The sequence below is a fragment of the Pseudomonas sp. PB103 genome (genome assembly GCF_009764635.1).
Lineage (GTDB): Bacteria > Pseudomonadota > Gammaproteobacteria > Pseudomonadales > Pseudomonadaceae > Aquipseudomonas.
The window spans coordinates 1-57156 of the sequence record NZ_RWIL01000034.1; the positions used below are offsets into that span (position 1 = coordinate 1).

The 57156-nt window shown below is 59.9% G+C and carries 53 protein-coding genes and 1 pseudogene; 26 read left to right on the top strand and 28 right to left on the bottom strand.

Annotated elements, in window-relative coordinates; translation table 11 throughout:
* The first annotated feature begins 228 nt into the window (after nt 1-228).
* Nucleotides 229-3072, top strand: coding sequence for a class I adenylate cyclase (locus EJA70_RS05865; protein WP_158830117.1), 2844 nt, complete (start codon nt 229-231; stop codon nt 3070-3072).
* A gap of 7 nt (nt 3073-3079) precedes the next feature.
* On the opposite strand, the gene rnk is transcribed toward EJA70_RS05865, so the two are convergent.
* The 3 genes from rnk to cyaY form a co-directional block, all read right to left on the bottom strand.
* Nucleotides 3080-3499 carry a nucleoside diphosphate kinase regulator gene (rnk, locus tag EJA70_RS05870; RefSeq protein WP_008084569.1) on the bottom strand — a complete coding sequence of 140 codons (420 nt, stop codon included), beginning with the start codon at nt 3497-3499 and terminating at the stop codon, nt 3080-3082.
* Between the two features lie 219 nt (nt 3500-3718).
* A complete protein-coding gene (locus tag EJA70_RS05875) occupies nt 3719-3940 on the bottom strand; it encodes a DUF1289 domain-containing protein (RefSeq protein ID WP_158830118.1) in 222 nt (73 codons plus the stop codon).
* A 4-nt stretch (nt 3941-3944) separates the two neighbouring features.
* The gene (cyaY, locus tag EJA70_RS05880) at nt 3945-4277 is read right to left on the bottom strand and encodes an iron donor protein CyaY (protein ID WP_008084571.1); all 333 of its coding nucleotides are present in this window, start codon (nt 4275-4277) and stop codon (nt 3945-3947) included.
* Nucleotides 4278-4595: 318 nt separating this feature from the next.
* Between cyaY and EJA70_RS05885 the strand changes: the two genes are divergently transcribed.
* The 6 genes from EJA70_RS05885 to EJA70_RS05910 are packed head-to-tail and all read left to right on the top strand — an operon-like array spanning nt 4596 to nt 9205.
* Nucleotides 4596-4772, top strand: a complete 177-nt coding sequence (locus EJA70_RS05885; protein WP_003229400.1) for a lipoprotein — start codon at nt 4596-4598, stop codon at nt 4770-4772.
* Nucleotides 4773-4781: 9 nt separating this feature from the next.
* A complete protein-coding gene (lysA, locus tag EJA70_RS05890) occupies nt 4782-6029 on the top strand; it encodes a diaminopimelate decarboxylase (RefSeq protein WP_158830119.1) in 1248 nt (415 codons plus the stop codon).
* A gap of 3 nt (nt 6030-6032) precedes the next feature.
* Entirely contained in the window at nt 6033-6863 is an 831-nt protein-coding gene (dapF, locus tag EJA70_RS05895; RefSeq protein ID WP_008084573.1) for a diaminopimelate epimerase, read from the top strand.
* A gap of 13 nt (nt 6864-6876) precedes the next feature.
* Nucleotides 6877-7602 carry a DUF484 family protein gene (locus EJA70_RS05900; protein ID WP_158830120.1) on the top strand — a complete coding sequence of 242 codons (726 nt, stop codon included), beginning with the start codon at nt 6877-6879 and terminating at the stop codon, nt 7600-7602.
* A 2-nt stretch (nt 7603-7604) separates the two neighbouring features.
* Nucleotides 7605-8504: a tyrosine recombinase XerC gene (gene xerC, locus EJA70_RS05905; RefSeq protein ID WP_034152032.1), complete on the top strand. Its 900-nt coding sequence runs from the start codon at nt 7605-7607 to the stop codon at nt 8502-8504.
* Nucleotides 8501-9205: an HAD family hydrolase gene (locus EJA70_RS05910; protein ID WP_158830121.1), complete on the top strand. Its 705-nt coding sequence runs from the start codon at nt 8501-8503 to the stop codon at nt 9203-9205. Before xerC ends, EJA70_RS05910 begins: the two co-directional genes overlap by 4 nt.
* Nucleotides 9206-9402: 197 nt before the next feature.
* Here the strand turns inward: EJA70_RS05910 and sutA are convergent, their stop codons facing one another.
* The 4 genes from sutA to glnK all read right to left on the bottom strand — a co-directional run bounded on the left by sutA (nt 9403) and on the right by glnK (nt 12188).
* On the bottom strand, nt 9403-9729 hold the full coding sequence (sutA, locus tag EJA70_RS05915) for a transcriptional regulator SutA (RefSeq protein WP_158830122.1): 327 nt from the start codon (nt 9727-9729) through the stop codon (nt 9403-9405).
* A 102-nt stretch (nt 9730-9831) separates the two neighbouring features.
* Complete coding sequence (locus EJA70_RS05920; protein WP_102901435.1) at nt 9832-10257, bottom strand: secondary thiamine-phosphate synthase enzyme YjbQ; 426 nt, start codon at nt 10255-10257, stop codon at nt 9832-9834.
* A gap of 216 nt (nt 10258-10473) precedes the next feature.
* Nucleotides 10474-11811: an ammonium transporter gene (locus EJA70_RS05925; RefSeq protein WP_158830123.1), complete on the bottom strand. Its 1338-nt coding sequence runs from the start codon at nt 11809-11811 to the stop codon at nt 10474-10476.
* 38 nt (nt 11812-11849) lie between these two features.
* Nucleotides 11850-12188, bottom strand: coding sequence for a P-II family nitrogen regulator (glnK, locus tag EJA70_RS05930; RefSeq protein ID WP_002555808.1), 339 nt, complete (start codon nt 12186-12188; stop codon nt 11850-11852).
* 414 nt (nt 12189-12602) lie between these two features.
* Here glnK and EJA70_RS05935 point away from each other — a divergent pair, with 414 nt between their 5' ends.
* The 3 genes from EJA70_RS05935 to EJA70_RS05940 all read left to right on the top strand — a co-directional run bounded on the left by EJA70_RS05935 (nt 12603) and on the right by EJA70_RS05940 (nt 15644).
* Nucleotides 12603-12863, top strand: a complete 261-nt coding sequence (locus tag EJA70_RS05935) for an accessory factor UbiK family protein (RefSeq protein WP_007920416.1) — start codon at nt 12603-12605, stop codon at nt 12861-12863.
* Between the two features lie 945 nt (nt 12864-13808).
* Nucleotides 13809-13979 (top strand): hypothetical protein, encoded by a 171-nt coding sequence (locus tag EJA70_RS30805; RefSeq protein WP_178116835.1) that lies wholly within the window; start codon nt 13809-13811, stop codon nt 13977-13979.
* 171 nt (nt 13980-14150) lie between these two features.
* Nucleotides 14151-15644, top strand: a complete 1494-nt coding sequence (locus EJA70_RS05940; RefSeq protein WP_158830124.1) for a YifB family Mg chelatase-like AAA ATPase — start codon at nt 14151-14153, stop codon at nt 15642-15644.
* Here EJA70_RS05940 and EJA70_RS05945 read toward each other — a convergent pair.
* The 3 genes from EJA70_RS05945 to EJA70_RS05955 all read right to left on the bottom strand — a co-directional run bounded on the left by EJA70_RS05945 (nt 15641) and on the right by EJA70_RS05955 (nt 20159).
* Nucleotides 15641-16858 (bottom strand): aldose 1-epimerase family protein, encoded by a 1218-nt coding sequence (locus tag EJA70_RS05945; protein WP_158830125.1) that lies wholly within the window; start codon nt 16856-16858, stop codon nt 15641-15643. The two genes, EJA70_RS05940 and EJA70_RS05945, sit on opposite strands and share 4 nt — an antisense overlap.
* Before the next feature lie 219 nt (nt 16859-17077).
* Nucleotides 17078-19054 carry a methyl-accepting chemotaxis protein gene (locus EJA70_RS05950; RefSeq protein WP_064389541.1) on the bottom strand — a complete coding sequence of 659 codons (1977 nt, stop codon included), beginning with the start codon at nt 19052-19054 and terminating at the stop codon, nt 17078-17080.
* Between the two features lie 184 nt (nt 19055-19238).
* Complete coding sequence (locus EJA70_RS05955; protein ID WP_158830126.1) at nt 19239-20159, bottom strand: LysR substrate-binding domain-containing protein; 921 nt, start codon at nt 20157-20159, stop codon at nt 19239-19241.
* Nucleotides 20160-20317: 158 nt separating this feature from the next.
* Between EJA70_RS05955 and EJA70_RS05960 the strand changes: the two genes are divergently transcribed.
* Nucleotides 20318-21715 (top strand): NorM family multidrug efflux MATE transporter, encoded by a 1398-nt coding sequence (locus EJA70_RS05960; RefSeq protein ID WP_158830127.1) that lies wholly within the window; start codon nt 20318-20320, stop codon nt 21713-21715.
* Between the two features lie 196 nt (nt 21716-21911).
* On the opposite strand, the gene EJA70_RS05965 is transcribed toward EJA70_RS05960, so the two are convergent.
* Entirely contained in the window at nt 21912-23585 is a 1674-nt protein-coding gene (locus EJA70_RS05965; protein WP_158830128.1) for a bifunctional diguanylate cyclase/phosphodiesterase, read from the bottom strand.
* Nucleotides 23586-23847: 262 nt separating this feature from the next.
* Here EJA70_RS05965 and rep point away from each other — a divergent pair, with 262 nt between their 5' ends.
* Nucleotides 23848-25857: a DNA helicase Rep gene (gene rep, locus EJA70_RS05970; protein ID WP_008086063.1), complete on the top strand. Its 2010-nt coding sequence runs from the start codon at nt 23848-23850 to the stop codon at nt 25855-25857.
* Between the two features lie 59 nt (nt 25858-25916).
* A complete protein-coding gene (locus tag EJA70_RS05975) occupies nt 25917-26489 on the top strand; it encodes a xanthine phosphoribosyltransferase (protein WP_158830129.1) in 573 nt (190 codons plus the stop codon).
* A 123-nt stretch (nt 26490-26612) separates the two neighbouring features.
* On the opposite strand, the gene EJA70_RS05980 is transcribed toward EJA70_RS05975, so the two are convergent.
* From EJA70_RS05980 to dadA, 6 genes are all read right to left on the bottom strand, one after another.
* A complete protein-coding gene (locus EJA70_RS05980; RefSeq protein WP_158830130.1) occupies nt 26613-28535 on the bottom strand; it encodes an acetyl-CoA hydrolase/transferase C-terminal domain-containing protein in 1923 nt (640 codons plus the stop codon).
* Nucleotides 28536-29029: 494 nt separating this feature from the next.
* Complete coding sequence (locus tag EJA70_RS05985; RefSeq protein ID WP_045123295.1) at nt 29030-29446, bottom strand: cytochrome c5 family protein; 417 nt, start codon at nt 29444-29446, stop codon at nt 29030-29032.
* A gap of 182 nt (nt 29447-29628) precedes the next feature.
* A complete protein-coding gene (locus EJA70_RS05990; protein WP_008086779.1) occupies nt 29629-30177 on the bottom strand; it encodes a cupin domain-containing protein in 549 nt (182 codons plus the stop codon).
* Nucleotides 30178-30265: 88 nt separating this feature from the next.
* Nucleotides 30266-31339, bottom strand: a complete 1074-nt coding sequence (gene alr / locus EJA70_RS05995) for an alanine racemase (RefSeq protein WP_158830131.1) — start codon at nt 31337-31339, stop codon at nt 30266-30268.
* Between the two features lie 95 nt (nt 31340-31434).
* Nucleotides 31435-31788: a RidA family protein gene (locus tag EJA70_RS06000; protein ID WP_008086784.1), complete on the bottom strand. Its 354-nt coding sequence runs from the start codon at nt 31786-31788 to the stop codon at nt 31435-31437.
* On the bottom strand, nt 31760-33064 hold the full coding sequence (gene dadA, locus EJA70_RS06005; RefSeq protein WP_158830132.1) for a D-amino acid dehydrogenase: 1305 nt from the start codon (nt 33062-33064) through the stop codon (nt 31760-31762). Before dadA ends, EJA70_RS06000 begins: the two co-directional genes overlap by 29 nt.
* 156 nt (nt 33065-33220) lie before the next feature.
* On the opposite strand from dadA, the gene EJA70_RS06010 reads away from it, so the two are divergent.
* Entirely contained in the window at nt 33221-33709 is a 489-nt protein-coding gene (locus EJA70_RS06010; protein ID WP_003177284.1) for an Lrp/AsnC ligand binding domain-containing protein, read from the top strand.
* A 143-nt stretch (nt 33710-33852) separates the two neighbouring features.
* Here the strand turns inward: EJA70_RS06010 and EJA70_RS06015 are convergent, their stop codons facing one another.
* A complete protein-coding gene (locus EJA70_RS06015; protein ID WP_158830145.1) occupies nt 33853-34206 on the bottom strand; it encodes a YkgJ family cysteine cluster protein in 354 nt (117 codons plus the stop codon).
* Between the two features lie 148 nt (nt 34207-34354).
* Between EJA70_RS06015 and EJA70_RS06020 the strand changes: the two genes are divergently transcribed.
* The gene (locus EJA70_RS06020; protein ID WP_158830133.1) at nt 34355-35665 is read left to right on the top strand and encodes an FAD-binding oxidoreductase; all 1311 of its coding nucleotides are present in this window, start codon (nt 34355-34357) and stop codon (nt 35663-35665) included.
* A 142-nt stretch (nt 35666-35807) separates the two neighbouring features.
* On the opposite strand, the gene EJA70_RS06025 is transcribed toward EJA70_RS06020, so the two are convergent.
* A complete protein-coding gene (locus tag EJA70_RS06025) occupies nt 35808-36053 on the bottom strand; it encodes a DUF1127 domain-containing protein (protein WP_158830134.1) in 246 nt (81 codons plus the stop codon).
* Nucleotides 36054-36232: 179 nt separating this feature from the next.
* Here EJA70_RS06025 and EJA70_RS06030 point away from each other — a divergent pair, with 179 nt between their 5' ends.
* Nucleotides 36233-37666, top strand: a complete 1434-nt coding sequence (locus tag EJA70_RS06030) for a PLP-dependent aminotransferase family protein (protein WP_158830135.1) — start codon at nt 36233-36235, stop codon at nt 37664-37666.
* Here EJA70_RS06030 and EJA70_RS06035 read toward each other — a convergent pair.
* The 4 genes from EJA70_RS06035 to EJA70_RS06050 all read right to left on the bottom strand — a co-directional run bounded on the left by EJA70_RS06035 (nt 37653) and on the right by EJA70_RS06050 (nt 42111).
* Nucleotides 37653-38156, bottom strand: coding sequence for a hypothetical protein (locus EJA70_RS06035; RefSeq protein WP_158830136.1), 504 nt, complete (start codon nt 38154-38156; stop codon nt 37653-37655). The genes EJA70_RS06030 and EJA70_RS06035 overlap by 14 nt on opposite strands.
* A 15-nt stretch (nt 38157-38171) precedes the next feature.
* Nucleotides 38172-40565 (bottom strand): fimbria/pilus outer membrane usher protein, encoded by a 2394-nt coding sequence (locus tag EJA70_RS06040; RefSeq protein WP_158830137.1) that lies wholly within the window; start codon nt 40563-40565, stop codon nt 38172-38174.
* The gene (locus tag EJA70_RS06045; protein ID WP_158830138.1) at nt 40562-41278 is read right to left on the bottom strand and encodes a fimbria/pilus chaperone family protein; all 717 of its coding nucleotides are present in this window, start codon (nt 41276-41278) and stop codon (nt 40562-40564) included. Before EJA70_RS06045 ends, EJA70_RS06040 begins: the two co-directional genes overlap by 4 nt.
* A gap of 161 nt (nt 41279-41439) precedes the next feature.
* Nucleotides 41440-42111: a DUF1120 domain-containing protein gene (locus EJA70_RS06050; RefSeq protein ID WP_158830139.1), complete on the bottom strand. Its 672-nt coding sequence runs from the start codon at nt 42109-42111 to the stop codon at nt 41440-41442.
* 356 nt (nt 42112-42467) lie between these two features.
* Between EJA70_RS06050 and EJA70_RS06055 the strand changes: the two genes are divergently transcribed.
* Nucleotides 42468-44030 (top strand): phospholipase D family protein, encoded by a 1563-nt coding sequence (locus EJA70_RS06055; protein WP_158830140.1) that lies wholly within the window; start codon nt 42468-42470, stop codon nt 44028-44030.
* A 185-nt stretch (nt 44031-44215) separates the two neighbouring features.
* Here EJA70_RS06055 and EJA70_RS06060 read toward each other — a convergent pair whose 3' ends face one another.
* Nucleotides 44216-45361, bottom strand: a complete 1146-nt coding sequence (locus EJA70_RS06060; protein ID WP_158830141.1) for an MFS transporter — start codon at nt 45359-45361, stop codon at nt 44216-44218.
* Nucleotides 45362-45696: 335 nt separating this feature from the next.
* Nucleotides 45697-47190, bottom strand: coding sequence for an aldehyde dehydrogenase (locus EJA70_RS06065; RefSeq protein ID WP_047596781.1), 1494 nt, complete (start codon nt 47188-47190; stop codon nt 45697-45699).
* Between the two features lie 239 nt (nt 47191-47429).
* On the opposite strand from EJA70_RS06065, the gene EJA70_RS06070 reads away from it, so the two are divergent.
* Entirely contained in the window at nt 47430-47792 is a 363-nt protein-coding gene (locus EJA70_RS06070; protein ID WP_008086800.1) for a cupin domain-containing protein, read from the top strand.
* Between the two features lie 207 nt (nt 47793-47999).
* Here the strand turns inward: EJA70_RS06070 and rpmG are convergent, their stop codons facing one another.
* Both rpmG and rpmB read right to left on the bottom strand, forming a co-directional pair.
* Nucleotides 48000-48155, bottom strand: coding sequence for a 50S ribosomal protein L33 (rpmG, locus tag EJA70_RS06075; protein ID WP_003177274.1), 156 nt, complete (start codon nt 48153-48155; stop codon nt 48000-48002).
* Between the two features lie 11 nt (nt 48156-48166).
* A complete protein-coding gene (gene rpmB / locus EJA70_RS06080) occupies nt 48167-48400 on the bottom strand; it encodes a 50S ribosomal protein L28 (protein ID WP_007920377.1) in 234 nt (77 codons plus the stop codon).
* 448 nt (nt 48401-48848) lie between these two features.
* Here rpmB and EJA70_RS06085 point away from each other — a divergent pair, with 448 nt between their 5' ends.
* Nucleotides 48849-50435 (top strand): ABC transporter substrate-binding protein, encoded by a 1587-nt coding sequence (locus tag EJA70_RS06085; RefSeq protein WP_158830142.1) that lies wholly within the window; start codon nt 48849-48851, stop codon nt 50433-50435.
* Nucleotides 50436-50566: 131 nt separating this feature from the next.
* Here EJA70_RS06085 and radC read toward each other — a convergent pair whose 3' ends face one another.
* Entirely contained in the window at nt 50567-51241 is a 675-nt protein-coding gene (gene radC, locus EJA70_RS06090; RefSeq protein WP_158830143.1) for a DNA repair protein RadC, read from the bottom strand.
* 135 nt (nt 51242-51376) lie between these two features.
* Between radC and coaBC the strand changes: the two genes are divergently transcribed.
* The 7 genes and pseudogenes from coaBC (at nt 51377) to EJA70_RS06125 (ending at nt 57089) form a co-directional block, all read left to right on the top strand.
* Nucleotides 51377-52585 carry a bifunctional phosphopantothenoylcysteine decarboxylase/phosphopantothenate--cysteine ligase CoaBC gene (gene coaBC / locus EJA70_RS06095; RefSeq protein ID WP_158830144.1) on the top strand — a complete coding sequence of 403 codons (1209 nt, stop codon included), beginning with the start codon at nt 51377-51379 and terminating at the stop codon, nt 52583-52585.
* Between the two features lie 5 nt (nt 52586-52590).
* Nucleotides 52591-53046 (top strand): dUTP diphosphatase, encoded by a 456-nt coding sequence (gene dut / locus EJA70_RS06100; RefSeq protein ID WP_034152055.1) that lies wholly within the window; start codon nt 52591-52593, stop codon nt 53044-53046.
* A gap of 324 nt (nt 53047-53370) precedes the next feature.
* Nucleotides 53371-54747 (top strand): annotated as a pseudogene (locus EJA70_RS06105) (phosphomannomutase/phosphoglucomutase); the annotation flags it as partial.
* 17 nt (nt 54748-54764) lie between these two features.
* Nucleotides 54765-55670 carry an acetylglutamate kinase gene (gene argB, locus EJA70_RS06110; protein ID WP_003229488.1) on the top strand — a complete coding sequence of 302 codons (906 nt, stop codon included), beginning with the start codon at nt 54765-54767 and terminating at the stop codon, nt 55668-55670.
* Nucleotides 55671-55876: 206 nt separating this feature from the next.
* Nucleotides 55877-56128: a hypothetical protein gene (locus tag EJA70_RS06115; protein WP_008086460.1), complete on the top strand. Its 252-nt coding sequence runs from the start codon at nt 55877-55879 to the stop codon at nt 56126-56128.
* Between the two features lie 18 nt (nt 56129-56146).
* A complete protein-coding gene (locus EJA70_RS06120) occupies nt 56147-56719 on the top strand; it encodes a hypothetical protein (protein ID WP_008086459.1) in 573 nt (190 codons plus the stop codon).
* Nucleotides 56706-57089 carry a hypothetical protein gene (locus tag EJA70_RS06125; protein WP_008086457.1) on the top strand — a complete coding sequence of 128 codons (384 nt, stop codon included), beginning with the start codon at nt 56706-56708 and terminating at the stop codon, nt 57087-57089. The genes EJA70_RS06120 and EJA70_RS06125 overlap by 14 nt, the downstream gene beginning before the upstream one ends.
* The last annotated feature ends 67 nt before the right edge of the window (nt 57090-57156 follow it).

The window sequence follows — 57156 nt, forward strand, 5'->3', positions numbered from 1 at the left end:
CGATAAGACCACTTTGCGCATCAGCCCGACATCGGCCAACGCCCGATCAGTCACCCCGAAAAAGCCCCCGCCCTCACGCGACACCATCACATGCTCCAATGCGCAGAACTGTTGGCGGGTGGGTGCGTCAAAAAACAAAATCAGCTAAAAGTCCCGCCCCGCTAAGGCTAAACTGCCTGACATTCCGAGACCCTCTACGTCCGAGCCTGCGAGCCGGTTTGAGCTGACATGACGCGCACCCACGAAATCCGCCCCGACCTGGACGAAGGCATTGACCGCAAAGTCCTCAGCCAACTGCGCGCGCGGTTTCTCAAACTCAATGAAGGCCGCCTTGGGCGCGCCCTCGAAGGGTTGTCGACACGCCAGCAAAGCGTACTGACGCTGCTGCCGCTGTTCTTCCATGTCAACCATCCGCTGCTGCCGGGTTATGTCTCGGGCAGTACGCCGGCTGGTCTGTCTAATTACGAGCCCGACGCCAATGTGCTCGCCGAAGCCCAGCGCCTGACCCGATCGTTTTCTTACAAGCCGCGCCACGGCAGCAACCCGCCGCGACCTATTCAAGGTCTGTTTCTGATGGGCAGCCTCGGCACGCTGGCGCAGGCCGATCAGAGCGACATGGACGTTTGGGTCTGCCATGCGCCAGACCTCAACGAAAGCGAACTCACTGAGCTGAGCAAGAAATGCCAACTGCTGGAAGCCTGGGCCGCGAGCCAGGGCGCCGAGGCGCATTTCTTCCTGATCGACCCGGTGCGCTTCGTCAAAGGCGAGCGCGACACCCAACTCAGCTCGGAAAACTGCGGCAGCACCCAACACTATCTATTGCTGGACGAGTTCTACCGCACCGCGATCTGGCTGGCCGGGCGCACGCCGATCTGGTGGCTGGTGCCGGTTTACGAGGAAACCGCCTACGACCTGTACACCCACACCCTGCTGTCGAAGCGCTTCATTCGCGCCGACGAAACTCTGGATCTCGGCCATCTGGCGACGATTCCACCGGGAGAGTTCATCGGCGCGGGTTTGTGGCAGTTGTTCAAGGGCATCGAGTCACCGTACAAATCGGTGCTCAAACTGTTGCTGACCGAGGTTTACGCCAGCGAGCACCCACACGTGCAGTGCCTGAGCCTGCGCTTCAAAAAAGCCGTGTTCGCCAATCAGCTCGATCTTGATGAGCTGGATCCGTACATGGTCGTGTACCGGCGCATCGAGGAATACCTCATTGCGCGCAACGAGCCGGAACGCCTGGAACTGGTGCGCCGCGCGCTGTATCTGAAGGTCAACCGCAAGCTCACCGGCAACAGTCGCACCCAGAGCTGGCAACGTTCGTTGCTCGAACGGCTGGCCAGCGAATGGCATTGGGATCAGCGGCAACTGGCGCTACTCGACAGCCGCAGCCAGTGGAAAGTCCGTCAGGTCAGCGCCGAGCGCCGTGCGCTGGTCAACGAGCTGAATTACAGCTATCGCTTCCTGACCCAGTTCGCCCGCACCGAGCAAACTGTCAGCCTGATCAACAAGCGCGACCTCAACGTGCTCGGTCGCCGGCTCTATGCCGCCTTCGAACGCAAGGCCGACAAGGTCGAGTTCATCAACCCCGGCATCGCCCCGGACCTGGCCGAAGACACCCTGACGCTGGTGCAATCGCGCAACAAAAAGGAACCCGGGCAAACCCAGTGGGGCCTGTACAACGGCAGCCTCACCGCGCTGGAGTGGGAGCACTTTGCGCCGATCAAGCGCAGCCGCGAGTTGCTTGAATTGCTGACCTGGAGTCACCGCAACGGCGTGATCGACAGCAGCACCCGCCTGGCACTACACCCTGGCACCAGCGACCTGAGCGAGTTCGAACTGTTCAACCTGCTCGGCAGCCTGCAACAGTGCATCGCCCTGCCCTTGCCCACCGTGGCCGAAGAGCCATTGCTGCGCGCCGCCGTGCCGAGCGAAGTGCTGATGCTGGTCAACGTCGGCGTCGACCCGCTCAAGCATCACCGCGACCTCAACATCCTGATGACCACCGAGCGCACCGACTCGCTGAGCTACGCCGGTGTGCGCGAAAACCTCGTGTTGACCCTCGATCAAGTCACGCTCAACAGCTGGAACGAAGTGCTGGTCAACCGCTTCGACGGGCCGCACGCCCTGCTCGATTGCCTGCGCGATTACCTCAACAACCTGCCACGCGGGCCGTTGCAACCGTCGTTGAAGGTGCGCTGTTTTTGCCACAACCGCGCGCAGTTCATTGCCCGTCGTGTCGAGGAAATCGTCGACACCGCGCAAAACCTGCTGCTCAGTGATTTGAACCACCGCTACCTGATTCAAGTGCAGCAGCACTATCACGTGCTGGAGTTGGTGCCGGGCCAGGTCAACCACGTCGCTCTCGCGACCCTGCCGGCACTGCTCGATTACCTCGGCGAAGAACAGCCGCGCTACAGCCCGCTGCACCTTGACCCGATGGCGCTGGAGGAGCACGACCTCGCGCTGATCCTGCCAATGGGCCAGCCGGAATGCATTCAGGTGTTCTACCGCATCACCGAACAGCAAGCCGAGCTGTACGTATTGGATGAATTCAATGCGCTGTGGCAGCAGCATTTGCCGTACCACGACGAGCAGAGTCTGCTGGTGCCGCTGCAGCGCTTCCTGCAATCGATCCTGTTCCGTCGCGAAGCCGTGTTGCCGATGGACGCCGGCCCGGGTGCCCGTCTCGAAACGTTGTATTACCAGTTATTGCCTTCGGGTCCGGGGCGCGCGCGACGGGTCGAAGCGCGACCGGCACCGCAGACCCCGGTAAACAAGCCGTTCTACGACGTGCAGGCGATCGTCGGCAAAGCCGCACCGGGCGAAGTGCAGGTCACGCTGTATTGCAATCAACGGGAATTCAGTGAGCTGGAACATGGCGACCAGCTGTTCAGCGTGGTCGCCCAGGAGATCGTCGAGCAGCGCCGCGACAGCGAACGCTATCGCTGCTACATCACCGACCTCGACCTCTCGGGCCTGCTCGGTGACGGGCAGAGTTCAAGCAATCTGTATCTACGCTACAAGGCTGACCTGGAGCGCGCTCTGAACGAGGCACTCGAACAGGTCTGAAGGCGGGTTACTCGCGGAAATCACCGCCGTTGGCCGGCTGCGATTCGACTTCGAGCAAGGTCAGCTTGAGGGTCTTGCCACCCGGTGCCGGCCAGTCGATGTGTTGACCGACTTTCAGGCCCAGCAGTGCACTGCCGACCGGTGCCAGAATGGAAATCTTGCCTTCGTCAGCGTTGGCATCCTTGGGATAGACCAGCGTCAGGTGGTAGTCCTTGCCACTGCCTTCTTCACGGCAATGCACGCGCGAATTCATCGTCACGACATCGGCGGGCACTTCATCGTGGCCGACCACGTCGTCGGCACGGTCCAGTTCGGTTTGCAGCGCGATCACGCCCGGCGCAGCCTGGTCTTTGTCGTTCAGGCTGTCGATCAGGCGCTCCAGACGTTGCACGTCCAGACGGGTGAGGGTGATGGAAGGTGCGGTCATGATCCGGGCAGACTCCTTTCTTCTGCACAAAAAAAGCAAAACCCCGCCAAAAAAGACGGGGTTTTCACCGTGCCTCGGTGGTTTGAGGCGTCTGCGGACACTATCACAGCTCAAAAAATATACAAGCCACCCACCCGGCCACCCCTGTAGGAGCTGCCGCAGGCTGCGATCTTTGCTTTTAAAGATTCAAGATCAAAAGATCGCAGCCTTCGGCAGCTCCTACATTGAGGAGTTGCGGCGTTCGGCGGCCTGGGCGCAGATGACCCGGCGGCGCTGATCGTCTGCCGAACGCCATTCGCGAATGTCCTCGACATGGCGGAAGCAACCCAGGCAGACCTTCTGCTCATCCAGCCGGCAAACCCCGCTGCACGGCGAAGGCACGGCCGCGCTGACATTGCTGTAAAGCGGCTTCGGCGGACGAACGGGAGCAGTCTCAGTCACGAAATCACAGACCTTCGAAATCGAAGTCGGCGCCGGCCTGCTGCTTGACGATGCGCTCGAGCATTTCGCCCAATTGCTCTTCGCTCTTGTCGCACATCCAGCGCTCGCTTTCTTCGTCGTAATCAAAGTGGAAACCACCGGACACCGCCGCCAGCCACAACTGACGCAGCGGCTCCTGGCGGCTGAAGATCAGCTGCGAGCCGTTTTCGAACTTGACGGTGAGCACACCGGCCGAGTTCTCCATGTCGATATCCAGGTCGCTTTCATCAAAGATGTCTTCCAGTTTTTCCTGGGTTTCATCGACCAGATCGTGGAAACGGGCTTCGGACAAACTCATTGCGGCAACCTCAAAAAATGTTCTGATCAGGCTCAAGCGCCGAAAGATACGGACGCTGCCGGCCGATTGCAAAGATTAACGACCAAGCACCGATCGGCGTAACAAACCCGGTACCTGTGGGAGCGGGCTTGCCCGCGATGAGGCCGGCAAATTCAACATTGATGTCGATTGAACCACCGCAATCGCGGGCAAGCCCGCTCCCACAGGGTTCTATATGCTGGTGGGCAAGCCCCGCCGGACGGGAAGGCCATCACATAGGCAAGCTGCCGGGTGGCCGGTATACTCCGGCGCAATTAACGCATTTTCAAGGATTTCGCCATGAAGCGCCTGATCTCTTCCCTTGCTGCGCTCGTCGCGGTTGCCTGCCTCGTTTCGGCCTGCGGTCAAAAAGGCCCGCTGTACCTGCCCGATGACGATCAGGACCCGGCCGAGCAAGCCAAATCGTCGCAACAACAGCCTGCCTCCAAGGCGCACAAGCACGACGTTTACCAATAAGGGATCGCCATGGACGCTTTTAACTACCGTGGCGGGGAACTGTTTGCGGAAGGTGTGGCGCTGTCTGCCATCGCCGACCGCTTTGGCACGCCCACCTACGTTTACTCGCGCGCACACATCGAAGCCCAGTATCTGGCTTACGCCGATGCGCTGGCCGGCATGCCGCACCTGGTCTGCTTTGCGGTCAAAGCCAACTCCAACCTCGGCGTACTGAATGTCCTGGCGCGTCTGGGCGCCGGTTTCGACATCGTGTCCCGTGGCGAACTGGAACGCGTGCTCGCCGCTGGCGGCAGCCCTGAAAAAATCGTCTTCTCCGGTGTCGGCAAGACCCGCGACGACATGCGTCGTGCGCTGGAAGTCGGCGTGCACTGCTTCAACGTCGAATCCACTGACGAGCTCGAGCGCCTGCAAGTCGTGGCTGCCGAACTGGGCGTTCGCGCCCCGGTTTCCCTGCGCGTGAACCCGGACGTCGATGCCGGCACCCACCCGTACATTTCCACCGGTCTCAAAGAGAACAAGTTCGGCATCGCCATCGCCGACGCCGAAGACGTGTACGTGCGTGCCGCGCATCTGCCGAACCTGGAAGTGGTTGGCGTCGACTGCCACATCGGTTCGCAACTGACCACGCTGCCACCGTTCCTCGATGCGCTCGACCGTCTGCTGGATCTGGTCGATCGTCTCGGCGATTGCGGCATTCACCTGCGCCACATCGATCTCGGTGGCGGTCTGGGTGTGCGTTATCGCGATGAAGAGCCGCCATTGGCTGCCGACTACATCAAAGCCGTGCGCGAGCGCCTCAACGGTCGTGATCTGGCGCTGGTGTTCGAGCCGGGCCGTTTCATCGTTGCCAACGCCGGCGTGCTGCTGACTCAGGTCGAGTACCTCAAGCACACCGAACACAAGGATTTCGCCATCGTCGACGCGGCGATGAACGACCTGATCCGCCCGGCGCTGTATCAGGCGTGGATGGACGTTACCGCAGTCAAACCGCGTGACACCGCTGCGCGCAAATACGACATCGTTGGCCCGATCTGCGAAACCGGTGACTTCCTCGCCAAGGATCGCGAGTTGGCCCTGGCCGAAGGCGATTTGCTGGCGGTGCATTCGGCCGGCGCCTACGGTTTTGTGATGAGCTCCAACTACAACACCCGTGGCCGTGCCGCTGAAGTGTTGGTAGACGGTGATCAGGCTTTTGAAGTGCGTCGCCGCGAGACCGTGGCCGAGCTGTTTGCCGGCGAAAGCCTGCTGCCGGAGTAACCCATGCTGCTGCGTTTTACTAAAATGCACGGCTTGGGCAATGACTTCATGGTTCTCGACCTGGTCAGCCAGCACGCGCATATTCAGCCAAAGCACGCCAAGCAATGGGGCGACCGCCACACTGGCATTGGTTTCGACCAATTGCTGATCGTCGAGGCGCCGAGCAATCCGGACGTGGATTTCCGTTATCGGATCTTCAACTCCGACGGCTCGGAAGTTGAGCAGTGCGGCAACGGTGCGCGCTGCTTTGCGCGCTTCGTGCTCGACAAGCGTCTGACCGCCAAACGGCAGATCCGCGTCGAGACCAAGGGCGGCATTATCGAACTGGACGTACGTAACGACGGCCAGATCGGCGTGAACATGGGCGCTCCACGACTGGTGCCGGCGGACATTCCGTTCGAAGCGCCAGCGCAAGCCATCAGCTATCAGCTGGAAGTCGATGGCACCACGGTCGAACTGGCCGCGGTGTCGATGGGCAATCCGCACGCGGTATTGCGCGTGCAGGACATCAACAGTGCACCGGTGCATGAGCTGGGGCCGAAAATCGAACATCACCCGCGCTTCCCCGCGCGCGTGAACGTCGGTTTTCTCCAGGTCATCGACCGCAACCGTGCGCAGTTGCGCGTGTGGGAACGTGGTGCCGGGGAAACCCAGGCCTGCGGCACCGGCGCTTGTGCAGCGGCTGTCGCTGCGATCAGCCAGGGGTGGATGGATTCGCCGCTATTGATCGACCTGCCCGGCGGGCGTCTGTCCATTGAATGGGCAGGCCCTGGCCAACCGGTGCTGATGACCGGTCCGGCAGTGCGTGTATACGAAGGACAAGTACGTCTTTGAGTGAGCAGAAACCATGACCGATAAGCCTCAGGTACCCGCCCGACAGTCCGACGAATCAGCGTCCGAGAGCCTGGAGGCGGCAGCGGTTGCTGCGTACCTTGAGGCGCATCCGGACTTCTTCGTCGAGCACGAAGAACTGCTGCCCGCCCTGCGCATTCCGCACCAGCGCGGTGACACCATATCGCTGGTCGAGCGGCAGATGACTATCCTGCGCGACCGCAACATCGAGATGCGTCACCGCCTCTCGCATTTGATGGACGTCGCCCGCGACAACGATCGCCTGTTCGACAAGACTCGTCGCCTGATCCTCGCCCTGATGGACGCCTCCAGCCTGGAAGACGTGGTGATCAGCGTCGAAGACAGTCTGCGCCAGGATTTCCAGGTGCCTTTTGTCAGCCTGATCCTGCTCGGTGATAACCCGGCGCCGGTCGGTCGCTGGGTCACTCACGCCGACGCCCAGGTCGCCATCGGCGGTCTGCTCACCGAAGGCAAAAGTGTCAGCGGCAGCCTGCGTGAGCATGAGCTGGACTTCCTCTTTGGTGAAGAACAGCGCAAGCAGATCGGCTCAACTGCCGTGGTCGCCGTCAGCCATCAAGGCATCCACGGCATTCTGGCGATCGCCAGCCGTGATCCGCAGCACTACAAGAGTTCGGTCGGTACGCTGTTCCTCAGCTATATCGCCGAAGTCATGGGCCGCGTGCTGCCACGGGTCAACAGCTCCCTGCGCTCGGTACGCTGAGCATGGAACGACAACTGGACGCTTACTGCGAACACCTGCGCAGTGAGCGACAGGTGTCGCCGCACACGCTGTCGGCCTACCGCCGCGACCTCGATAAAGTCCTCGGCTGGTGCGTCAAACAGAACATCGGCAGTTGGGCGGCGCTGGATATTCAGCGTCTGCGCAGCCTGATCGCTCGTCTGCATGCGCAAGGGCAGTCCTCGCGCAGCCTCGCCCGATTGCTGTCGGCGGTGCGCGGGCTCTATCACTATCTGAATCGCGAAGGCCTTTGCGACCATGATCCGGCCACCGGTTTGGCACCGCCGAAAGGTGAACGCCGCCTGCCGAAGACCCTCGACACCGACCGTGCGCTGCAACTGCTTGAAGGTGCGGTCGAGGATGATTTTCTCGCACGGCGCGATCAGGCGATTCTGGAGTTGTTCTATTCCTCAGGCCTGCGTCTTTCCGAGCTGACCGGGCTCAATCTTGATCAACTTGATCTGGCCGATGGCATGGTGCAAGTGCTCGGCAAGGGCAGCAAGACCCGCCTGCTGCCGGTCGGCAAAAAGGCCCGCGAAGCCATCGAACAGTGGTTGCCGCTGCGCGCGATGACCAACCCGGCGGACGACGCTGTGTTCGTCAGCCAGCAAGGTCGACGCCTTGGCCCGCGAGCGATTCAGGTGCGGGTCAAATTGGCCGGCGAACGCGAGCTCGGGCAGAACTTGCACCCGCACATGCTGCGGCACTCCTTCGCCAGCCACTTGTTGGAATCCTCGCAGGATCTGCGCGCCGTGCAGGAATTGCTCGGCCACTCCGACATCAAGACCACGCAAATCTACACCCACCTGGACTTCCAGCACCTGGCGGCGGTCTACGACAGCGCCCACCCCCGGGCCAAACGCATGAAAGGCGATGATTCATGAGCATCCAGTTGATCACCTTCGACCTCGACGACACCCTGTGGGACACCGCGCCAGTGATCGTCAGCGCCGAAGCGGTATTGCGCGAATGGCTAAGCGAACATGCGCCGAACCTGGGCGCGGTGCCGGTCGAGCATTTGTGGGCGATTCGTGAGCGTGTGCTGGCCAATGAGCCGGGGCTGAAACATCGCATCAGCGCGCTACGTCGGCGCGTGTTGTTTCATGCGATGGAAGACGCCGGCTACGCCCATGGCGAAGCCACCGGCCTGGCAGACAAGGGTTTTGAAGTGTTTCTGCATGCGCGGCATCAGATCGAAGTGTTTCCTGAAGTCGAGCCAGTGCTGGAAATTCTCGCCAATCATTACGCCCTTGGCGTGGTCACCAACGGCAACGCCGATGTGCGTCGATTGGGTCTGGCGGATTACTTCAAGTTTGCGTTGTGCGCGGAAGATATCGGCATCGCCAAACCGGATGCGCGGCTTTTTCATGAGGCGTTGCAGCGCGGTGGCGCCACCGCCGAAACTGCCGTGCATATCGGTGATCATCCGGGTGATGACATTGCCGGAGCGCAGCAGGCGGGGTTGCGGGCTATCTGGTTTAACCCGGCGGGCAAACCGTGGGAAGCGGATCGTCTACCGGATGCCGAAATTCGCAGCCTGACGGATTTGCCAGCGGTACTCGCCCGCTGGAATACCCAACACTGACCCTGAATTTACATCACTCCCTGTGGGAGCTGGCTTGCCAGCGATGAGGCCAGCACATTCAACATCAATGTTGTCTGACAGGCCGCCATCGCTGGCAAGCCAGCTCCCACAGGGTCTGCATCGCCTTCCAATGTTTATTCCAGGCATGAAAAAGCCCGCAGCGACGGCGGGCTTTTTCAGCAAGCAAGCGGCACGCCTCAAATAGGGCGGCTACCGTACTTGTTGTCTGGCTTCTTCGGAGGATCGGCGACCACATTGGCCTCCACTTCCTGCACTTTTCCGCCGCGCGACAGGAACTCTTCCATGGCCTTGGCCAGGGCGTCGCGTTCCTTGTTCTTGGCTTCAATGCTCGGCAACTCATCTGCCGACACCGCAGCCTTGGCTTTGCCTTTGGCAGCCGGGGCCGGCGTATCGTCACCGCCATCGTCGTCAGCAACGTCTTCCGCTGCTGCTTCCAGGCCTTCCTCGGCCTCGTCTTCGTCGCCTACTTCGAGGTCGTCGTTTTCCAGATCATCGTCGCTCATGTTCTACCTCATGACTTGCGAAAAGCAGATTAGTTATAGACCAGCTTTGGCAACTGTCGAAAGTCGCCGTTAAAAAATCAGTAACCATTGGTGACCAACGGTTTATGCCCCTTCACCGTGCAAGGTGGCGAGGACTTTTCGAGCACCGCCATGATCACGGTGCTCGCCCAGATAAACGCCTTGCCAGGTCCCCAGAGCCAGACGACCTGCCGACACCGGCAGACTGATCTGGCAACCAAGCACGCTGGCCTTGAAGTGCGCCGGGAGGTCGTCCAGGCCTTCGTCGTTATGCTCATAGCCGTCTGTTCCTTGTGGGATCAGACGATTGAAAAATCGTTCGAAGTCGCGACGGACCGCCGGATCGGCGTTCTCGTTGATGGTCAACGACGCCGAGGTATGCTGCAGCCACAAATGCAACAGACCGACCCGGCACTCCCTGAGTTCAGGCAGGCCTTTGATCAACTCGTCCGTTACCAGATGAAAGCCCCGGGGCCGTGCCCGCAGGGTTATCAGAGTCTGTTGCCACATACAGTTCTCCGCACGTTCGGGGCGCATTCTAGCGCGCTCTGGGAAAAAACAAAGGCCCTAATACTCGCGCAATGACGTAAGACTTTGGCGGGTGAAAAACCGCCGTCGTAAACACGACTAAAGGCGTACGAAAAATCCTTTCAGCCTGTCGCTAAATGACAAATTCCGGACAAAAAAATGCCCGGCGAACCGGGCAATTTTTTTCAGTGCGCGTACTTACAGGTTGTAGCCGCGTTCGTTGTGTTGTGCCAGATCGAGGCCAACCGACTCTTCTTCCTCGGTCACACGCAGACCCATCACGGCGTCCAGGACCTTGAGGATGATGAAGGTGACTATCGCGGTGTAGATCACCGTGAAGCCGACGCCTTTGCACTGAATCCATACTTGTGCGGCGATGTCGGTCACGGTGCCGAAGCCACCCAGCGACGGCGCAGCGAAGACACCGGTGAGGATCGCGCCGAGGATACCGCCGATACCGTGTACGCCGAAGGCATCCAGGGAATCGTCATAACCGAGTTTGCGTTTCAGGGTGGTGGCGCAGAAGAAGCACACCACGCCTGCGGCCAGACCGATCACCAGTGCGCCCATCGGACCCACGGTGCCGGCAGCCGGAGTGATCGCGACCAGACCGGCAACCACACCCGAAGCAATGCCCAGTGCGCTTGGCTTGCCGTGGGTGACCCACTCGGCAAACATCCAGCCCAGCGCCGCCGCAGCGGTAGCGATTTGGGTAACCAGCATCGCCATACCGGCAGTGCCGTTGGCCGCCGCAGCGGAACCGGCGTTGAAGCCGAACCAGCCAACCCACAGCATCGCCGCGCCCATCAGGGTGTAACCGAGATTGTGCGGCGCCATCGGGGTGGTCGGGAAGCCTTTACGCTTGCCCAATACCAGGCAGCAGATCAGACCGGCCACACCGGCGTTGATGTGCACCACGGTGCCGCCGGCGAAGTCGAGCACGCCCCAGTCCCACATCAGGCCGCCGTTACCGGACCAGACCATGTGAGCGATCGGTGCATAAACCAGGGTGAACCAGATGCCCATGAAGATCAGCATCGCGGAGAACTTCATCCGCTCGGCGAACGCACCGACGATCAGCGCCGGGGTGATGATCGCGAAGGTCATCTGGAAGGTGATGAACACCGCCTCAGGGAACAGCGCCGCAGGACCGGTCAGGCTCGAAGGCGTGACACCGGCGAGGAACGCCTTGCCCATGCCGCCGAAGAACGAGTTGAAGTTGACGACGCCCTGCTCCATGCCGGTGGTGTCGAACGCGATGCTGTAGCCATAAATGACCCACAGGATGCTGATCAGACCGGTAATGGCGAAGCACTGCATCATCACGGAAAGAATGTTTTTCGAGCGAACCATGCCGCCGTAGAACAGCGCCAGGCCGGGGATGGTCATGAACAGCACAAGTGCCGTCGAGGTGAGCATCCAGGCAGTGTCGCCAGAATTGAGGACCGGGGCCGCCACTTCGTCTGCCGCCATAGCAAGGCCGGGCATTACGATAGACAACAGGGCTCCTAGCCCTGCGAATTTACGCAGAGTCATATTGTTTTCTCCTGGGGCGTTGGGGTTTGTGGCGGCGCTTAGATCGCGTCGGTATCGGTTTCGCCGGTACGGATGCGAATCGCCTGTTCCAGATTGACCACGAAGATCTTGCCGTCACCGATCTTGCCGGTGTTGGCCGCTTTGGTTATCGCCTCGATAACCCGATCCAGATCCTTGTCGTCGATGGCCACGTCGATTTTCACCTTGGGCAGAAAATCGACCACATATTCCGCGCCGCGATACAGCTCGGTGTGACCCTTCTGCCGGCCGAAGCCTTTGACTTCAGTAACGGTAATGCCCTGCACGCCGATTTCGGACAGCGACTCGCGCACGTCGTCCAACTTGAACGGCTTGATGATGGCAGTGACTAGCTTCATGAAAACTCTCTCCCGAATTGGTGGACTTGCCCCAGGAAAACAAACCCGACTCAAGTCTAAGCGCAGTGCCTGGCTTTGTAACGCATCGTCGGCCGTACCTGCCCGACTGACGCCAGCTAACCGCTGCCGACGAAACTCCCCGCTCCGTTTGCCGCACTGCATTCGTCACAGCGACTGCATCAGTGCATGGGTCGAAGGTGACTAAGCAGAAACCTTGCCATCTCGCCAAAAACCTCTGATTTCAATCCCTTGGCCGCTGCCGCACGCCATCCCGTGCAAAACCCCATCCGGATACGCACAACAACGGTGCGTCGCCGTCCGTCCGCCTGCGCGAAAAGCGTGCATCCCTGACCGCGAGATTGACTATAGACACTGCGTGATACACTGCCGGCCATTGTTTCCAGGACATCCACCATGCTCGCGCCCAAAGACTTCCTCGACGCCCTGAGCGGCACCGCCTCCCGCCTCTTCAGCGGCGACACCCCGCTGCCGAAAGCCGAAATCGAAAGCCAGTTCAAGATGCTGCTGCAGAGTGCCTTCAGCAAACTCGACCTGGTCAGCCGCGAAGAATTCGACAGCCAGATGGTCGTACTGGCCCGCACTCGCGCCCGCCTCGAAAGCCTCGAAGCCAAAGTCGCCGAGATGGAAGCCAAGCTGACACCGCCAGCGGAGTAACCACGCAATCCCCCCCTGTGGGAGCTAGCCTGCTAGCGATTGAAGGTCGGCACGACCTTCCCGTTCTTGGCGAACGTGCGAATCATTATGTTGTCACTAAAACCGCTCCTGCCGAGGCAGGAGCGGTTTCCGTCAGATCAATCCTTACAACGAATTATTCCAACGGTCTCGCAGAATCTCGTACAGGCGAAAAGCCCATAGCGCTATCCTGACGAGGCGCCACATATGTTTAAGAAACTTAGACATACTTTGGCCCTCCTTGCGTGGGGCCAAACCTCCGATGCGCTTTCCGGCGTACGAACACCTTCGGGACTACACACGAGTGTGTCCACCAAGGTGGCCGGGTGTGGGTTCCCCAAAATCAGCACCGGCACGGGTCTCAAGCCGTGTCGAGGAACATGAATTTTTTACGCTCCCGGCCACACTTTGCGAACACTCGATGAGTGGGCATCGTCACCGTGGATGGTATGCGTTGTCCGGTAGTGCCGTTTAAACAAGTTGTATCAAACCGTTTTCATGCAGCCGCAAGCCGATGCCCGATCTCGAGTCACGTAATAGACTGATTGGCTCAGATTTAAATGATGCTTGCGCCACCACTCAAATATGCATAATCTCGGATTACACGAGTGTGTCCGCTAAGGATGCGCAGGCCTCGGCCTCACCGAAGCCTGCATATAAAAAACCGCCTTCTAAAGGCGGTTTTTTTCGTCTCGATTTTTATGAAGTATGAGCCATAAACGCAACCATGAACTTGCCAGCTCAAATGTCCTTCATTCACTAAGGCATCGTCCTACAAGGGCTGTCCCCTCCGCCTGATTGCGTAAGCACCCTTAGCTTCGATACCGTCTGCTGCGTGATTTAAACAAAGCATAAAATGCCTGTGGATTTAGAAACCTTGGCAGTTGGAATCGGTTCGATTCGAGCAACCCGGCACGGGAGGTGTCCATGAAAAAGACGAAGCAAAAAGCCCAGTCGGCATCGGCATCCAAACCGGGTACCGAGGCACTCGGATTACCGGACAGAGTTTCAGCCAGTCAGCGGCATTTTCTGAAAGTGGCCGCGACCTATGGCAAGGAAATGGAGCCCGATGGTTGGCTCGCCGGTGGTGGAACCTGAGTACCGCAAAAATGACCGCCTGACAGGCGGTTTTTTATGCCTGAGGATTAGTGCCTTCAGCAACATCCAGTGAAAGTTCGCCCTTAAAACTGTCCGACCAACGCCCTCTCCCCAGACTACCCTTCAAAAACCCGCAGGAAGCGGCTCCCCGATTCAGCTCAAGGAACGACCATGTCCCTCTCCATCGTCCACAGTCGCGCCCAGATTGGCGTGGAAGCCCCCGCTGTCACCGTCGAAGTCCATCTGGCCAACGGTCTGCCGTCGCTGACCATGGTCGGTCTGCCCGAGGCGGCGGTGAAGGAGAGCAAGGATCGGGTGCGCAGCGCCATCATCAATTCCGGGCTGCAGTTTCCGGCGCGGCGGATCACTTTGAATCTGGCGCCGGCGGATCTGCCCAAGGATGGCGGGCGGTTTGATCTGGCGATTGCCTTGGGGATTCTGTCGGCGAGTGTGCAGGTGCCGTGTCTGACGCTGGACGATGTGGAATGTCTGGGAGAGTTGGCATTGTCCGGCGCAGTAAGGGCGGTGCGCGGGGTTTTGCCGGCAGCGTTGGCCGCGCGCAAGGCGGGGCGTGCGCTGGTGGTGCCGCGGGCGAATGCCGAGGAGGCGTGCCTGGCTTCGGGGTTGAAGGTGTTTGCGGTGGATCATTTACTGGAGGCGGTGGCGCATTTCAATGGGCATACGCCGGTTGAGCCCTATGTCTCCGACGGACTGATGCATGCCAGCAAGCCTTATCCCGACTTGAATGAAGTGCAGGGGCAAGTGGCGGCGAAACGGGCATTGCTGATTGCCGCTGCGGGTGCGCATAACCTGTTGTTCAGCGGGCCGCCGGGAACGGGCAAGACATTGCTGGCCAGCCGATTGCCGGGACTATTGCCGCCGCTGGCCGAGAGTGAAGCACTGGAGGTGGCGGCGATTCAGTCCGTCGCCAGTGGCGCACCGCTGACCCATTGGCCGCAGCGCCCCTTTCGTCAACCGCACCACTCGGCATCCGGGCCGGCATTGGTCGGTGGCAGTTCGAAACCGCAACCCGGTGAGATTACCCTCGCCCACCATGGCGTGCTGTTTCTCGATGAGTTGCCGGAATTTGATCGCAAGGTATTGGAGGTTTTACGCGAGCCTTTGGAGTCAGGGCACATCGTGATTTCCCGAGCCAAGGATCGCGTGCGCTTTCCGGCACGTTTCCAGTTGGTCGCAGCAATGAACCCCTGCCCCTGTGGATATCTTGGTGAGCCCAGCGGCAAGTGCTCGTGCACACCGGACATGGTGCAGCGCTATCGCAACAAGCTATCGGGGCCGTTGCTGGATCGGATTGATCTGCACCTGACGGTGGCGCGGGAGGCGACGGCGTTGAATCCGGCAATTAAACCCGGCGAGGACAGCGCCAGCGCCGCAGCACTGGTAGCCGAGGCTCGCGAGCGACAGCAAAAGCGCCAAGGCTGTGCCAATGCGTTTCTCGATCTGCCAGGACTGAAAAAACACTGCAAGTTATCCACAGCCGATGAGAAATGGCTGGAATCAGCCTGTGAACGGCTGACGCTATCGCTGCGCTCGGCACACCGGCTACTCAAGGTCGCCCGCACGCTGGCAGACCTTGAGCAAGTCGATGCAATCAAACGCGAACACTTGGCCGAGGCGCTGCAATATCGGCCGGCGACACCTTAATGCTCGGTTGTCAGATCCACCAACGGCGTCTGCCGCACGTCGGTGTCGCGCCCCGCCTGAATTTCGGTCACACGCTTCAAGGCCTTATCCACAGCACCTTTGTCCGCGAGCAGGCTGTAGCTGATCTGGAACTGTTTGTGTTCTTTCGGTGCAATGGTCGGCACCAGATTCAGCGGACGCTGATAGCGGCGGTTGTAAGAAAAACTGGTGCCCGGCTCCAGCCCGGTGACATAGCCCTGACCTTGGGTATCGGTGTTTTTCCACAGAGAGAACACCGGCAACTGCTGGGTATTGAAGCCAACAGAAACACCGAGGCTGCCCGCCTTGTTATGCAAAACGGTCAAGGTTTCGCCTTTGGCGTCGGCATAGGGCACGACGTTGTAAACGGTTTCGTCGTAGTCCTTGGTCGGCGCGCGATAACTCTGCCAGTCAGCCAGATCGCCCTTGGCCTTGTCGTTGAACGGCGAGACCTGTTTTACCGGTGCAGCAAAACGGGCGCCCTGCTCGAGGAACGGCGTGCTGAAATTGCTGTGGTACAGCGCCTGGTATTCCTTTGGATAGTCGCCGTTGTTGGTCAGTGTATCGTTGAGTGCGAAACGTACGCTGCCAGGCTCAGTGACCAGTTCCGTGACCACCGAAAAGTCGACTTTCTTGAAGGCTTGCTCTTTCAGCTCGCCGCGCAGACTGATGGCATAAGGCGGTTTTTCGTCGATGTGCAGCGTGACGGTACTGGCCGGGATGTTGGCGGCGCGGCCGTGCAAGGTCAGCAGCTCACCATTATCGATGCCGGGATGGCCGACCCATTCATAACCGCAGCGGGCGACCAGTTCATTGAAACCTTCCAGCCAGCCCAGACCACCGCGCCCGTTGAGTTCGATAAAGGCCGGGTTGACCACGTCCTTCACAGGCGAATCCCAACCCATGCGCACGTTGCCGACAGAGGCTTGCAAGACATTCATGCCTCGGGTTGGTACCACCGAGAGTTTCATCGTGCCGTTATCGATATCGACAATGCTGACGCCTTCCTGCCGCCCACCGTGCAAGGTACGCAGGCTTACGGAGAAGGGTTTGTCGGTTTTCACACCGAGCTGTTCACTGGTGATGCTCCAGTTTTGCGCGGGCTTGTTGGTATCGAGAAGGACGTAATCCCAGGCCATGGCGTGGGAAGCAGCAGTGAATGCGCCGAGGGCGACGGCAAGTTTGAGCGAGGTCATGGCAGCAGCCTTTATTGGAGTTGTGCCATTTTTATAGCGCTGCGGAAACGTTTCAGCAAGTATGAAAGCAGTAATGGGGCTGTGATGGATCCGCGATTAGCGTTGATGCAATCGCGGGCAAGCCCGCTCCCACAGGGTTCGACGGGGAGCGCGATTTTTGCGCACAGCCGATATACCTGTGGGAGCGGGCTTGCCCGCGATGACTATTTCAAAGGCGCATCAACGGAAGCGATCAACCTCGGAACGCAGATCCGCCGCCAGCTTCTCCAGCTCTTTAGCCGTAACAGCCAGGTTCGACACAACCTCACGCTGCTCACTGTTGGCCAGCGCAATGCTCTGCAAATTACTGCTCAGCAAAGTCGCGGTGCTGCTCTGCTCCTGAGTCGCCGTGGTAATCGCGGCAAACTGCTGCCCCGCCGAACGGCTCTGCTCGTCAATACGCGCCAGCGCCGAGGCGACATTGGCGTTACGCGACAGGCCTTCCTGCATCAGCACATTGCCCTGCTCCATGGTGCTGATCGCGTTGCCGGTTTCCTGCTGGATGCTATGAATCATGCTGGAAATTTCATCGGTGGCCTGGCGAGTACGCGAAGCCAGGCTGCGCACTTCATCCGCCACCACAGCAAAGCCACGACCCTGCTCACCGGCACGGGCTGCCTCGATTGCAGCGTTGAGCGCGAGCAAATTGGTCTGCTCGGCAATCGAAGTAATCACGCCAACGATGCCGCCAATTTCCTGCGAACGCTGACCGAGGGTGTTGATCACGGTGGCGGTGCTGTTCAGGGCGCCAGCGATCTGCTCCAGCGACGACGAGGCCTCTTCCATCGAGCTGCGACCAATCTGTGTTTGCTGAGCATTTTCCTGCGCCAGACGCTGGGTTGCGCCCATGTTGTCGGCAATGTTCAACGAGGTCGCGCTGAATTCTTCCACCGCGCCGGCCATGCTGGTGATTTCACCGGACTGCTGCTCCATGCCTTCGTACGCGCCACCGGACAGACCGGACAAGGCTTGCGCACGGCTGTTGACCTCTTCCGAAGAGCGGCGGATGTGCTCGACCATCGTCGACAGCGCTTGGCTCATCTGGTTGAACGCACGAGACAATTGACCGATTTCGTCGTTGCTCGACACGTTCAGGCGCACGCTCAGATCGCCAGCGCCCAAAGCTTCGGCCTGACGTACCAGATCGCTCAGTGGCGCCAGTTTGCTGCGCAGCAACCACACAACGGAACCGACCGCCAACAGCATCGCCAGCAGGCTGCCAATGGCCAATTGCGTACCGACACTCCAGGTCACCGCGCGGATTTCGGCTTTCGGCATGCTTGCCACCACCGACCACGGCCCGCCATCAAACGGCACCGCTACGCTGTAGAAATCTTCGGACTTGTCGCCCCAGAACTGACCTTTGCCCGGCGATTTCGCCAGATCCTTGATCACTGGGATCGCTTGATCCAACGCCTGCACGCCCGCCGGAGCAACCAGCCATTTGCTCTGCTCATCGAGCAGCGCCAGCGAGCCGGTCTGGCCAATGCGGAAGCGTTTGAGGTTGTCGAACTGGGCATTCTGCGCGTCGGTGTAATCGAAACCGACAAACAACACCGCAATCACCTTGCCGCTGCCGTCGCGCACTGGCGTGTACTGAGTCATGTAGGAACGATCGAACAGCAACGCTCGGCCAACATAGCTCTGCCCCGCCATCAACTTCGCGTACGCCGGGTGCGCGTGATCAAGCAAGGTGCCGATAGCACGGGTGCCGTCCTGTTTGGTCAGCGAGGTGCTGACCCGCACGAAGTCTTCACCACTGCGCACAAACAGCGTGGCGACGCCGGCGGTCATCTGCTTGAACTCGTCGACTTCCTTGAAATTGTTGTTCAGCACTTCGCTGCCCAAGTGCAGGCCCGGGGTTTGGGTGCCTGCCACCGTTACCGGCTCACTCGGGTGAATGCTCAAGCCGGCGCTGAAGCGCTTCTCGAACAACCCACTCAGACGCTGGGTGCTTTCACGCAGCGTGCCGTGAAAGGTACTCAGTTGGTCGGCCAGCAGCCGCGCCTCACTGGCCAGATGCTCTTCACGGGTGGCGAGGTTGGCCGAATCCAGCGAACGCAGGGCGAACACCGTACTGCCACTGATAACTATCGCCAGTATCACAGCGAGCGCGAGGCCCAGCTGCGAGGCGATCCTAGCGCGAGGTTGAGACATGCACAGCTCCTGGCCGAGCCACGGGATCCTCCTTGATCTCGACTCGGATAATTTTCTAATAGTGGGGGTGAATCGTGGATACCGGCACGACGGTTCCACTTGCTCATAGTCGGCGGTAAAACCGAATACTTGAGCGCATTGCGAGGGTATGGCGCAAGGCCGCCATTGTGGCGGCTCGAACGTTTCAGCTCAAGCGCGCAACGTCCGGCAGCTCCATGGCGCGGACTTCGCCCTGCAGGAAGTCGCTGAGGCGGCGCAAACGTTCACCTCCCGGACGGGTCTTTGGCCACACCAGGTAATAATTCAATCCACTGGCGACCGCAGTCGGCCAAGGCAGACTCAGCCGTCCTTGCGCGACATCTTCGGCGACCATCAACAGATCGCCCATCGACACACCGTAACCGCGCGCCGCCGCGATCATGCCCAATTCCAGCGTGTCGAAGACTTGCCCGCCCTTGAGCGAGACCTGATCGGACAATCCCATGTGCTCCAGCCAACTGCGCCAGTCGCGGCGATCCGGCGTCGGATGGAGCAATTCGGTGGACGCCAACCGGGCCAGATCCCACGGTTGATCATTGAGCAGGTTCGGTGCGCCAACGGGAATCAGCTCTTCGGGAAACAGCAAGCTCGCCTCCCAGTCCGGCGGGAAATGCCCGTCGCTCAACAGCACCGCACAATCGAACGGCTCATCGTTGAAGTCCACCGAATCGACGTCCATCCACGCGCTGGTCAGTTGCACTTCGTTGCCTGGTTGCAAGTGACGGAAACGACTGAGCCGCGCCAGCAACCAACGCATGGTCAGGGTCGACGGGGCTTTCATGCGCAGGATGTCATCTTCAGCGCGCAAGGTATTACAGGCCCGTTCCAGGGCTGCAAAACCTTCACGAATACCCGGCAACAGCAAACGGGCCGACTCGGTGAGCTGCAAATGGCGACCGCTGCGGTGAAACAGCTTGCAGGCAAAGTGATCTTCGAGCGTACGAATGTGCCGACTCACCGCACTTTGGGTGATCGACAACTCCTCGGCCGCACGCGTGAACGAGCTATGCCGCGCGGCGGCTTCGAATGCGCGCAGGGCATACAACGGAGGAAGTCGACGGGACATGCACAAGGCTCCTGCAGCGGGATACAGCGAAATGAACAGTTTCTACTCAGGATGAGTATTACTCATGCGACCCATCCTTTTTATCCCTTTGTGCAATAACTGCCAAGCGCCGAGAATCGATGCTCTCCTGTTCCCTCCGATATCGAGTGGTGATGACCATGCAGCATCCTGTGCGTACCGAACTCTGGGCCATTCTGCGGCTGGCAGGGCCGTTGATCGCTTCACAGTTGGCGCACATGCTGATGGTGCTGACCGACACCCTGATGATGGCGCGCTTAAGCCCCGAAGCGCTGGCCGGCGGCGGGCTGGGTGCAGCAACCTATTCGTTCGTGTCGATTTTCTGCATCGGCGTGATTGCGGCGGTCGGCACGCTGGTGGCGATTCGCAAGGGCGCCGGCGACATCATTGGCGCCGCACGGCTGACTCAGGCCGGGTTGTGGCTGGCGTGGTTGATGGCGCTGGGCGCCGGCTTGCTGCTGTGGAACCTGAAACCGGTGTTACTGCTGTTCGGCCAGACCGAAACCAACGTCAATGCCGCCGGACAATTCCTGATCGCCCTGCCCTTCGCTCTGCCCGGCTACCTGAGCTTTATGGCGCTGCGCGGGTTCACCAGTGCAATTGGCCGGGCGACGCCGGTGATGGTTATCAGCCTCGCCGGCACCGTGGCCAACTTCCTACTCAATTACGCGCTGATCACTGGCATGTTCGGCCTGCCGAAAATGGGCCTGATGGGCATCGGCCTGGTCACGGCGATTGTCGCCAACTGCATGGCGCTGGCATTGGCCTGGCATATTCGCCGGCATCCGGCCTATGACGCTTATCCGCTGCGCGCAGGTCTGTCGCGGCCAAACCGGCAGTACCTGAAAGAGCTCTGGCGCCTCGGTCTGCCGATCGGTGGCACCTACGCGGTGGAAGTCGGGTTGTTTGCCTTCGCGGCGCTGTGCATGGGCACCATGGGCAGCACGCAACTGGGCGCGCATCAGATCGCCCTGCAGATTGTTTCGGTGGCGTTCATGGTGCCGGCGGGCATGTCCTATGCGATCACCATGCGCATTGGCCAGCATTACGGCGCCGGGCAATTGCTCGATGCACGGATGTCGGGCCGCGTCGGGATCGTCTTTGGTGCGGTGGTGATGCTCGGGTTTGCGATGGTGTTCTGGTTGCTGCCAAATCAGTTGGTCGGGTTATTCCTTGATCACAATGATCCGGCGTTTGCCGAAGTGATTCGTTTGGCGGTGAGCCTGCTGGCCGTGGCGGCATGGTTCGAGCTGTTCGACGGCACGCAGACGATTGCCATGGGCTGTATTCGCGGACTCAAGGATGCAAAAACCACGTTCCTGGTCGGGCTCGGCTGTTATTGGCTGATTGGCGCGCCGGCGGCGTGGTGGATGGCGTTCCACTTGAACTGGGGGCCGACGGGCGTCTGGTGGGGCTTGGCGCTGGGCCTGGCGTGCGCGGCGGTGAGTTTGACGCTGGCGTTTGAGTGGAAGATAAAGCGGATGATTCGGCGTGAGCCGGCGTCATCCCGGCCATTCACAGTTCCTCAGACCGACTGAAATCCCCTAATGAAAGGGAATCCTGTGGCGAGGGGATTTATCCCCGTTGGGTGGCGAAGCCGCCCCAAAAAGTCATGTCGCGGTGTATCAGTTACACCCGATGCGATGGTTTTGCGACTGCTTCGCAGCCGAACGGGGCGGTGCGACGTTTCGATGAATCCCCTCGCCACAATGTTGTTTCAAATTTGCTCTAGTGTCAGCCCACGATTTCGAGGGCGGGCTGCTGGCTTGAGCCGAAGGTCAGATACTCAACCAGTTCCGTCAACGGCAACGGCCGGCTGATCAGATAACCCTGCACCTGATCACAACCAAATCCGCGCAGCAATTCCAGTTGTTCCGGCGTCTCGACCCCTTCCGCCACCACTTCCAGGTGCAGGTTGTGCGCAAGGTTGATCATCGCGTGCACCAGTTTGCGGTTCTCTTCGCGCTGCTCCATGCCACCGACGAAACTCTTGTCGATCTTCAGCAAAGTGATCGGCAAGCTGTTGAGGTGTACGAACGACGAGAACCCGGTACCGAAATCATCCAGCGAGAAGCGCACGCCGAGCCGCCCAAGGGCATCCATGGTCTGCTTGACCAGATCGCTGCGGCGCATCACCGCGGTTTCGGTCAGTTCGAATTCCAGCCACTGCGCTTCTACACCTCGCTCAGCGATCAAGCGGCTGAGAGTCGGCAACAACTGACTGTCCTGAAACTGGCGGAACGACAAGTTGATCGCCATGTGCAGCGCCGGCAATCCGCGTTCGCGCAGCGCTTGCATATCGCGTAGCGCCCGGGAAATCACCCAGTAACCCAACGGCACAATCAAGCCGCTCTGCTCGGCCAACGGCACGAACTCGCTCGGCGGCAGCAAACCACGTTCGCCATGCCGCCAGCGCACCAACGCTTCGAGCCCGACAATCTGGCCGTCTTCAAGATTCAGGCGTGGCTGGTAATGCAGCTCCAGCTCATCGCGACGCAAGGCCCGGCGCAGCTCGCTTTCGAGGTCGGCCATGCTCCGCGCGTTGCGGTTGATGCGTTCGTTGAAGATATGAAAGGTGCAGCCCTGCGTGCTCTTGGCCTGCTGCATGGCGATGTGTGCGTGCCACATCAGCGGGTCGGCACCACCCTGCGCGCGGGCATGAGCGATGCCGAGGCTGGAGCCGATGAGCAGACTTTCACCATCGACCCAATACGGTTCGGCGAGTGCTTCGGTGATACGTTCGGCCATCCACTCGGCACGTTGCGGCGCGCGGCGGGTGTCGATCAGCAAGGCGAACTCATCGCTGCCGAGACGTGCCAGTTGATCACCGGCTTCGAGCTGACTTTTCAGCCGCGCGACGACTTGCAGGATCAAGCGATCACCCGCCTGGTGGCCGAGAGCATCGTTGGCGTGGCGGAAGTTGTCGAGATCGAGATGCCCGAGGGCCACGCCACGTCCATCGTTTTCCGCGAGGCGCGCGGCGAGCAAGGTCTGGAAACCCTGGCGATTGGCGATGCCCGTCAGCGGATCCTGTTCGGCCAGGCGTTGCAGAGTATTTTCGAGCACGCCGCGCTCACGCACATGGCGCAGGCAACGGCGCAGCATGCCGGCGTCGAGCGCGTCGAACACCAGCCAGTCACTGACGCCAACCGGCGCGGTGTCCGGTTCGTGTTCCAGCAGCAAGACTGTCGGCAAGCTGCAACGGCCCGGTGCCGGCTGCAACGCCGGTAGGGTCAACAGAACCGCGTGGCGGTTGTCTTCGAACAAACTGCTGACCGACTCCCAGCTCGGCGCGCTGATCAGCACCGCCGCGCTCCCCATCGGAGCCAGACACTCACGCAATAACGCTGTCCACGCTGGCTCTTCGGCCAGTAGCAGCAAACGCAAGGGTTCGACAGGCGTAGACAAGCTAGCTCCCTAGACTCTGCAATGATGTGGGCGGGGCATTATGCCGTTGCGATGTTCAATGACCAAATGACAACGGTTATCAAAACGTTATTTTGTGTCACGAATGAGAACATTAGCCGCAAAATCACCGCGCATCCTGCGTGAAAGTAACAAAACCGGCAAATTTGAATCGCGTGGTACGTCACAAGTCGGACAGAGCAGCACAAATCGCTGAGCCTGTTAAAATGCCGGCCCATTTCGTCAACGACTCCCGAATTTTCGTATGTCCCGACTCAATCCCCGGCAGCAAGAAGCCGTGAACTACGTCGGCGGCCCTCTATTGGTGCTCGCCGGTGCTGGCTCCGGCAAGACCAGCGTGATCACGCGCAAGATCGCGCACCTGATCCAGAACTGCGGCATCCGCGCCCAGTACATCGTCGCCATGACCTTTACCAACAAGGCCGCGCGCGAGATGAAAGAGCGGGTCGGCACCCTGCTGCGGGCCGGCGAAGGTCGCGGCCTGACGGTCTGCACCTTCCACAACCTGGGCTTGAACATCATCCGCAAGGAACACGCGCGGCTGGGCTACAAACCCGGTTTCTCGATCTTCGACGAGACCGACGTCAAGTCCCTGATGACCGACATCATGCAGAAGGAATATGCGGGCGAAGACGGCGTCGACGAGATTAAGAACATGATCGGCGCCTGGAAAAACGACCTGATCCTGCCGCCTCAGGCGCTGGAGAACGCGCGTAATCCCAAGGAACAGACTGCCGCCATCGTCTACACCCACTATCAGCGCACGCTGAAAGCATTCAACGCGGTGGACTTCGACGACCTGATCCTGCTGCCGGTAAAACTCTTCGAAGAACACGCTGACATTCTCGAAAAGTGGCAGAACAAGGTGCGTTACCTGCTCGTCGACGAATACCAGGACACCAACGCCAGCCAATATTTGCTGGTAAAAATGCTTATCGGCAAGCGCAACCAGTTCACCGTGGTCGGCGACGACGACCAGTCGATCTACGCCTGGCGCGGCGCGCGACCGGAAAACCTGATGCTGCTCAAGGACGACTATCCATCGCTGAAAGTGGTGATGCTCGAGCAGAATTACCGCTCGACCAGTCGCATCCTGCGTTGCGCCAACGTGCTGATCTCGAACAACCCGCACGAATTCGAAAAGCAGCTGTGGAGTGAGATGGGCCACGGCGACGAGATCCGCGTGATCCGCTGCCGCAACGAGGACGCCGAAGCCGAGCGCGTGGCCATGGAAATCCTCAGCCTGCACTTGCGCACCGACCGCCCGTACAGCGATTTCGCGATTCTCTATCGCGGTAACTATCAGGCCAAACTGATCGAGCTGAAGCTGCAGCACCATCAGGTCCCGTACCGTCTGAGCGGCGGTAACAGCTTCTTCGGCCGTCAGGAAGTGAAAGACCTGATGGCTTACTTCCGCCTGATCGTCAACCCGGATGACGACAATGCCTTCCTGCGCGTGATCAACGTGCCGCGCCGCGAAATCGGCTCGACCACCCTGGAAAAGCTCGGCAACTACGCCACCGAACGCAAAATCTCGATGTACGCCGCCACCGACGAAATCGGTCTGGGCGAGCATCTGGACAGCCGCTTCACCGATCGCCTGTCGCGCTTCAAGCGTTTCATGGACAAGGTGCGCGAGCAGTGTGCCGGCGAAGATCCGATCTCCGCCCTGCGCAGCATGGTCATGGACATCGACTACGAGAACTGGTTGCGCACCAACAGCTCCAGCGACAAGGCTGCCGACTACCGGATGAGCAACGTCTGGTTCCTGATCGAGGCGTTGAAAAACACCCTCGAAAAAGACGAAGAAGGCGAAATGACCGTCGAGGATGCGATCGGCAAACTCGTTCTGCGCGACATGCTCGAACGTCAGCAGGAAGAGGAAGACGGCGCTGAAGGCGTGCAGATGATGACCCTGCATGCGTCCAAGGGTCTGGAATTCCCTTACGTGTTCATCATGGGCATGGAAGAGGAAATCCTTCCGCACCGCTCCAGTATCGAAGCCGACACCATCGAAGAAGAACGCCGCCTGGCCTACGTGGGCATCACCCGCGCGCGCCAGACCCTGGCCTTCACCTTCGCCGCCAAGCGCAAGCAGTACGGCGAGATCATCGACTGCGCGCCGAGCCGCTTCCTCGATGAGCTGCCGCCGGACGATCTGGCGTGGGAAGGCAACGACGACACACCGACCGAAGTCAAAGTCGTGCGCGGCAATAGCGCATTGGCTGATATACGCGCGATGTTAAAGCGCTAGAATTGACCACTTTTTTTACTAGACCTTCGGCGCACAAAGCGCCAAAAGAGGACAGCTTCATGGAAGCATTGCACCAGAAAATCCGCGAACAAGGCATTGTGCTTTCCGACCAGGTCCTGAAGGTCGACGCCTTCCTGAACCACCAGATCGACCCGGCCCTGATGAAGCTGATCGGCGACGAATTCGCCGCGCTGTTCAAGGACTCGGGCATCACCAAGATCGTCACCATCGAAGCCTCAGGGATAGCCCCGGCGATCATGACCGGTCTGAACCTCGGCGTGCCGGTGATCTTCGCCCGCAAGCACCAGTCCCTGACCCTGACGGAAAACCTGCTGTCGGCGACCGTTTACTCGTTCACCAAGCAGACCGAAAGCACCGTGGCCATCTCCCCGCGTCACCTGACCAGCAGCGACCGCGTGCTGATCATCGACGACTTCCTGGCCAACGGTAAGGCCTCGCAAGCGCTGATCTCGATCATCAAACAGGCCGGCGCCACCGTTGCCGGTCTGGGCATCGTCATCGAGAAGTCGTTCCAGGGCGGCCGCGCCGAGCTGGACTCGCAAGGCTACCGCGTCGAATCGCTGGCCCGCGTGAAATCGCTGAAGGACGGCGTCGTCACCTTCATCGAATAACCAAGCGACTCAATACCTGTGGGAGCTGGCTTGCCAGCGATGGCGGTGGATCTGCCAACATCAATGTTGGCTGACAGGGCCTCATCTCTGGCAAGCCAGCTCCCACAGGTTATGTGCTGGTCGTTATGGCTGAGTGGCTTTTAGGCCGGTGAGCAGCAGGCGCTGGAAGAGGTCTTCCTTCAGGCCTTCCGGGTTTGTGAGTTGCATGCGTTCGAGGTGTTCGGGGTAAAGCGATGCCTCGGGGGCGTCGAGGGCGGCTTTGCCGAGTTCGAGCATTTCGCTGAGTTTGAATTTGCTCTTCAGCCAGTTCAGCGCCCGCAGTAAATCCCGTTCGATCGCAGTGAAATCACAGCCCAGTGGATACTCTGGAAACAGGTTCGCATGCCGTGCGGCGATGGCTTGCAAGCGCTGCGGCGTGTTCTCGGCGAAGCGTGGATCGAGGCGGAAATCCTTTGGCAGTTTGCCGACCTTTTGCGCCTGTTCGATCAGGCCCTGCTGGAAGCGCGAGTCACTAATGTTCAACAGCGATTCGATCACTACGGCATCGGTTTTACCGCGCAGATCAGCGATGCCGTATTCGGTCACGACGATATCACGCAGATGCCGTGGGATCGTGCAGTGGCCGTATTCCCAGACGATGTTGGAGCTGACGTCGCCACCGGATTCACGCCAACTACGCAGGATCAGAATCGACCGCGCATCGTGCAACGCATGCCCCTGCGCAACGAAGTTGTACTGCCCGCCGACACCGCTGAGTACTCGTCCATCCTCCAGTTGATCCGCCACGCCTGCACCGAGCAAGGTCATGGTGAACACCGTGTTGATGAACCGCGCATCGAGGCGCTGTAAACGCTTGAGCTCTTCCTGCCCGTAGAGCTCGTTGATGTAGCTGATGCGGGTCATGTTGAATTCGAGGCGTTTGCTCAGTGGCAGCTCACGCAAGCGCTCGTAAAAACTGCGCGGGCCAAGGAAGAAACCGCCGTGCACCGAGATGCCGTCAGTTTGCGCCGCTTCGTCGAGGGTGCCGGCGTTGGCCTGTTCCTGCGTCGGCACATCGGGGTAGACCTTGCGCCGGATGATCCCGGCATCCGCCAGCACCAGCAGGCCGTTGACGAACATTTCGCTGCAACCGTACAGGCCTTTGGCGAACGGCCCGGTGCCGCCCTCGCGGTTGATCAACTGCGCCCATTGGCTGAGGTTGATGTCGTCGAGCAGCGCTTTATAGCCGGCATTATCGGCTTGACGTGCGAGCAACGCGGCAGTCAGCGCATCACCCATCGAGCCGATGCCGATCTGCAACGTACCCCCGTCGCGCACCAGCGTACTCGCATGCAAACCAATGAAATGATCCTGAAACCCCACCGGCATGTTCGGCGTGGAAAACAGCGTGCTGCTGTCCTTCGCGTCGATCAACAGGTCGAAGGTGTCGATGTCGACTTCGGCGTCGCCGGGCATGTACGGCAGATCGGTGTGCACCTGGCCGACCAGCAAAATGGTCTCTCCGGCTTCGCGGCGCTTGGCGATCATCGGCAACAGATCGAGGGTGATGTCCGGATTGCAGCTCAGGCTCAGGCGATCCGGGTGTTCGCTGCTACTGGCCAATAACTGCGCCACCAGATTCAGGCCGGCAGCGTTGATGTCGCGGGCGGCGTGGCTGTAGTTGCTGCTGACGTAATCCTGCTGGGCCGGCGCGCTGTTGAGCAGGCTGCCGGGCTGCATGAAGAACTGTTCGATGCGGATGTTGGCGGGCAGGCTGTCGCGGTGCAGGTCGGCGAGGAAATCGAATTCCGCGTAGTCACCGAAGACGCGCTCGACGAAGGGTTCGATGAAGCGCTTTTGCAAGCCGTCGCCCAGCGCCGGGCGGCCGAGGCACAGCGCGGTGTAGATCGTCAGTTGTCGCTCGGGCAAGCCTTTGATCCGCCGGTACAGCGCGTTGACGAAATGATTGGGTTTGCCCAGGCCCAGCGGCATGCCCATGTGGATATGCGCCGGCAAGCGTGCCAGCACGTCGTCCAATGCCTGTTCGATCGAACACAACTGCACCATCTGAAGCCTCCTGCCCGTTCCGTGAATAGGGGTAGACCGAGCTTGCCTTGAGTTTGCTGCAAAGAACAGCTCAAAGTCCTGGACGATTGTCGGCCACAGGAGTTGTTTATGGCTGGAGCTTGCTTGCCCTCACCCTAGCCCTCTCCCGGAGGGAGAGGGGACTGAATGGGGGATATTTGGGAGATAAGCCGACGTGAAATAGCTTTGCTGCACCCATAATCGCTGAGGTTTTTCAGGTCGATGTAGAGCGACAGACATCTCGGTCGGCTCCCTCTCCCTCCGGGAGAGGGACTGAATGGGGGATATTTGGGAGGTACGCCGACTTGAACGTGATGTACCGAATCCATAATCGCTCAGGTCTTTCAGGTCGATGGATAGCGCCATACACCGCGGTCGGCCCCCTCTCCCTCCGGGAGAGGGCTGGGGTGAGGGGCTCTTGAATCGCAGGCACAAAAAAACCGTCCGAAGACGGTTTTTTTCATCAGAAGTGCAGCTTATTTCAGGCCGGACATCTTCTGGATCGCGCCTTTCAACTCGTCATCCGAGCAATCAGCGCAGGTGCCTTTTGGCGGCATGGCGTTCAGGCCTGTAATGGCTTTTGCCAGCAGGCCGTCGAGGCCGCCCTGGTGATCGGCGCGGTCTTTCCAGGCTGCCGCGTCACCGATTTTCGGCGCACCCAACAACCCGGAACCGTGGCAAGCGTTGCAATGTTTGGCAATCACTTCGTCCGGAGTCTTGGCACCGCCACCGCCGCCGGCAGTTGCCGCCACTTCCATCCCCTTGCATTCCTGCCCCTGAACACACACCTGGCCGACAGGCTCTAAGCGTTTGGCAATGTCGTCATTCGTCGCAGCTTGAGCGCTGACAGCCCAGAGGGCCAGTACGGTTGCTGGTGCAGCCAGCATTTTCATAATTAGATTCACGCGTTCACCCTCAATGGTGGCTATTCACGCCTGCGGCCACGGTTCGCAGGCGGGCGCAAGTATAGCGGGTAGCCCGCCACACTGAAACAACCCCATGATTAAAGGGGTCTTGTTGCGCATCGGTAAAACAGCTTGGGTGCCTTCGCCGTAATGGCCTGGCGCCTCTTTGTTTAAAAGTTTGCCGGCGTGGCTGCGCTGATTAGTCGCGCAGGCAAGTCGAACGGATTACGGAAACGATGCGGCTTGGTACTTTCAAAGTAGTAGCTGTCGCCGGCTTCGAGAATAAAAGTTTCCAGACCCACCACCAGTTCCAGACGACCTTCCACCAGAATCCCGGTTTCCTCGCCTTCATGGGTGAGCATTTCTTCGCCGGTGTCAGCGCCCGGCGGATAGATTTCGTTGAGGAACGCGATGGCACGGCTGGGATGCGCGCGACCGACCAGTTTCATGGTCACGGCACCGTCGGAAATGTCGATCAGCTCGTTGGCCTTGTAGACGATCTGGGTCGGGACTTCCTGCAGGATTTCTTCGGAAAAGAACTCGACCATGGACATGGGAATGCCGCCCAGTACCTTCCTCAGCGAACTGATCGAAGGGCTGACGCTGTTCTTTTCGATCATCGAAATGGTGCTGTTGGTGACGCCCGCACGTTTGGCGAGTTCACGCTGGGAAAGCCCTTTGAGCTTGCGGATCGATTGCAGTCGTTCACCGACGTCCAAGGCGCGAGCCTCCTGATGTTGTAAGAATATTGAGCGTTATCATGGCGACAGCGTTCAGTATTTACAACACTTGGCCCCAGCAGCGGCGTCAACCCTCGGAATAGAGCCTTGGCACCCGGCGCAGGTTGCAGAAGATCTGGTACGGGATGGTGTCGGCCCACTGCGCCACTTCACTGGCGAGAATGTTTTTGCCCCACAGCTCGACGGTTGAACCGAGGTCGGCTTGCGGCACCTCCGTCAGATCGATGCAGAGCATGTCCATCGACACGCGACCGAGAATGCGGCTGCGTTTGCCCGCCACCAGAACCGGGGTGCCGGTTGGCGCCTGACGCGGGTAGCCGTCGGCGTAACCCATGGCGACCACGCCGATGCGCATCGGTTTGTCGGTGATGAACTTGGCGCCGTAACCGACAGGCTCACCGGCCGGCAGCTCACGCACGCTGATGACTTTCGATTCCAGGGTCATCACCGGTTGCAGACGATCGGCGACTGCGTTGGCTTCTTCGAACGGTGTCGCGCCATACAGCATGATGCCCGGACGCACCCAGTCACTGTGGATCTGCGGCCAACCGAGTACGGCGGGCGAGTTGCGCAGGCTGACTTCCGCCGCCAGGCCCTGACGCGCCGCTTCAAACACCGCAACTTGCTCGGTGCTGCTCTGCGCATGCAGCTCATCGGCGCGGGCGAAGTGGCTCATCAAGACGATTTTCGCCACTTTGCCGCTGGCCAGCAGACGTTGATAAGCCGCCGCATAATCCTTCGGATGCAGCCCAACGCGGTGCATGCCCGAATCGAGCTTCAGCCACACCGTGATCGGTTTGCTCAGCGCTGCCTTCTCGATTGCTTCGAGCTGCCAGAGCGAGTGCACCACCGTCCAGAAATCATGCTCGACGATCAGCGCCAGCTCGTCGGCCTCGAAAATCCCTTCCAGCAACAACACCGGCGCACGAATGCCGGCGGCGCGCAGTTCCAGCGCCTCCTCGATGCAAGCAACGGCAAACCCGTCGGCCTCGCCTTCCAGCGCCTGGGCGCAACGCACCGCGCCATGGCCGTAAGCATCCGCCTTGATCACCGCAAGCGCCTTGGCGCCGGTGACTTCGCGGGCAATTCGGTAGTTGTGGCGCAGGGCTTGAAGGTCGATCAGGGCACGGGCAGGACGCATGGCGGCAGACTTCTAGGCGGTCATGGGAATAAAAACCGGCGCCGACTGACGACGTGAACCGCCAACAGCGCCGGGAGAGGGATCTTTACAACTTTTTACGGCAGCGCGGCGACGATGGAAATTTCTACCAGAATGCTCGGCTTGGCCATTTTCGCTTCGACGGTGGCACGGGCCGGCGCGGCGCCTTTTGGCAGCCACTGATCCCACACCGAGTTCATCCCGGCGAAGTGCTCATCGATGCCGTTCAGGTAAATCGTCGCCGACAGCAGGTGCTGTTTGTCAGTCCCGGCGAGGTCGAGCAGGCGCTCGATATTGGCCAGAACGTCGCGGGTCTGCTGTTCAATCCCGGCGTCGAAGTCGTCGCCGACCTGCCCGGCCAAATACACGGTGCCGTTGTGGCTGACGATCTGACTCATGCGCTCATTGGTGAGCTGGCGCTGGATTGACATGTTTTGCGGACTCCTGAATTTTGTTGCCGTAACGGGAAATATCGAGGCCTTCGGCACTGATCTGCGGCTTTTTCTTCGCCATCAGGTCGGCCAGCAGACGACCGGAACCGCACGCCATGGTCCAACCCAGCGTGCCGTGACCGGTGTTGAGAAACAGATTCTTGAACGGCGTGGCGCCAACGATCGGCGTGCCATCCGGCGTGGTCGGACGCAGACCGGTCCAGAAACTCGCTTCGGCCAGATTACCGCCCTGAGGATAAAGGTCGTTGACGATCATCTCCAGGGTTTCGCGGCGACGCGGGTTCAGCGACAGGTCAAAACCGGCGATCTCGGCCATGCCGCCGACGCGGATGCGGTTGTCGAAACGGGTGATCGCGACCTTGTAGGTCTCGTCGAGAATAGTCGAAGTCGGCGCCATCGCCGGGTTGGTGATCGGCACGGTCAGCGAGTAACCCTTGAGCGGATACACCGGGGCTTTGATGCCCAGCGGCTTGAGCAGTTGCGGCGAGTAGCTGCCGAGCGCCAGCACGTAGCGGTCGGCGGTTTCCAGCTTGCCCTCGATCCACACGCCGTTGATGCGATCACCGGCGTAGTCGAGTTTCTGAATGTCTTGGCCGAAGCGGAATTCGACACCAAGCTTCACCGCCATTTCGGCGAGACGGGTGGTGAACATCTGGCAGTCGCCAGTCTGGTCGTTCGGCAGTCGCAGGGCACCGGCGAGGATGTCAGTGACACCCGCCAGCGCCGGCTCGACGCGGGCAATGCCGGCGCGGTCGAGCACTTCAAACGGCACGCCGGATTCTTTCAGCACGGCGATGTCTTTCGCGGCGCCATCGAGCTGTGCCTGGGTGCGGAACAGCTGAGTCGTACCGAGGCTGCGGCCTTCGTAGGCGATGCCGGTTTCGGCGCGCAATTCGTCGAGGCAGTCGCGGCTGTACTCGGACAGACGCACCATGCGCTCCTTATTCACCGCGTAACGATTGGCGGTGCAGTTGCGCAGCATCTGCGCCATCCACAGGTACTGGTCGATGTCGGCAGTGGCCTTGATCGCGAGAGGGGCGTGGCGTTGCAACAGCCACTTGATCGCCTTGAGCGGTACGCCCGGCGCGGCCCACGGCGAGGCGTAGCCCGGCGAGACCTGGCCGGCGTTGGCGAAACTGGTCTCCATGGCCGCAGCCGGCTGCCGGTCGACCACCACCACTTCGAACCCGGCACGGGCCAGATAGTAAGCACTGGCGGTACCGATGACGCCGCTACCCAAGACCATTACGCGCATTTTTGTATCCCTCATCGCGGCAGGGCCGCGTACGTCTGTTGTTAGAGCAATGATGCGCGCAGTGTAAAAAAGAAATGCCAGTGCTTTTCACTATATAAGCGCCTATATTTGGCGACAATTCTCGGCAAAAACCCTTTTCACGGAGGCGCATCCCCTATGCGTACCAACACTCAGACCAAACGTGAGCTGGACAAGATCGACCGCAACATCTTGCGGATCCTGCAGGCGGACGGGCGGATTTCCTTTACCGAACTGGGCGAAAAGGTCGGGCTCTCGACCACGCCGTGCACTGAGCGGGTACGGCGTCTGGAGCGCGAAGGGATCATCATGGGCTACAACGCCCGGCTCAATCCGCAGCACTTGAAGGGTAGCTTGCTGGTGTTCGTCGAGATCAGCCTCGACTACAAATCCGGCGACACTTTCGAAGAGTTCCGCCGCGCGGTGCTGAAGTTGCCGCACGTGCTGGAGTGCCATTTGGTGTCAGGGGATTTCGACTATCTGGTGAAGGCGCGGATTTCCGAGATGGCCTCGTACCGCAAGCTGCTGGGCGACATTCTGCTGAAACTGCCGCATGTGCGGGAGTCGAAGAGTTACATCGTGATGGAAGAGGTTAAGGAGAGCTTGAGCCTGCCGATTCCAGACTGAGATTGGGGATTCCTGACCCGGCCCCATCGCTGGCAAGCCAGCTCCCACAATGATTATCGGTGTTCACAACATTTGTGTACGACGCCGAACCTGTGGGAGCTGGCTTGCCAGCGATGGCGTCGACACGGTTCCGAGTGAACCCGTTAAACCAGCACCTGCCGATTCGCCGCCATGTACTCGAAAATCTGTTTCTCTACCCGTGGATGAATCAGCTCCACCGGCCGCCGCTCGTTCGGGCAAGGCAAAGTCTTGGTCGTACCAAACAACCGGCAAATCAACGGCCGCTCTTCATACACCGTGCAACCCTGCGGCCCCAGGTGCACACAGTTCAGCTCCTCCATCGCCGCATCCTGTTCGGCGCGAGTCTTGCGCGGCAGGCGGGCCATTTCTTCGGGCGAGGTGGTTACCGGGCCACAGCAATCGTGGCAGCCGGGCACGCACTCGAACGAGGGGATCTGCTGGCGCAAGGTACGGATTTTCTGGCTGTTGCAGCTCATTGAAGCGGTGACCATGGTGAAATAGGCGGCAATTGTGCCGCAAAAGCCGTGATCCAGACACCGCAGGCCGACCAGTGTTGCCCCCGTTCGGGCGTGCGGCTTATGCTCCGTCAAATTTTCTCGACACCCCCGTCTCAGGATCCTGCCCATGACCGCCCGCGCCCACTCCCCCGCGAGCCAACCCCACGTTGCCTCTTACTACGCCGCCAGCAGCCTGCCGCAACCCGATCATCCGTCGCTGCAAGGTGAAGTCGTAGCGGACGTCTGCGTGGTCGGTGGCGGTTTTTCCGGACTGAACACGGCGCTGGAACTGGCCGAGCGCGGTCTCAGCGTGGTGTTGCTGGAAGCGCACAAGATTGGCTGGGGCGCCAGCGGTCGTAACGGCGGGCAGTTGATTCGCGGCGTCGGCCACGGTCTCGATCAGTTCGCCAACGTCGTCGGTAGCGACGGCGTACGCGAGATGAAACTGATGGGCCTGGAGGCGGTGGAAATCGTTCGCCAGCGCGTCGAGCGTTTTCAGATTGCCTGCGATCTGACCTGGGGCTACTGCGACCTCGCCAACAAACCTTCCGACCTCGAAGGTTTTGCCGAAGACGCCGAGGAGTTGCGCGGCCTCGGTTATCGCTACGAAACCCGCCTGCTACAAGCCAGCGAGATGCACACCGTGGTTGGTTCCAAGCGCTACGTCGGTGGTTTGATCGACATGGGTTCGGGGCATCTGCATCCGCTCAATCTCGCGCTGGGCGAAGCGGCTGCTGCGCAACAATTGGGCGTCAAACTGTTTGAACACTCAGCAGTGACCCGTATCGACTACGGCCCCGAGGTCAAAGTCCACACGGCTCAGGGCTCGGTTCGAGCCAAGACTTTAGTGCTCGGTTGCAACGCCTATCTCAATGATCTGAATCCGCAACTCAGCGGCAAAGTCCTGCCTGCCGGCAGCTATATCATCGCTACCGAACCGTTGAGCGAAGAGCAGGCGCACAACCTGCTGCCGCAAAACATGGCGGTCTGTGATCAGCGGGTGGCGCTGGATTACTACCGACTCTCGGCGGATCGTCGCTTGCTGTTCGGCGGCGCCTGCCATTATTCGGGGCGTGATCCAAAAGACATCGCTGCGTACATGCAGCCGAAGATGCTCGAAGTGTTCCCGCAGCTCGCTGGAGCGAAAATCGATTATCAGTGGGGCGGGATGATCGGCATCGGCGCGAACCGTCTGCCGCAGATCGGCCGGCTCAATGATCAGCCGAACGTGTATTACGCCCAGGCCTATTCCGGGCATGGGGTAAATGCCACGCACCTGGCGGGCAAGTTGCTGGCTGAGGCGATCAGTGGGCAGCACAGCGGCGGGTTCGATCTGTTTGCGAAAGTGCCGCACATCACTTTCCCGGGCGGCAAGCATTTGCGCTCGCCGCTGTTGGCGTTGGGGATGTTGTGGCATCGCCTAAAAGAGTTGGTCTGATGGTTTTGCGGCGTGCTTGAGGCCGCCATCGCTGGCAAGCCAGCTCCCACAGTGATCGTGAATGTTCACAACATTTGTGTTCACACAAAACATTGTGGGAGCTGGCTTGCCAGCGATAAGGCCCGCAAGAACAATACAGATCTCAGATCCGCCAGAACGGTTTCACCCCCTCCTCCTGCGCCTGCTCACGCGTCAACCCGATGTCCTCGAGCTGATCCGCCGTCAGGTTCAACAACGCCCTGCGCGTGTGCAGGCGATGCCACATCAGACCCCAGCGGCTTAGGCCGGACGGTGCGTTACGCATGATTTCATTGCGCGCACGATCCTTCTGCCCTGCCGCCAGTTCCTGACTGTGTAACGTCAGCCGCACATCGCTCAAGCCGTTCATTTTTGTCGCTCCTGTTTACTTGGGTAGCCAGAGATTCCATGATGCGCGGGTGAGCAAAACCGTTACAGATTCAAAGCAACTGTATTAACTCCATACAGATTTGCCGCTCTGTAGACTGAATTGACGATTTATCTCGCATCTGTACTGGTCTTCCGAATCTTCTGCACCGAGGCAGCGCCATGACCCTCTACGTAAACCTCGCCGAATTGCTCGGCACGCGCATCGAACAAGGCTTCTATCGCCCCGGCGACCGCTTGCCGTCGGTGCGCGCCTTGAGCGTTGAACACGGGGTCAGTCTGAGCACGGTGCAGCAGGCCTATCGCATGCTCGAAGACAGTGGCCTGGCCACGCCGAAGCCCAAGTCCGGCTACTTCGTGCCTGTCGGTCGCGAGCTGCCGGAGTTGCCCGCCGTCGGCCGTCCGGCGCAGCGGCCAGTGGAAATTTCGCAGTGGGATCAGGTGCTGGAATTGATTCGCGCCGTGCCGCGCAAGGACGTCGTGCAATTGGGTCGCGGCATGCCCGACATCAGTTCACCGACCATGAAGCCGCTGCTGCGTGGGCTCGCCCGCATCAGCCGCCGTCAGGACATGCCCGGTCTGTATTACGACAACATCCACGGCACCCTCGAACTGCGCGAGCAGATCGCCCGGTTAATGCTCGATTCCGGCTGCCAGTTGAGCGCCAGCGATCTGGTCGTGACCACCGGTTGTCACGAAGCGCTGTCCACCAGCATCCACGCGATCTGCGAGCCAGGCGACATTGTCGCGGTGGATTCGCCGAGCTTCCACGGCGCCATGCAGACCCTCAAAGGCCTCGGCATGAAAGCCCTGGAAATCCCCACCGACCCGCTCACCGGCATCAGCCTCGAAGCGCTGGAACTGGCGCTCGAACAATGGCCGATCAAGGTCATCCAGCTCACCCCGAACTGCAACAACCCGCTCGGCTACATCATGCCGGAGTCGCGCAAACGTGCGCTGCTCACCCTCGCCCAACGCTTTGACGTGGCGATCATCGAAGACGACGTGTATGGCGAACTGGCCTACACCTACCCGCGCCCGCGCACGATCAAATCCTTCGATGAAGACGGCCGCGTGCTGCTCTGCAGTTCGTTTTCCAAAACTTTGGCGCCGGGACTGCGGATTGGTTGGGTCGCGCCGGGGCGATACCTCGAGCGCGTGCTGCACATGAAATACATCAGCACTGGCTCAACCGCGCCGCAGCCGCAAATTGCGATTGCCGAGTTTCTCAAATCCGGCCATTTCGAACCGCACTTGCGGCGGATGCGCACGCAATACCAGCGCAATCGTGATGTGATGATCGATTGGGTGACCCGCTATTTTCCCGCCGGCACCCGCGCCAGCCGCCCGCAAGGCAGCTTCATGTTGTGGGTCGAATTGCCGGAAGGTTTCGACACGCTGAAACTGAATCGTGCGCTGCTCGACCAAGGCGTACAGATTGCTGTTGGCAGCATCTTTTCCGCCTCGGGCAAGTACCGTAATTGCTTGCGCATGAATTACGCGGCCAAGCCGACACCGCAGATTGAAGAGGCTGTGCGCAAGGTCGGTGCGGCGGCGATCAAACTGCTCGCCGAGTCCGAAATCAGTCCAGTCTGAACACGCCTTCGCCATCCAGTCGGGTCAGATCCGCGACCCGGCTGGCCTCGTTGCTGATTTGCCCCTCAACCTCGAACTCGACATCCATCCGCTTGCCGCTCGCCAACAGCGGCAGAAGGCGTTCGCCGGGGCGCAACACGTCGCTCTCCCCCGCCGCTTTCTGTGTGGCGACACCGTCGACTCGCACCGCCATCACCTTGAGCCGCAACGTGCCAATGCCGAAGCGATACCGCTCGCCATCAGCGCCCGGCGCATCGAAACGCAGCGCCAGCGGCAACGTCTGATCACAAACGACCTGTACTTGAATCCGGCGACTACCAAAACTCAGCTCATTGGCTCCGGCGCTTTGCTGCAACAACGCGCCCCGGTCGGTCAGGCCAAAATCAAACGCGGGTGGACTGACTCGCACCTCGCACGCTTGGTCCTGCGCCCACGCCGCCGTGCAGCACAGCCAGAGCATTGCCACGCTCGAAACGTTGAAAACAGTCATCGGATAATTCCTCAATCACGCGTCACTGCAACGCGCGGACGCAGATTCGTAAAGGTCATCGGGATCGGCTTCTTCAGCCAGTTCGAAGGTCAGATGACAGCGCGAGCCATCGGCCTTTTGCACGTGCAGCGCAGCGTCCGCCTGAATGTCGGAGAGAAAAATCCGTCCGTCATCGAGCACGCTGGTGACGTAGCGGCCCTGCTCATCAAACACGCCGAAACCCTTGCCGACGACTTGATCATCGGCCGTGTGTGCGTGCAGCAAGACGCGCCGGGACGTGACCATGTGAAACTCCAGCCGCTGCACCGAACCGCGCGCCGCTGCGATCTCGCGGTAGCCGTTGAGCACGTCGACATTGCGCGCCAGGCTCGCGGTGTCGATCTCCACCCGTGTGTTGCGATAGGCCGGCACGCTGGCCACCACCGCGCGCCCGGCGGCGTCCGTCCACACTGGCCCGTAAGGCGTGCGCAACTTGACCCCGGCGGCATCTCCGGCCTTGAGCAAGGCAAAGGTCTCGCGCACGGTGTAGGGCGATAAAGTCAGGCCTTCGCTGTGCAGCGCGACGCCGCCCCGTGCGCCGAAGTCGTAACCGGTCGAACCGGAGCCGCGCTGCGAATACCCCAGATCAACCTGGGTGTAACGCGGCAGCAAGTTGAGCCGGCCACTGACATCCGCCTCGCCGTTTTCCGGGCGCTCGACCGTGGCGCTGTAGGCCACGGCGTCGTTGATCTGCTGATTCAGACGCAAGCCGCTGCGGGTGCCGCTGAGGTCGTCCTTGCGGACAAAACTGCGCAGCGCGCCGTTGCGCCCCATCGGCACGCTGACCGTCAGATAGGTCGCAAAACCACGGCTGTCATGCGCCGAACCGCCCATGTCACGCTCAAGACTCAACGACACGCTGGTGCGCTGAAACATCCGTGACCACGAGGCGCTGAGGCGCGAACTGGTGTCATCTTCAAAATCGGTGAAGCGTGAAAATCCACCGGAAAACGAGCCCAACAACAGACTCGCACCGCTGAGCCCGAGGGTCATCTGGTTGCGAATGCGTTGATCCGGTTGATCGGTGTCGCGATTCCACGTGGTATCGGACAACGTGCGAAAACCGTGCACTTGCTGAGTGACCGACAGGTTAGCCGAGACGCGCTCGGTCAGCGCCGTGCTCAGGCTGAGCTGGAACTGCGCGCCCAACTGGTCTTCGCGACGGGCGCGGGACACCACCTGTCGCAACCCCAGCGCCGTGCGCGGCAACAACGGAATTTGCAGCGCCATCCCGGCCGATTGATAGTCGCTGCCGAGCATCGCGCCTGCCGTCAGTTGCTTGCCGGCGGCCAAACGCCAATCCTTGCTCGCCGCGACGAAATCAGGCGCGTCGCGATCATCGCGGGCATAGCGACGAACACGTCCCGCCGTCACCGCGAAACCCGGCTGGCGGCCCGGCGCCAAACCACCAAGGCTGTCTCCGGGAACGATAAAACTGCGTTGCTGGCCATCCTCTTCGTATACGGTGACGTCCAGATCCAGACTCTGGCTGAGCAGCGGCAACCCCACCAGCGAAAACGGCCCCGGCGGCACCAGCGTGGTGTAGATCAGCGCGCCGTTCTGCCGAACCTCGACCCGAGCGGCGGAATAGGCGATGCCTTCGACGTGGGCGCCTTCACTGTCTGCTTCCAGCTCCCTCAACGCGGCTTCAGGCTGCAACTGCACACCGGTGAAAGCCTCGCCAGCAAACAACGGCGAGGCCATGTTGAGCTGACCGAATTGCACGTTGGTTTGCAGCGACTCGAAAGTGCGCGAAGCGTAGGCATACAGATGCTCGGTCTGGCTGCTGCCATCGAACGCCGCGTAAGACTGACGGCTGCGCAGCGCCCAGTCGTTGATGTTCAAACCCAGCTCGGTGTTGAGGCTGCGGTAGTGTGTGGTCTGGCCAACGTACTCGTTGCCCAGCACCAGCGCGTCGTAGTTGAACAGCGCAGCGCTGCCACCGTGCGCGTAGTTGCGACGCGCCGCAGCCGTCGGCGCCACGAGCCCGGTGGGCAGCAGCAGTTCGATCTGTTCCTTGCCCGGATCAAGCCGCGCGATCACGCCGTCGAAGCTGTCGACGAAGCGCGTGCAATCAAGGTTCGGCAGCGCCTCGACGCGCATATTTGCCTGTTCGAGCAACGTCTCGGTGGTGCACAACTCGCCCTGCTCGTCGAACGTCGCCAGCACTCGTCCTTTCGGCACACCGTTGACGCTGAGCAACACCGAATGCGCCCCCTGCTGAAAGCGCGGCGCGTCCTGAAAGTATTCCGCCAGTTGCAGATCGAGCCCACGGGCGCGCAACACGTTCGGGTCGAAAGTGACCGACTCGGCGCAGGCATTCGCCGACGCCAACAGGCTGAGCAGCGCGAGTCTGTGACGGTAATTCATTCACCGGTCACCAGCGGTGCATCGAAATTGCCCGCGGCGAAACCGTACATCGTCGCCGGGTACAGACGCACCTGAGTCGCCGTCGCGGGCAGCGGCGATGCGGACGTCAGACGCAGTTTTTCCCCGGGCAAAATGTAGCTGCGGCCCAGATCCACCGAAGCCTCGCCGGGCAACAGATTGACGGTATTGGCCAGCCGCACCACGTAAGGGCTGGGATTGCTGACCTGCAGTTGGGTGTCCTGCACTGACCACTTCAGCAGCGTCCACGGCTGGCGTTCGATGGGCAGGTTTTTCGGGCGCAGAATCGCGGGAATGTTCTGTTTTACGGTCAGGCTGACCCGCGCGTTGCTACCCTTTTCCAGCGGCTGGATGCCTTCGAAAATCACCCGCTTGAGGCGCTCGGTTTGCAGCGGCTCGGCGCTGCGCAGAATGAATCGCACCAGTTGCGTGCCACCGCTTTCCACCCGCGCCACCGGCGGGGTCAGCAGCAACAGCAGCTCGGTGTCTTCCGGGACATTTTCAATGCTGGTGTGCAGGAGGGCCGGGAGCGGTTCAGTGTTGGTGATGTTGATACTGGCTTCGCCGGTGGACTCTTCGAGAATCAGGATCGGCGTTTGCGGCACCATGCCGGCGGCGTCCGCCACGGATGTTGCGCTCGATAGAAGCAGCACCGCCATCAGGGCGGTGGTCGAAAAACGTTGAATTTGAGGCATGACGATTCCCTGGCGCCCCATTTTTCGCACCGTCGGCGCAAGGGCCCATCGTTGAAACACAAACGTAAAAAGGTGCGCCTATGGCGCAGAAAAACGACGCACCGCAAGGACTGCGGCGCGTGTTTGATCAGGTCGAGAGTGTGCTCACGACATCCCTGGACTCAGAGGTAAACCAGCTCGAACGTCGCGGAGCCGTCCAGAGTGATGTCCGAGCCTGTAGGCAGCGCATTCGCCGGGCCGACGACTGGAACCAATGTCATTGGGAGGGTGTGGATGCGGCCGTTGCTTGGGCCTTCAGCGATGCTGCGTCCCCAGGAATAATGCAGATAACCACCGCTGGAAGCGTTTTTGCCGACAAGCGTCGAACTCGGCTGATTCCAGGTTGGCCCACCAATTCCGCCACCTTGTTGGTACATGAGGCTCATCGCTGCGCTGTCCACCGTTGGCGTGCCATGACGCAAGCCGTAACCACCAATCTTGACCCCGCTGGCGGCGCCCATGCCGTAGATGTACATATCTTCTGCGCGGCCATCGATGGTGATGCCTTGTAACTGCGTCGCCGCCTGGTTGTCGTGCACTTTCACGGCGACCGGCACCTGCCCATTGCAGGTCATGCTCAGCGTAATGTTTTTCAAAGCCAGCTCGGTTTGCACATTGGCATTCAAATCCGCCGCCGAGATCTTGCCCAGATCAACAAGGCTGCCCCCGGCAAAACTTGGCGTGCACGCGGTAGGAATAATCGTGCCGCTAACCGTGAGGCTGGCACTTTCTGCGAGAGCAAGAGCAGGCAACAACGTAGCCACCACCGTGGCGCTGATGAAAAGCTTTTTCATGAGAAATTCTCGTTCCGTAAGAATTAAAAGGACGACAGCAAGAAGCGTTCTGTCTGGCGAGAAATAGCGAAATTTCCTGCCTGACAACGCCCGGCCATTATTGCGATTTGCCCCCGTTTCCGATGTAAGACGAAGTTACAAAGCACCCAGAGAAAATTCGCCTGAGGCCGTAGCTGACAGGAGTAGGAGAAATGCCCTACTTCAGAAATTCTCATTTCCTGCCCGTCGGTCATTGCCTACACGGCGCTCAAGCCCGGCTGTTTACGACCGCAGATTTTTCCTGAATCAACCGTTGCCGATGACGGTCATAACCCGTGCCATACTCCGATCCCTACTCACACGCGGAATGATCCGACTTGCGATCCAGCCCTCTCCTGCTTCTGATACTCGTGTTGTCCCTCGCCGGGTGCGCCAGTGTCGATGTGCAACGCGAACCCAGCCAGGCCTTGCCGGCCAGCAGCTCGGCTTTTGGCCGTTCGATTCAGGCTCAGGCCGCGCCGTATGAAGGCCGCTCCGGCTTCCGCCTGCTGTCCAACAGCACCGAATCTTTCACTGCCCGCGCCGAGCTGATCCGCCACGCGCAGGTCAGCCTCGATTTGCAGTACTACATCGTCCACGACGGCGTCAGCACGCGAATGCTCGTCGAGGAACTGCTCAAGGCTGCCGACCGTGGCGTGCGCGTACGCATCCTGCTCGACGACACCACCAGCGATGGCCTCGACCAGATCATCGCCACGCTGGCGGCGCATCCGCAGATCCAGATTCGTCTGTTCAATCCGCTGCACCTAGGCCGCAGCACCGGCGTCACCCGCGCGGCCGGGCGCCTGTTCAACCTGTCGCTGCAACACCGGCGCATGCACAACAAACTGTGGCTGGCGGACAACAGCGCGGCCATCGTCGGCGGGCGCAATCTGGGCGATGAGTATTTCGATGCCGAGCCGAACCTGAATTTCACCGACATCGACATGCTCAGCATGGGGCCGGTGGCCGAGCAGCTCGGGCACAGTTTCGACCAGTACTGGAACAGCGCGCTGAGCAAACCAATCGAAGAATTTCTCTCGAGCAAGCCGACCGCCAAAGACTTGCAGAACACCCGCACGCGCCTGGAAGAATCGCTGGAAGAAACCCGCAAACAGAATCACGCGCTGTATCAGCAGCTGATGACCTTCACCACCGAGCCGCGCATGGACATCTGGCGCAACGAGCTGATCTGGGCGTGGAATCAGGCATTGTGGGATGCGCCGAGCAAGGTGCTGGCCAAGGACGAACCTGACCCGCAATTGCTGCTGACCACGCAACTGGCGCCGGAACTGAAGAACGTCAGCAAAGAGCTGATCATGATTTCGGCGTACTTCGTGCCGGGGCAACCGGGGCTGGTGTACCTGACCGGGCGCGCCGATGCGGGTGTTTCCGTGAGCCTGCTGACCAATTCGCTGGAGGCCACCGATGTGCCGGCGGTGCATGGCGGTTATGCGCCGTACCGCAAGGCACTGTTGGAGCACGGTGTGAAACTGTATGAACTGCGCCGCCAGCCTGGGGATAACTATGGCAGCGGCCCGCATGTGTTTTACAGCAAGTCGTTCCGTGGCTCGGATTCGAGTTTGCACAGCAAGGCGATGATTTTTGACCGGCAGAAATCGTTTATCGGCTCGTTCAACTTTGATCCGCGTTCGGTGTTGTGGAACACCGAGGTCGGGGTGTTGGTGGACAGTCCGGAGCTGGCTGAGCATGTGCGTGAGCTGGCGCTGCAAGGTATGGCGCCGGCGTTGAGTTATCAGGCGAAATTGCAGGATGGCCAGATTGTCTGGGTCACTGAAGACAATGGCCAGATGCATACGCTGAGCAAGGAGCCGGGGAGTTGGTGGCGACGGTTCAATGCGTGGTTCAGCACCAGCGTCGGCCTGGAACGCATGTTGTAATCCAACAAAGATCTTGGATTTAGAGGGCTTTTGTGGCGAGGGGATTTATCCCCGATGGGCTGCGAAGCGGCCCCAAAATATTCGGTGTTTCAGATATATCGAGTTCACCGGTTTTGCGACTGCTGCGCAGCCGATCGGGGATAAATCCCCTCGCCACAAGGTAATCACTCGATTCAGAGTCGGGGTTAAGCAGGTTCGGTCACCGGGCCGAATGCGCCTTGGCGCAACAGCAGAATCACCAACCCAAACGCGCCGATCGCCATCAGCAGCGGCAACGCATGTCCGCTGATCCACTGACTCCCCGCCCCCGCCGCCAACGGCCCGATCAGGCATCCTACACCCCAGAGCTGTGCGATATGCGCATTCGCCCGCACCAGCGCATCATCGCGATAACGCTCGCCAATCAGAATCAACGACAGCGTGAACAAGCCGCCTGCACTGGCGCCAAATAACACCCACAACGGCCAGATCAACAGCGTATCGAGCAACAGCGGAATCGCCAGACTCGACAGCATCAACACCACCGCGCAACCGGCAAACAACGTACGTCGTGACAGGTAATCGGCCAACGCGCCAATCGGCAATTGCAGCAATGCATCACCGACCACCACGGTGCTGACCATCGCCAAAGCGATCTCAGCAGTGAATCCCTGTTGCAGGCAATACACCGGCAGCAGCGTCAGGATCATTGCCTCGAACGCCGCGAACAACGACACCGCCCAGGCAATCGCCGGCAGGTCGCGAGCAAAACCCCACAGGTCGCGGAATGTCACGCTGCTCGCTTCACTGCTCGGCGCACCGCTGCGGCCCAACAACAGCAACGGCGAAACCAGCAGCAGGCCGACGCCGACCCAGAACCCGTAATCGTCTTCAGTGCCGAGCGCGCCCAGCAGCAACGGGCCAGACAACTGGCTCAACGCATAACTGCTGCCGTACAGCGCCACCAAGCGACCGCGCCAGTTCTCGACCACCAGTTGATTGATCCAGCTCTCGCCGAGGATGAACACGATGGTCAGGATCACGCCGATCATCAGCCGCAGCAGCAGCCAGATCGGGTAACTCGGCAACAGCGCCAGCAGACCGATCGACAACGCCCCGGCCCACAGGCACAGGCGCATCAGGTTGGCCGTGCCGAAGCGCGCCGCCAGATGACTGGAAATCTTCGCGCCGAGCAACACGCCAATCGCCGGCATCGCCGCCATCACACCAATGGCGAAAGAGCCGTAACCCCATCCCTCCAGACGCAACGACACCAACGGCATGCTGACCCCCAGGGCCAGGCCGACACTCAAGACAGACGCCAACACGGCGAAATACGTCGCCCAACGCATGGTCCACGCTCCTGTGGATAATTATTATTGGAGGCCACATCAAACAAATGTGGGAGCGAGCCTTTGTGGTGAGGGGATTTATCCCCGTTGGGTCGCGTAGCGGCCCCAAAACCTGCAAGCGCGATGTATCAGGTACACCGCGCGCATTGATTTTGCGACTGCTTCGCAGCCGAACGGGGATAAATCCCCTCGCCACAAAAGCTCGCTCCCACAGGGATATCTGTTTGGTCAGGAAACCCGCTCCCACAGGGGATATCTGTTTGGCAGGAAGCCCGCTCTCACAGAGGATCTCTGTTTCGTCTGGAAGCCTGGCGTGACCAGGCTCCCTTAACGGCTTACAGCTTGATCCACGTCGCTTTCAGCTCGGTGTATTTGTCGAACGCGTGCAGCGACTTGTCGCGGCCGTTACCCGACTGTTTGAAACCACCAAACGGTGCGGTCATGTCGCCGCCGTCGTACTGGTTGACCCACACGCTGCCGGCGCGCAGCGCTTTGGCGGTCAGGTGCGCTTTGGAGATGTCTTGTGTCCACACCGCAGCGGCCAGGCCATACGGCGTGTCGTTGGCAATCTGGATGGCTTCTTCAGCGGTATCGAAAGCGATAACCGACAGCACTGGCCCGAAGATCTCTTCCTGAGCGATCTTCATCGCGTTGCTCACGCCGTCGAAAATCGTTGGCTCAACGTAAGTGCCGCCGGTTTCCTGAAGAATGCGCTTGCCGCCGGCGACCAGTTTGGCGCCATCGGTATGACCGGATTCGATGTACGACAGCACGGTGTTCATCTGCTGCGTGTCGACCAACGCGCCGACGTTGGTCGCCGGATCCAGCGGGTTGCCCGGTTTCCAGGCTTTCAGCGCCTCGATCACCATCGGCAGGAATTTGTCTTTGATCGAACGTTCGACCAGCAGACGCGAACCGGCAGTGCAGACTTCGCCCTGGTTGAAAGCGATGGCGCTGGCGGCGGATTCGGCAGCGGCTTGCAGATCCGGCGCATCGGCAAAAACGATGTTCGGGCTCTTGCCGCCGGCTTCCAGCCAGACGCGTTTCATGTTCGATTCGCCAGAGTAGATCATCAGTTGCTTGGCGATCTTGGTCGAACCGGTGAACACCAGCGTGTCGACATCGTTATGCAGGGCCAGCGCCTTGCCGACGGTGTGACCGTAGCCCGGCAGCACGTTGAGTACGCCTTTCGGGATACCGGCTTCAACGGCCAGCGCCGCGATGCGGATGGCGGTCAGCGGCGATTTTTCCGATGGCTTGAGGATCACCGAGTTACCGGTCGACAGCGCCGGACCGAGTTTCCAGCAGGCCATCATCAGCGGGAAGTTCCACGGCACGATGGCGCCGACCACACCGACGGGCTCGCGGGTTACCAGACCGAGTTGATCGTGCGGCGTCGCTGCCACTTCGTCGTATATCTTGTCGATCGCTTCACCGCTCCAGCTCAGCGCTTGCGCCGCGCCCGGAACGTCGATGTACAGCGAATCGCTGATCGGCTTGCCCATGTCGAGGGTTTCGAGCAGGGCCAATTCTTCGGCGTGCTGCTTGAGCAGGCTGGCGAAACGGATCATGGTGGCTTTGCGTTTGGTCGGTGCCAGACGCGACCACACGCCGGAATTGAAAGTAGCGCGGGCGTTTTCCACGGCGCGCTGCGCGTCGGCGGCGTCACAGCTGGCAATTTTGCCGAGCAGACGGCCATCGACCGGGCTGATGCACTCGAAGGTCTCGCCGGAGACGGCGTCGGTGTATTCGCCATTCAGGTAGGCGCGGCCTTCGATTTTCAGGTCGCGGGCGCGTTGTTCCCAGTCGGCACGAGTCAGGGTGGTCATTTCGAGTGTCCTCCGCTTGTTGAATACGAGCGCCGCGCGATCTTCGCCAGCGTCCTCAAGAATTCTGCCCGGCCAGCCGGTTTTTCGGCCAGAGGCACCCGCCACCCTAAACCAGCGGCCGGGGTTGTTTCAATATATTTGACATAAGGTGGCCATACGGCCTTGCGGTGTTGATTTTAATCAACATAGACTTTGGCCCTTTCCAGCCAATCGCGCCGTATTCACGGGGGATAACAACAATGAACATCCAGAACGTCGTCGACATCAGCCTGACCAGCAGCGAAGCCGAACGCTATCGCCCGGATCCGGCGAAAGTGCTCAAGGGTGATCCTGAACAAGCTGTGTTCCATCAATACGACAGCCCTTGTGGGCAGATGGGCGTTGGCGTGTGGGAAGGCGCGGTTGGCCAGTGGACGGTGAACTACACCGAACATGAATATTGCGAGATTTTGCAGGGCGTGTCGGTGCTGCGTGACAGCGATGGCAATGCCAAGACGTTGCGTGTTGGCGACCGCTTTGTGATTCCGGCGGGGTTTCGAGGCACCTGGGAAGTGCTGGAGGCTTGCCGCAAGGTCTATGTGATCTTCGAACAAAAGGCTTGAGGATTTTTGCTGGCTGATCCGGCCCTATCGCTGGCAAGCCAGCTCCCACAGGGGAAATTGGTGTTCACAAAATTGTGTTCAACACAAAAACCTGTGGGAGCTGGCTTGCCAGCGATGAGGCCAGACCAGACACCACAGAAATCCAAGGCAACAAAAAAGGCCCGTATCGTGAGATACGGGCCTTTTTCGTAAGTCGGGAAAAATCAATTACTTGATTTTGCCTTCCTTGTAGATCACGTGCTTGCGAACAACCGGATCATATTTCTTGATCTCGATTTTGTCCGGGGTAGTACGCTTGTTCTTGTCGGTAGTGTAGAAGTGACCAGTACCGGCGCTCGAGATCAAACGAATCAATTCACGCATGATTAGCTCCCTTAAATCTTGCCATCGCGGCGAAGTTCGGCGAGCACGACAGTGATGCCACGCTTGTCGATGATGCGCATGCCTTTGGCAGATACGCGCAGACGCACAAAACGTTTCTCTTCTTCAACCCAGAAGCGGTGATGCTGCAGGTTCGGCAGGAAACGACGACGGGTTTTGTTGTTTGCGTGGGAAATGTTATTCCCAGTCACCGGACCCTTACCGGTAACTTGACATACTCTCGACATGCCTCAGCCCTCTAAAACCACATGCCCAACCCGGCATGGGTTGGCCGCTTAATCTCTCAGTCATTTGGCGCCAGGCGCCGCGTTTCTTTAGAGGTCTTACCGGCTACACCTACAGTGAAGGAACCGGGCCCCTAGAAAAGAGCGCTGCTTTATACCAGAAAGACCGGGGTGCAACAACTTTCCGTGTGCAATCAATCCACAAAAAAGCGTTTTTTCGACCTGCGAACGCTTTGGATAAAGGCCGGCACCGGTTTTTACCACTCGTCGAAGAAAATCATCCGCACACGGCTTTCAGACTTTTTGCGCAGCGCCGTGGTCTGAAAAACCGCCATCACTGTGCCCTTAAAATGCAAAAAGGGGATAGTCATTTGTAATCCAGCCCTCTAGGGTAGGCCTTTTCCAGACTGCACTTGCAGATGGGCCTTCGATCTGTAAAAGGAAACCGACCATGCGCCTCGCTGCCCTACCCCTGTTGCTCGCCCCGCTCCTGCTGAGCCCTCTGGCCCAGGCCGCCGCGCTGAGCGTCTGCACCGAGGCCAGCCCGGAAGGGTTCGACGTGGTGCAATACAACTCGCTGACCACCACCAACGCCTCGGCCGACGTGCTGATGAACCGTCTGGTGGATTTCGACACCGCCAGCGGCAAAGTCGTGCCGAGCCTGGCCGACAGCTGGGAAGTCAGCACCGATGGCCTGACGTACGTGTTCAAACTGCATCCGCAGGTGAAATTTCACACGACCGATTACTTCAAGCCGAGCCGCGAGCTGACCGCTGAAGACGTCAAATTCAGTTTCGACCGCATGCTCGACCCGGCGAACCCGTGGCACAAAGTCGCCCAAAGCGGTTTCCCGCATGCGCAGTCGATGCAGTTGCCAGCACTGATCAAGAAGATCGACGCCCTCGATCCGCTGACCGTGCGCTTCACCCTTGATCATCCAGATTCGACTTTCCTGGCAACCCTGAGCATGGGCTTCGCCTCGATCTATTCTGCCGAATACGCCGACAAACTGATGAAGGTCGGCGCGACGGACAAGCTCAACAGCCAACCGATCGGCACCGGCCCGTTCGTGTTCAACCGCTTCCAGAAAGACGCGGCAATCCGTTACAAGGCCAACCCGGACTACTTCGGTGGCAAGCCTGCAGTCGATCCGCTGATCTTCGCCATCACCCCGGACGCCAACGTGCGCCTGCAAAAGCTGCGACGTAACGAGTGCCAGATCGCCCTGTCGCCGAAACCACTCGACGTACAAGCCGCGCTGAAAGAGCCGACGTTGAAAGTCGAAAAAACTGACGCGTTCATGACCGCTTTCGTTGGCATCAACAGCCAGCACCCGCCGCTGGACAAGCCGGAAGTGCGTCAGGCGATCAACCTCGCCTTCGACAAGGCCAACTACATCAAGGCTGTGTTTGAAGATACCGCCGAAGCAGCGAACGGCCCTTACCCGCCGAACACATGGAGCTACGCCAAAAGCCTGCCGGGCTACCCGCACGACATCGCCAAAGCCAAGGCGCTGATGGCCAAGGCCGGATTGAAGGACGGTTTCCAGACCACCATCTGGACGCGCCCATCGGGCAGCCTGCTTAATCCGAATCCAAGCCTCGGCGCACAGATGCTGCAGTCGGATCTGGCAGAGATCGGCATTCAGGCAGAGATCCGCGTGATCGAGTGGGGCGAGCTGATTCGTCGCGCCAAGGCTGGCGAGCATGATCTGTTGTTCATGGGCTGGGCCGGCGATAACGGCGACCCGGATAACTTCCTCACGCCGCAGTTTTCCTGCGCGGCAGTCAAGTCGGGGACTAACTTCGCGCGCTACTGCAATGCCGATCTGGACAAGCTGATCAGCGCCGGCAAGACCACCAGCGAACAAGGTGTACGCACCAAGCTGTACGAGCAGGCGCAGGCGCAGATTCAGCAGCAGGCGTTGTGGTTGCCGCTGGCGCACCCGACCGCTTACGCGCTGACGCGCAAAGACGTGCAGGGCTACGCCGTCAGCCCGTTCGGCCGCCAGGACTACTCCAAGGTCAACCTCAAATAACCGCAACAACACAAACCCTGTGGGAGCTGGCTTGCCAGCGATGACGGCAGCAAATTCAACACTATTGCCGCCTGAAATTCCGCCATCGCTGGCAAGCCAGCTCCCACAGGGTTTTGCGGTTCTTGTTAAACCTACATCCAGCCGCACTCCGCCATCGACAGCGGCTCGCCGTCACCGATGATGAAGTGATCGAGCACCCGTACATCAATCAGCTCCAGCGCCTTTTGCAAACGCTTGGTCAGCAATCGATCCGCCTGACTGGGATCAGTGCTGCCCGACGGGTGGTTGTGGCAGAGGATCACGGCGGCGGCGTTATTGGCCAAAGCGCGCTTTACGACTTCTCGGGGATGCACGCTGGTGTTGTCGATCGAACCGCGAAACAGCGCCTCGAAATTCAGTACTTGATGCATTGAGTCGAGAAACAGACAGCCAAATACCTCATGGGGCTCATGCCGAAGCATCGCTTTAAGGTAATCGCGCACGACTTGCGGATTCTCCAGCGCCGGTTTCTTGCGCATGCGCTCGGCCAGATGCCGGCGCGCCATTTCCAGCACCGCCTGCAGTTGGGCATATTTCGCCGGGCCGAGGCCCAATTGTTCACTGAACGCTGCCAGATCGGCTTCAAGCAAAACCCGCAGGCTGCCGAATTGGTTCAACAGATGTCGCGCCAGATCCACCGCGCTTTTACCAGAGACCCCGGTGCGCAAAAAAATCGCCAGTAATTCAGCATCGGAAAGGCTTCCCGAACCCTGTTCCAGCAGCTTCTCCCGCGGGCGTTCCGCCGCAGGCCAATCGCGAATACTCATAGCACTTCCCTGTCTGTGGGCGCCGCTGTTCCGTAGCGGTCGCTGTGATATCTTAGCCCATCTTTTTTGCGGGCGAATTCACCCTGGGGAGGGGGTTTCGCCACGTATGTCACCCACGAAATGAAAGGCAGACCTATGCAGCGGCTGTATCGGAAACGCATCGTTCTGGGCGTCGGCGGCGGCATCGCGGCCTACAAGAGCGCCGATCTGGTTCGTCGCCTGATCGATCAGGGCGCCGAAGTGCGCGTGGTCATGACCCACGGCGGCGCCGAATTCATCACCCCGCTGACCATGCAGGCACTGTCCGGCCACCCGGTGCACCTCGACTTGCTCGACCCGGCCGCCGAAGCCGCGATGGGCCACATCGAACTGGCCAAGTGGGCCGATCTGGTGCTGATCGCCCCGGCCACCGCCGACCTGCTCGCGCGTCTGGCACAGGGCATTGCCAATGATTTGCTGACCACGCTGGTACTCGCCACTGACGCTGTCGTCGCTGTCGCGCCGGCAATGAATCAGGCGATGTGGCGCGATCCGGCGACCCAGGCCAACCTGCAACTCCTTGAAAGTCGTGGCCTGAAGACCTTCGGCCCGGCCTCGGGCAGTCAGGCCTGCGGCGACGTCGGCATGGGCCGGATGATGGAAGCCACCGATCTGGCGCAATGCGCGGCGGACTGCTTCCAGCGCGAAGCGCTGACCGGCAAGCACGTCGTTATTACCGCCGGCCCGACTCAGGAAAACATCGACCCGGTGCGCTACATCACCAACCACAGCTCCGGGAAAATGGGCTTTGCCCTCGCCGAGGCGGCGGTGGAAGCCGGCGCCCGCGTCACGCTGATCAGCGGCCCGGTGCACTTGCCGACGCCGGATCGCGTCACGCGTATCGACGTGGTCAGCGCCCGCGACATGCTCGCGGCTTGCGAAGCCGCGATCCCGTGTGACGTGTTCATTTCCTCGGCAGCGGTTGCGGACTACCGCCCGGAAGTCGTTGCCCCGCAAAAACTCAAGAAAGATCCTACGAGCGGTGACGGCTTCGTCCTGCAAATGGTGCGCAACCCAGACATTCTGGCCACCATTGCGACCCGTCCCGACCGTCCGTTCAGTGTCGGCTTTGCCGCCGAGACCGAACACCTGCTCGACTACGCTGCACGCAAGCTGAAGGACAAGAATCTCGATCTGATCGTCGCCAACGACGTCGCCAACCCGAGTATCGGTTTCAACAGCGAAGAAAACGCCTGCAGCGTGATTGACCGTGCGCTGCACGCCACGGTTTTCGCCCAGACCAGCAAGAGCAAGATCGCTCGCCAACTGGTCACTTTTATCGCCGAACGTCTGAACCAGGTTTAATTTACATGCACGCTTTGCAAGCCAAGATCCTCGACCCACGCATCGGCACCGATTTCCCGCTGCCGCAATACGCCACCCCGGGCTCCGCCGGCCTCGACCTGCGCGCCATGCTGGATCAGGACATCGTGATCAAGCCGGGTGAAACCGTGCTGATCCCCACCGGTCTGTCGGTTTACATCGGCGACCCGAACCTCGCCGCGCTGATCCTGCCGCGCTCGGGCATGGGCCATAAGCACGGCATCGTGCTGGGCAACCTCGTCGGCCTGATCGACTCCGATTATCAGGGCCCGCTGATGGTGTCCTGCTGGAACCGTGGCCAGAGCGATTTCACCATGACCGTCGGCGAACGCCTGGCGCAATTGGTGCTGGTACCGGTGGTACAGGCGCACTTCGAAATGGTTGAAGAGTTCGTCGAAACCGAACGCGGCACCGGCGGGTTTGGCCACACCGGCACCAAATAACCGAACACATCTCCTGTAGGAGCTGCCGCAGGCTGCGATCTTTTGATCTTGATCTTAAAAAACAAAGTCAAAAGATCGCAGCCTTCGGCAGCTCCTACAGGGGAAATTTGTGCAATTTGTGCGACAGGTTTTAACACCGTAAATCAAGGTTTTGCCGGCCGAAAGCCACGCCAGCCGAGGCGTCATGGCCCTTTCATACCACGAACTCTCAGTGGAAAACGCCGTCATACCCTTCAGTTTGAGCCTGCCGTCGAACGATTCGTCGGTCTGTCCCGCCACTTTCGAGATGGAGCATTTCCGTAGATGAGCACCCCAGCCAAGATCGCCCCGAAGCTGCCCGACAGCATTTTCCGCGCCTATGACATTCGCGGCACCGTGCCGGAATTCCTCAATGCCGAAACCGCTTACTGGATCGGTCGCGCCATCGGTTCGCAGAGCCTGGCTCAGGGTGAACCAAACGTGTCCGTCGGTCGCGACGGTCGCTTGTCCGGTCCTGAGCTGGTTGCCGAGCTGATTCGCGGTATCGCCGAGAGCGGCTGCCATGTCAGCGACGTTGGCCTGGTGCCAACGCCGGCGCTGTACTACGCCGCCAACGTGCTGGCCGGCAAGTCCGGCGTGATGCTCACCGGCAGCCACAACCCGTCGAACTACAACGGTTTCAAGATCGTCATCGCCGGCGACACCCTCGCCAACGAACAGATCCAGGCCCTGCACGAGCGCCTCAAGACCAACAACTTGAGCAGCGGCACCGGCAGCGTCACCCAAGTCGAGATCCTCGACCGCTACAACACCGAAATCGTTCAGGACATCAAACTGGCGCGACGCATGAAAGTCGTGGTCGACTGCGGCAACGGCGCGGCCGGCGTGATCGCCCCGCAGCTGATCGAAGCGCTGAACTGCGAAGTCATCCCGCTGTTCTGCGAAGTCGACGGCAACTTCCCGAACCATCACCCGGATCCGGGCAAGCCTGAAAACCTCGTCGACCTGATCGCCAAAGTAAAAGAAACCAACGCTGATATCGGCCTGGCTTTCGACGGCGACGGCGACCGTGTCGGCGTGGTGACCAATACCGGCAGCATCGTTTACCCGGATCGTCTGCTGATGCTGTTCGCCCGTGACGTGGTTGCGCGCAACCCGGACGCGGAAATCATTTTCGACGTCAAATGCACCCGCCGCCTAGTGCCGCTGATCAAGGAATACGGTGGTCGTCCGCTAATGTGGAAGACCGGCCATTCGTTGATCAAAAAGAAAATGAAACAATCCGGCGCGCTATTGGCCGGCGAAATGAGCGGGCACATCTTCTTCAAGGAGCGCTGGTTCGGTTTCGACGACGGCATCTACAGCGCTGCACGCCTGCTGGAGATCCTCAGCAAGGAAAAATCCACCGCGGAAGAGCTGTTTGCGACCTTCCCGAACGATATTTCTACGCCGGAAATCAATATCCATGTGACCGAAGAGAGCAAATTCAGCATCATTGATGCACTGCACGACGCACAGTGGGGCGCAGGCGCTGACCTGACCACCATCGACGGCGTGCGAGTCGATTACGCCAAAGGCTGGGGCCTGGTGCGCGCATCCAACACCACGCCGGTGCTGGTGCTGCGCTTCGAGGCCGATGACGAGGCTGAATTGCAGCGCATCAAGGACGTGTTCCACGCCCAACTGAAACGCGTTGCACCTGATCTCCAACTACCGTTCTGATCCACCCGGAGCCCTGAATGACCCTCGAACGCGAAGCCGCCGCCCATACCGCCCAGGTCCTGTCCGAAGCGTTGCCTTACATCCGACGTTATGTCGGCAAGACCCTGGTGATCAAATACGGCGGCAACGCGATGGAAAGCGAGGAGCTGAAAACCGGCTTCGCCCGCGACATCGTCTTGATGAAAGCCGTGGGCATCAACCCGGTGGTTGTGCACGGTGGCGGCCCGCAGATCGGTGATCTGCTCAAGCGCCTGTCGATCGAAAGCCACTTCGTCGATGGCATGCGCGTCACCGACGCGGCGACCATGGACGTGGTCGAAATGGTTTTGGGCGGTCAGGTCAACAAAAGCATCGTCAACCTGATCAACCGCCATGGCGGCAGCGCCATCGGTCTGACCGGTAAAGATGCCGGGCTGATTCGTGCGAAGAAGCTCACCGTGACCCGCCAGACGCCGGAGATGACTCAACCGGAAATCATCGACATCGGTCAGGTCGGCGAAGTGGTCGGGATCAATACCGAACTGCTGAACCTGCTGGTCAAAGGCAACTTCATCCCGGTCATCGCGCCGATTGGCGTGGGTGAGAACGGCGAGTCGTACAACATCAACGCCGACCTGGTCGCTGGCAAAGTGGCCGAAGCGTTGAAAGCCGAAAAGCTGATGCTGCTGACCAACATTGCCGGCCTGATGGACAAGTCGGGCACCGTGTTGACTGGCCTTAGCACCCAGCAGGTCGACGATCTGATCGCCGACGGCACCATCTACGGCGGCATGCTGCCGAAGATCCGTTGCGCGCTGGAAGCGGTTCAGGGCGGCGTCGGTAGTTCGTTGATCATCGACGGTCGTGTGCCGAACGCGATCCTCCTGGAAATCTTCACTGATACTGGTGTGGGTACGTTGATCAGCAATCGCAAGCGTCCTTGATCGGTAATCGCTGAACAGCAAAAGATCGCAGCCTGCGGCAGCTCCTACAGAAACGTCGTTTTGTACGAAGTCCCTGTAGGAGCTGACGAAGTCTGCGATCTTTTTTATGCGCGCAAGAAACGTCCGACATAACTCAGCGAAACGTCCGACATTCCCTCCGAACAAATCTCCCTAGAATCTTCCCTTCATCCACCGGAGATTTACCCATGCAAAAAGATTACGTCCCTTACGGCAGCGATGTTTCCCCTGGCACTTACGAGTGCGTCGATTGCGGCCATCAGTATTCCAATCAAGCCAAAACCTCGATGCCACCGTGCCCGCAATTTCGCAAAACAGCACATGCGTTGAATGGCTGGAAAATCCTCACCGGCCAAGGTGATGCGATCAAAGACCCATATCCGGAAAAGCCTGCCGACATCAAAAGCGCCGAGGTCATCACGCCCTCGAACAAAAAATAAATCCGGAGCGCCTGAGCCATGCAGATCTCGTTCACGATCGACGCCGACGCTTTCGAGCTGGAACAAAAGGAACCGGTCAAGAAAACCTTGCGCATCGGCGACGCGGAAATCGCCCACGCCCTGCAGCGTATCGCCAAGGCCAGCCTGACCGAATACCTGAAAATGCTGGTCGAGGGCGGCATGCCCAGCCGTGCTGACGAGGCCAAGCAGGATCGTCTGCTTTATCTGATTCAAAGCTACTTCGGGCAGACACTGCCGACCGAGTCGCAGATCTCGACGATCTTCCAGCTGACCCAGAGTCAAAGCAAAACCCTGCTGAAAAACACGGTGTCGCGCTTTCGCAATCAGCTCGACGACATCCTCCAGCACAGCATGCGTGCGGTGATCGAGACGGCTGAACATGCGCAGACCGTGTATCTGGTGGTGATCAGCTCGGACGTGATTCGCGATGAGCTGAACATGCTCATCACCCAGAACGAGCCAACCTTCAAACCCATCACCAAGCGCAAGGGCAGCGCCGGGCAGTTCGAGATCAGCGAGGATTCCCACGACTTGCTCTGCACGACGCTGGGGCTCAATGCCGTTCAGTGACATCGTCGCGGTCAGTGGCTTGCTGCTGACCCTGACCACGTTCATGTTCAATCTGGCTTGGCCGGCCCTCAGTGAGGCGTTGGCGCTTGATGAATACCAGTCGGGGCCGCTGAACAGAAAACGCAGCAGGGACAAGGTTCGGGAGGCTGTTTACGGGCGGGCGCTGCCGTTGACGTGCGCGTTTATGGCGCTGTTTTACGTCAACCTGCCGGCCGCGGTGGGGATTATTCGCAGCAGCACGCTGGATTTGTGGGATTTTGATGTGGATCGCACGCTGTACGTAATGGTCGTACTGGCGTTACTGGCGTTTGCACTGATCAACACGGGATTAACCGTGAAACTGCTCAGAAAATGGCGAAACCTGCGCTAAACCGACCCCCCTGTAGGAGCTGCCGAAGGCTGCGATCTTTTGATCTTAAAAAAAAAAATCAAAAGAT

Bases quoted from the DNA above. Each gene is read 5' to 3' on its own strand.
- EJA70_RS05865 (WP_158830117.1), top strand. From the start codon at position 229: ATGACGCGCACCCACGAAATCCGCCCCGACCTGGACGAAGGCATTGAC.
- rnk (WP_008084569.1), bottom strand. From the start codon at position 3,499: ATGACCGCACCTTCCATCACCCTCACCCGTCTGGACGTGCAACGTCTG.
- cyaY (WP_008084571.1), bottom strand. From the start codon at position 4,277: ATGAGTTTGTCCGAAGCCCGTTTCCACGATCTGGTCGATGAAACCCAG.
- EJA70_RS05885 (WP_003229400.1), top strand. From the start codon at position 4,596: ATGAAGCGCCTGATCTCTTCCCTTGCTGCGCTCGTCGCGGTTGCCTGC.
- lysA (WP_158830119.1), top strand. From the start codon at position 4,782: ATGGACGCTTTTAACTACCGTGGCGGGGAACTGTTTGCGGAAGGTGTG.
- dapF (WP_008084573.1), top strand. From the start codon at position 6,033: ATGCTGCTGCGTTTTACTAAAATGCACGGCTTGGGCAATGACTTCATG.
- EJA70_RS05900 (WP_158830120.1), top strand. From the start codon at position 6,877: ATGACCGATAAGCCTCAGGTACCCGCCCGACAGTCCGACGAATCAGCG.
- xerC (WP_034152032.1), top strand. From the start codon at position 7,605: ATGGAACGACAACTGGACGCTTACTGCGAACACCTGCGCAGTGAGCGA.
- EJA70_RS05910 (WP_158830121.1), top strand. From the start codon at position 8,501: ATGAGCATCCAGTTGATCACCTTCGACCTCGACGACACCCTGTGGGAC.
- sutA (WP_158830122.1), bottom strand. From the start codon at position 9,729: ATGAGCGACGATGATCTGGAAAACGACGACCTCGAAGTAGGCGACGAA.
- EJA70_RS05920 (WP_102901435.1), bottom strand. From the start codon at position 10,257: ATGTGGCAACAGACTCTGATAACCCTGCGGGCACGGCCCCGGGGCTTT.
- EJA70_RS05925 (WP_158830123.1), bottom strand. From the start codon at position 11,811: ATGACTCTGCGTAAATTCGCAGGGCTAGGAGCCCTGTTGTCTATCGTA.
- glnK (WP_002555808.1), bottom strand. From the start codon at position 12,188: ATGAAGCTAGTCACTGCCATCATCAAGCCGTTCAAGTTGGACGACGTG.
- EJA70_RS05935 (WP_007920416.1), top strand. From the start codon at position 12,603: ATGCTCGCGCCCAAAGACTTCCTCGACGCCCTGAGCGGCACCGCCTCC.
- EJA70_RS30805 (WP_178116835.1), top strand. From the start codon at position 13,809: ATGAAAAAGACGAAGCAAAAAGCCCAGTCGGCATCGGCATCCAAACCG.
- EJA70_RS05940 (WP_158830124.1), top strand. From the start codon at position 14,151: ATGTCCCTCTCCATCGTCCACAGTCGCGCCCAGATTGGCGTGGAAGCC.
- EJA70_RS05945 (WP_158830125.1), bottom strand. From the start codon at position 16,858: ATGACCTCGCTCAAACTTGCCGTCGCCCTCGGCGCATTCACTGCTGCT.
- EJA70_RS05950 (WP_064389541.1), bottom strand. From the start codon at position 19,054: ATGTCTCAACCTCGCGCTAGGATCGCCTCGCAGCTGGGCCTCGCGCTC.
- EJA70_RS05955 (WP_158830126.1), bottom strand. From the start codon at position 20,159: ATGTCCCGTCGACTTCCTCCGTTGTATGCCCTGCGCGCATTCGAAGCC.
- EJA70_RS05960 (WP_158830127.1), top strand. From the start codon at position 20,318: ATGCAGCATCCTGTGCGTACCGAACTCTGGGCCATTCTGCGGCTGGCA.
- rep (WP_008086063.1), top strand. From the start codon at position 23,848: ATGTCCCGACTCAATCCCCGGCAGCAAGAAGCCGTGAACTACGTCGGC.
- EJA70_RS05975 (WP_158830129.1), top strand. From the start codon at position 25,917: ATGGAAGCATTGCACCAGAAAATCCGCGAACAAGGCATTGTGCTTTCC.
- EJA70_RS05980 (WP_158830130.1), bottom strand. From the start codon at position 28,535: ATGGTGCAGTTGTGTTCGATCGAACAGGCATTGGACGACGTGCTGGCA.
- EJA70_RS05985 (WP_045123295.1), bottom strand. From the start codon at position 29,446: ATGAAAATGCTGGCTGCACCAGCAACCGTACTGGCCCTCTGGGCTGTC.
- alr (WP_158830131.1), bottom strand. From the start codon at position 31,339: ATGCGTCCTGCCCGTGCCCTGATCGACCTTCAAGCCCTGCGCCACAAC.
- EJA70_RS06000 (WP_008086784.1), bottom strand. From the start codon at position 31,788: ATGTCAATCCAGCGCCAGCTCACCAATGAGCGCATGAGTCAGATCGTC.
- dadA (WP_158830132.1), bottom strand. From the start codon at position 33,064: ATGCGCGTAATGGTCTTGGGTAGCGGCGTCATCGGTACCGCCAGTGCT.
- EJA70_RS06010 (WP_003177284.1), top strand. From the start codon at position 33,221: ATGCGTACCAACACTCAGACCAAACGTGAGCTGGACAAGATCGACCGC.
- EJA70_RS06015 (WP_158830145.1), bottom strand. From the start codon at position 34,206: ATGAGCTGCAACAGCCAGAAAATCCGTACCTTGCGCCAGCAGATCCCC.
- EJA70_RS06020 (WP_158830133.1), top strand. From the start codon at position 34,355: ATGACCGCCCGCGCCCACTCCCCCGCGAGCCAACCCCACGTTGCCTCT.
- EJA70_RS06025 (WP_158830134.1), bottom strand. From the start codon at position 36,053: ATGAACGGCTTGAGCGATGTGCGGCTGACGTTACACAGTCAGGAACTG.
- EJA70_RS06030 (WP_158830135.1), top strand. From the start codon at position 36,233: ATGACCCTCTACGTAAACCTCGCCGAATTGCTCGGCACGCGCATCGAA.
- EJA70_RS06035 (WP_158830136.1), bottom strand. From the start codon at position 38,156: ATGACTGTTTTCAACGTTTCGAGCGTGGCAATGCTCTGGCTGTGCTGC.
- EJA70_RS06040 (WP_158830137.1), bottom strand. From the start codon at position 40,565: ATGAATTACCGTCACAGACTCGCGCTGCTCAGCCTGTTGGCGTCGGCG.
- EJA70_RS06045 (WP_158830138.1), bottom strand. From the start codon at position 41,278: ATGCCTCAAATTCAACGTTTTTCGACCACCGCCCTGATGGCGGTGCTG.
- EJA70_RS06050 (WP_158830139.1), bottom strand. From the start codon at position 42,111: ATGAAAAAGCTTTTCATCAGCGCCACGGTGGTGGCTACGTTGTTGCCT.
- EJA70_RS06060 (WP_158830141.1), bottom strand. From the start codon at position 45,361: ATGCGTTGGGCGACGTATTTCGCCGTGTTGGCGTCTGTCTTGAGTGTC.
- EJA70_RS06065 (WP_047596781.1), bottom strand. From the start codon at position 47,190: ATGACCACCCTGACTCGTGCCGACTGGGAACAACGCGCCCGCGACCTG.
- EJA70_RS06070 (WP_008086800.1), top strand. From the start codon at position 47,430: ATGAACATCCAGAACGTCGTCGACATCAGCCTGACCAGCAGCGAAGCC.
- rpmG (WP_003177274.1), bottom strand. From the start codon at position 48,155: ATGCGTGAATTGATTCGTTTGATCTCGAGCGCCGGTACTGGTCACTTC.
- rpmB (WP_007920377.1), bottom strand. From the start codon at position 48,400: ATGTCGAGAGTATGTCAAGTTACCGGTAAGGGTCCGGTGACTGGGAAT.
- EJA70_RS06085 (WP_158830142.1), top strand. From the start codon at position 48,849: ATGCGCCTCGCTGCCCTACCCCTGTTGCTCGCCCCGCTCCTGCTGAGC.
- radC (WP_158830143.1), bottom strand. From the start codon at position 51,241: ATGAGTATTCGCGATTGGCCTGCGGCGGAACGCCCGCGGGAGAAGCTG.
- coaBC (WP_158830144.1), top strand. From the start codon at position 51,377: ATGCAGCGGCTGTATCGGAAACGCATCGTTCTGGGCGTCGGCGGCGGC.
- dut (WP_034152055.1), top strand. From the start codon at position 52,591: ATGCACGCTTTGCAAGCCAAGATCCTCGACCCACGCATCGGCACCGAT.
- argB (WP_003229488.1), top strand. From the start codon at position 54,765: ATGACCCTCGAACGCGAAGCCGCCGCCCATACCGCCCAGGTCCTGTCC.
- EJA70_RS06115 (WP_008086460.1), top strand. From the start codon at position 55,877: ATGCAAAAAGATTACGTCCCTTACGGCAGCGATGTTTCCCCTGGCACT.
- EJA70_RS06120 (WP_008086459.1), top strand. From the start codon at position 56,147: ATGCAGATCTCGTTCACGATCGACGCCGACGCTTTCGAGCTGGAACAA.
- EJA70_RS06125 (WP_008086457.1), top strand. From the start codon at position 56,706: ATGCCGTTCAGTGACATCGTCGCGGTCAGTGGCTTGCTGCTGACCCTG.